This is a genomic window from Rhizobiaceae bacterium (assembly GCA_023953835.1).
GTDB lineage: Bacteria > Pseudomonadota > Alphaproteobacteria > Rhizobiales > Rhizobiaceae > Mesorhizobium_G.
The window spans coordinates 576,019-633,689 of record JAMLJB010000001.1 but is presented as its reverse complement, the minus strand read 5'-3'; the positions used below and the strand labels follow the sequence as shown (position 1 = coordinate 633,689).

General features: G+C 63.9%; 51 protein-coding genes and 1 tRNA gene (2 of these 52 only partly in view). 32 read left to right on the top strand and 20 right to left on the bottom strand.

Features of this window, described 5'->3' with window-relative positions; all coding sequences use genetic code 11:
- The 3 genes in view from zwf to edd are tightly spaced (at most 27 nt apart) and all read left to right on the top strand, a layout consistent with a single transcriptional unit that may run on beyond the window.
- Positions 1–1,188, top strand: partial view of a glucose-6-phosphate dehydrogenase gene (gene zwf / locus M9924_02990; protein MCO5063362.1) — the 3' portion only. The gene continues 282 nt to the left of window position 1, outside the view; the window shows 1,188 of its 1,470 coding nt (coding positions 283–1,470); the start codon falls outside the window, past its left edge; the stop codon is at positions 1,186–1,188.
- Positions 1,188–1,880, top strand: coding sequence for a 6-phosphogluconolactonase (gene pgl / locus M9924_02985; protein ID MCO5063361.1), 693 nt, complete (start codon positions 1,188–1,190; stop codon positions 1,878–1,880). The genes zwf and pgl overlap by 1 nt, the downstream gene beginning before the upstream one ends.
- A gap of 27 nt (positions 1,881–1,907) precedes the next feature.
- Complete coding sequence (gene edd / locus M9924_02980) at positions 1,908–3,728, top strand: phosphogluconate dehydratase (protein ID MCO5063360.1); 1,821 nt, start codon at positions 1,908–1,910, stop codon at positions 3,726–3,728.
- 170 nt (positions 3,729–3,898) lie between these two features.
- On the opposite strand, the gene M9924_02975 is transcribed toward edd, so the two are convergent.
- Positions 3,899–4,867, bottom strand: coding sequence for an IS110 family transposase (locus tag M9924_02975; GenBank protein MCO5063359.1), 969 nt, complete (start codon positions 4,865–4,867; stop codon positions 3,899–3,901).
- 681 nt (positions 4,868–5,548) lie between these two features.
- On the bottom strand, positions 5,549–6,658 hold the full coding sequence (locus tag M9924_02970; GenBank protein MCO5063358.1) for an IS110 family transposase: 1,110 nt from the start codon (positions 6,656–6,658) through the stop codon (positions 5,549–5,551).
- Between the two features lie 188 nt (positions 6,659–6,846).
- Between M9924_02970 and M9924_02965 the strand changes: the two genes are divergently transcribed.
- The 8 genes from M9924_02965 to M9924_02930 all read left to right on the top strand — a co-directional run bounded on the left by M9924_02965 (position 6,847) and on the right by M9924_02930 (position 13,045).
- On the top strand, positions 6,847–6,987 hold the full coding sequence (locus M9924_02965) for a hypothetical protein (protein ID MCO5063357.1): 141 nt from the start codon (positions 6,847–6,849) through the stop codon (positions 6,985–6,987).
- A gap of 185 nt (positions 6,988–7,172) precedes the next feature.
- The gene (locus M9924_02960; protein ID MCO5063356.1) at positions 7,173–8,096 is read left to right on the top strand and encodes a DMT family transporter; all 924 of its coding nucleotides are present in this window, start codon (positions 7,173–7,175) and stop codon (positions 8,094–8,096) included.
- Between the two features lie 51 nt (positions 8,097–8,147).
- Positions 8,148–8,531: a type II toxin-antitoxin system RelE/ParE family toxin gene (locus M9924_02955; GenBank protein ID MCO5063355.1), complete on the top strand. Its 384-nt coding sequence runs from the start codon at positions 8,148–8,150 to the stop codon at positions 8,529–8,531.
- The gene (locus M9924_02950) at positions 8,515–8,832 is read left to right on the top strand and encodes a DNA-binding transcriptional regulator (GenBank protein MCO5063354.1); all 318 of its coding nucleotides are present in this window, start codon (positions 8,515–8,517) and stop codon (positions 8,830–8,832) included. Before M9924_02955 ends, M9924_02950 begins: the two co-directional genes overlap by 17 nt.
- A 147-nt stretch (positions 8,833–8,979) precedes the next feature.
- Positions 8,980–10,071, top strand: a complete 1,092-nt coding sequence (locus M9924_02945; GenBank protein ID MCO5063353.1) for a polyamine ABC transporter substrate-binding protein — start codon at positions 8,980–8,982, stop codon at positions 10,069–10,071.
- A gap of 59 nt (positions 10,072–10,130) precedes the next feature.
- Positions 10,131–11,273 carry an ABC transporter ATP-binding protein gene (locus M9924_02940; protein MCO5063352.1) on the top strand — a complete coding sequence of 381 codons (1,143 nt, stop codon included), beginning with the start codon at positions 10,131–10,133 and terminating at the stop codon, positions 11,271–11,273.
- A 4-nt stretch (positions 11,274–11,277) separates the two neighbouring features.
- The gene (locus M9924_02935) at positions 11,278–12,225 is read left to right on the top strand and encodes an ABC transporter permease subunit (protein ID MCO5063351.1); all 948 of its coding nucleotides are present in this window, start codon (positions 11,278–11,280) and stop codon (positions 12,223–12,225) included.
- A 1-nt stretch (position 12,226) separates the two neighbouring features.
- Positions 12,227–13,045: an ABC transporter permease subunit gene (locus tag M9924_02930; protein ID MCO5063350.1), complete on the top strand. Its 819-nt coding sequence runs from the start codon at positions 12,227–12,229 to the stop codon at positions 13,043–13,045.
- On the opposite strand, the gene M9924_02925 is transcribed toward M9924_02930, so the two are convergent.
- Positions 13,046–14,932: an AsmA family protein gene (locus M9924_02925; GenBank protein ID MCO5063349.1), complete on the bottom strand. Its 1,887-nt coding sequence runs from the start codon at positions 14,930–14,932 to the stop codon at positions 13,046–13,048.
- A gap of 192 nt (positions 14,933–15,124) precedes the next feature.
- Between M9924_02925 and M9924_02920 the strand changes: the two genes are divergently transcribed.
- Positions 15,125–17,083 carry an acetoacetate--CoA ligase gene (locus tag M9924_02920; protein ID MCO5063348.1) on the top strand — a complete coding sequence of 653 codons (1,959 nt, stop codon included), beginning with the start codon at positions 15,125–15,127 and terminating at the stop codon, positions 17,081–17,083.
- Between the two features lie 249 nt (positions 17,084–17,332).
- Here M9924_02920 and M9924_02915 read toward each other — a convergent pair whose 3' ends face one another.
- From M9924_02915 to M9924_02905, 3 genes are all read right to left on the bottom strand, one after another.
- Positions 17,333–18,991 carry an iron ABC transporter permease gene (locus M9924_02915; GenBank protein MCO5063347.1) on the bottom strand — a complete coding sequence of 553 codons (1,659 nt, stop codon included), beginning with the start codon at positions 18,989–18,991 and terminating at the stop codon, positions 17,333–17,335.
- Positions 18,992–19,062: 71 nt separating this feature from the next.
- Positions 19,063–20,103 (bottom strand): Fe(3+) ABC transporter substrate-binding protein, encoded by a 1,041-nt coding sequence (locus M9924_02910; GenBank protein MCO5063346.1) that lies wholly within the window; start codon positions 20,101–20,103, stop codon positions 19,063–19,065.
- A gap of 200 nt (positions 20,104–20,303) precedes the next feature.
- Positions 20,304–23,342 carry a PAS domain S-box protein gene (locus M9924_02905; protein MCO5063345.1) on the bottom strand — a complete coding sequence of 1,013 codons (3,039 nt, stop codon included), beginning with the start codon at positions 23,340–23,342 and terminating at the stop codon, positions 20,304–20,306.
- 234 nt (positions 23,343–23,576) lie between these two features.
- Between M9924_02905 and M9924_02900 the strand changes: the two genes are divergently transcribed.
- Positions 23,577–24,035, top strand: a complete 459-nt coding sequence (locus tag M9924_02900; protein MCO5063344.1) for a phasin — start codon at positions 23,577–23,579, stop codon at positions 24,033–24,035.
- A gap of 198 nt (positions 24,036–24,233) precedes the next feature.
- Positions 24,234–24,310: transfer RNA gene (locus M9924_02895), tRNA-His, on the top strand.
- A 10-nt stretch (positions 24,311–24,320) separates the two neighbouring features.
- On the opposite strand, the gene xseA is transcribed toward M9924_02895, so the two are convergent.
- Together xseA and M9924_02885 are read right to left on the bottom strand one after the other, a co-directional pair.
- Positions 24,321–25,883: an exodeoxyribonuclease VII large subunit gene (gene xseA / locus M9924_02890; GenBank protein MCO5063343.1), complete on the bottom strand. Its 1,563-nt coding sequence runs from the start codon at positions 25,881–25,883 to the stop codon at positions 24,321–24,323.
- Positions 25,884–25,933: 50 nt separating this feature from the next.
- Positions 25,934–26,884 carry a LysR substrate-binding domain-containing protein gene (locus M9924_02885; GenBank protein MCO5063342.1) on the bottom strand — a complete coding sequence of 317 codons (951 nt, stop codon included), beginning with the start codon at positions 26,882–26,884 and terminating at the stop codon, positions 25,934–25,936.
- A gap of 166 nt (positions 26,885–27,050) precedes the next feature.
- Here M9924_02885 and M9924_02880 point away from each other — a divergent pair, with 166 nt between their 5' ends.
- Positions 27,051–27,335 (top strand): DUF1127 domain-containing protein, encoded by a 285-nt coding sequence (locus M9924_02880; GenBank protein ID MCO5063341.1) that lies wholly within the window; start codon positions 27,051–27,053, stop codon positions 27,333–27,335.
- A gap of 104 nt (positions 27,336–27,439) precedes the next feature.
- On the opposite strand, the gene M9924_02875 is transcribed toward M9924_02880, so the two are convergent.
- From M9924_02875 to M9924_02855, 5 genes are all read right to left on the bottom strand, one after another.
- Positions 27,440–28,417 (bottom strand): DUF937 domain-containing protein, encoded by a 978-nt coding sequence (locus M9924_02875; GenBank protein ID MCO5063340.1) that lies wholly within the window; start codon positions 28,415–28,417, stop codon positions 27,440–27,442.
- Positions 28,418–28,643: 226 nt separating this feature from the next.
- On the bottom strand, positions 28,644–29,528 hold the full coding sequence (locus tag M9924_02870; protein MCO5063339.1) for an EamA family transporter: 885 nt from the start codon (positions 29,526–29,528) through the stop codon (positions 28,644–28,646).
- A 25-nt stretch (positions 29,529–29,553) separates the two neighbouring features.
- Positions 29,554–30,927 (bottom strand): glutamate--cysteine ligase, encoded by a 1,374-nt coding sequence (locus tag M9924_02865; GenBank protein ID MCO5063338.1) that lies wholly within the window; start codon positions 30,925–30,927, stop codon positions 29,554–29,556.
- Between the two features lie 92 nt (positions 30,928–31,019).
- Positions 31,020–31,754, bottom strand: coding sequence for a 16S rRNA (uracil(1498)-N(3))-methyltransferase (locus M9924_02860; protein ID MCO5063337.1), 735 nt, complete (start codon positions 31,752–31,754; stop codon positions 31,020–31,022).
- Between the two features lie 73 nt (positions 31,755–31,827).
- Positions 31,828–32,445 (bottom strand): hypothetical protein, encoded by a 618-nt coding sequence (locus M9924_02855; protein MCO5063336.1) that lies wholly within the window; start codon positions 32,443–32,445, stop codon positions 31,828–31,830.
- A 71-nt stretch (positions 32,446–32,516) separates the two neighbouring features.
- On the opposite strand from M9924_02855, the gene M9924_02850 reads away from it, so the two are divergent.
- On the top strand, positions 32,517–33,215 hold the full coding sequence (locus tag M9924_02850) for a type 1 glutamine amidotransferase (GenBank protein MCO5063335.1): 699 nt from the start codon (positions 32,517–32,519) through the stop codon (positions 33,213–33,215).
- 348 nt (positions 33,216–33,563) lie between these two features.
- On the opposite strand, the gene M9924_02845 is transcribed toward M9924_02850, so the two are convergent.
- A complete protein-coding gene (locus M9924_02845; protein MCO5063334.1) occupies positions 33,564–34,334 on the bottom strand; it encodes a serine/threonine protein phosphatase in 771 nt (256 codons plus the stop codon).
- A 76-nt stretch (positions 34,335–34,410) separates the two neighbouring features.
- Here M9924_02845 and M9924_02840 point away from each other — a divergent pair, with 76 nt between their 5' ends.
- The 4 genes from M9924_02840 to glcF all read left to right on the top strand — a co-directional run bounded on the left by M9924_02840 (position 34,411) and on the right by glcF (position 39,807).
- Positions 34,411–35,745, top strand: coding sequence for a DUF3422 family protein (locus M9924_02840; protein MCO5063333.1), 1,335 nt, complete (start codon positions 34,411–34,413; stop codon positions 35,743–35,745).
- A gap of 64 nt (positions 35,746–35,809) precedes the next feature.
- The gene (locus M9924_02835; protein MCO5063332.1) at positions 35,810–37,306 is read left to right on the top strand and encodes an FAD-binding protein; all 1,497 of its coding nucleotides are present in this window, start codon (positions 35,810–35,812) and stop codon (positions 37,304–37,306) included.
- 6 nt (positions 37,307–37,312) lie between these two features.
- Positions 37,313–38,518: an FAD-binding protein gene (locus M9924_02830; protein MCO5063331.1), complete on the top strand. Its 1,206-nt coding sequence runs from the start codon at positions 37,313–37,315 to the stop codon at positions 38,516–38,518.
- A gap of 2 nt (positions 38,519–38,520) precedes the next feature.
- Entirely contained in the window at positions 38,521–39,807 is a 1,287-nt protein-coding gene (gene glcF / locus M9924_02825; GenBank protein ID MCO5063330.1) for a glycolate oxidase subunit GlcF, read from the top strand.
- Positions 39,808–39,894: 87 nt separating this feature from the next.
- Here glcF and M9924_02820 read toward each other — a convergent pair whose 3' ends face one another.
- Positions 39,895–40,683, bottom strand: coding sequence for a L,D-transpeptidase (locus tag M9924_02820; GenBank protein ID MCO5063329.1), 789 nt, complete (start codon positions 40,681–40,683; stop codon positions 39,895–39,897).
- A 201-nt stretch (positions 40,684–40,884) separates the two neighbouring features.
- On the opposite strand from M9924_02820, the gene M9924_02815 reads away from it, so the two are divergent.
- Entirely contained in the window at positions 40,885–41,523 is a 639-nt protein-coding gene (locus M9924_02815) for a DNA-3-methyladenine glycosylase I (GenBank protein ID MCO5063328.1), read from the top strand.
- A 2-nt stretch (positions 41,524–41,525) separates the two neighbouring features.
- On the opposite strand, the gene M9924_02810 is transcribed toward M9924_02815, so the two are convergent.
- The gene (locus M9924_02810; GenBank protein ID MCO5063327.1) at positions 41,526–41,720 is read right to left on the bottom strand and encodes a hypothetical protein; all 195 of its coding nucleotides are present in this window, start codon (positions 41,718–41,720) and stop codon (positions 41,526–41,528) included.
- A gap of 214 nt (positions 41,721–41,934) precedes the next feature.
- Here M9924_02810 and hisS point away from each other — a divergent pair, with 214 nt between their 5' ends.
- The 3 genes from hisS to hisG are packed head-to-tail and all read left to right on the top strand — an operon-like array spanning position 41,935 to position 45,223.
- Positions 41,935–43,416, top strand: a complete 1,482-nt coding sequence (hisS, locus tag M9924_02805; GenBank protein MCO5063326.1) for a histidine--tRNA ligase — start codon at positions 41,935–41,937, stop codon at positions 43,414–43,416.
- Complete coding sequence (locus tag M9924_02800; GenBank protein MCO5063325.1) at positions 43,413–44,528, top strand: ATP phosphoribosyltransferase regulatory subunit; 1,116 nt, start codon at positions 43,413–43,415, stop codon at positions 44,526–44,528. Before hisS ends, M9924_02800 begins: the two co-directional genes overlap by 4 nt.
- Positions 44,525–45,223, top strand: coding sequence for an ATP phosphoribosyltransferase (gene hisG / locus M9924_02795; protein ID MCO5063324.1), 699 nt, complete (start codon positions 44,525–44,527; stop codon positions 45,221–45,223). Before M9924_02800 ends, hisG begins: the two co-directional genes overlap by 4 nt.
- 50 nt (positions 45,224–45,273) lie before the next feature.
- On the opposite strand, the gene M9924_02790 is transcribed toward hisG, so the two are convergent.
- Positions 45,274–45,945, bottom strand: coding sequence for an aquaporin (locus M9924_02790; GenBank protein MCO5063323.1), 672 nt, complete (start codon positions 45,943–45,945; stop codon positions 45,274–45,276).
- Positions 45,946–46,145: 200 nt separating this feature from the next.
- Here M9924_02790 and M9924_02785 point away from each other — a divergent pair, with 200 nt between their 5' ends.
- From M9924_02785 to guaA, 5 genes are all read left to right on the top strand, one after another.
- Positions 46,146–47,435, top strand: a complete 1,290-nt coding sequence (locus tag M9924_02785; protein MCO5063322.1) for an RsmB/NOP family class I SAM-dependent RNA methyltransferase — start codon at positions 46,146–46,148, stop codon at positions 47,433–47,435.
- A gap of 101 nt (positions 47,436–47,536) precedes the next feature.
- Complete coding sequence (ilvD, locus tag M9924_02780) at positions 47,537–49,375, top strand: dihydroxy-acid dehydratase (protein MCO5063321.1); 1,839 nt, start codon at positions 47,537–47,539, stop codon at positions 49,373–49,375.
- 82 nt (positions 49,376–49,457) lie between these two features.
- Entirely contained in the window at positions 49,458–49,913 is a 456-nt protein-coding gene (locus M9924_02775) for a PaaI family thioesterase (protein MCO5063320.1), read from the top strand.
- Positions 49,910–50,557 carry a 5'-methylthioadenosine/S-adenosylhomocysteine nucleosidase gene (locus M9924_02770; GenBank protein MCO5063319.1) on the top strand — a complete coding sequence of 216 codons (648 nt, stop codon included), beginning with the start codon at positions 49,910–49,912 and terminating at the stop codon, positions 50,555–50,557. Before M9924_02775 ends, M9924_02770 begins: the two co-directional genes overlap by 4 nt.
- A 107-nt stretch (positions 50,558–50,664) precedes the next feature.
- A complete protein-coding gene (gene guaA / locus M9924_02765) occupies positions 50,665–52,227 on the top strand; it encodes a glutamine-hydrolyzing GMP synthase (protein MCO5063318.1) in 1,563 nt (520 codons plus the stop codon).
- A 43-nt stretch (positions 52,228–52,270) separates the two neighbouring features.
- On the opposite strand, the gene panC is transcribed toward guaA, so the two are convergent.
- On the bottom strand, positions 52,271–53,131 hold the full coding sequence (gene panC / locus M9924_02760) for a pantoate--beta-alanine ligase (protein ID MCO5063317.1): 861 nt from the start codon (positions 53,129–53,131) through the stop codon (positions 52,271–52,273).
- A complete protein-coding gene (gene panB / locus M9924_02755) occupies positions 53,128–53,973 on the bottom strand; it encodes a 3-methyl-2-oxobutanoate hydroxymethyltransferase (protein ID MCO5063316.1) in 846 nt (281 codons plus the stop codon). The genes panC and panB overlap by 4 nt, the downstream gene beginning before the upstream one ends.
- Positions 53,974–54,257: 284 nt before the next feature.
- On the opposite strand from panB, the gene M9924_02750 reads away from it, so the two are divergent.
- Positions 54,258–55,868: a GMC family oxidoreductase N-terminal domain-containing protein gene (locus M9924_02750; protein MCO5063315.1), complete on the top strand. Its 1,611-nt coding sequence runs from the start codon at positions 54,258–54,260 to the stop codon at positions 55,866–55,868.
- A 9-nt stretch (positions 55,869–55,877) separates the two neighbouring features.
- Here the strand turns inward: M9924_02750 and M9924_02745 are convergent, their stop codons facing one another.
- Positions 55,878–56,210 carry a hypothetical protein gene (locus M9924_02745; protein ID MCO5063314.1) on the bottom strand — a complete coding sequence of 111 codons (333 nt, stop codon included), beginning with the start codon at positions 56,208–56,210 and terminating at the stop codon, positions 55,878–55,880.
- A 224-nt stretch (positions 56,211–56,434) separates the two neighbouring features.
- Between M9924_02745 and M9924_02740 the strand changes: the two genes are divergently transcribed.
- Complete coding sequence (locus M9924_02740) at positions 56,435–57,364, top strand: sugar-binding transcriptional regulator (GenBank protein MCO5063313.1); 930 nt, start codon at positions 56,435–56,437, stop codon at positions 57,362–57,364.
- A gap of 42 nt (positions 57,365–57,406) precedes the next feature.
- On the top strand, positions 57,407–57,671 hold the start of the coding sequence (locus M9924_02735; protein MCO5063312.1) for an extracellular solute-binding protein. Its footprint extends 1,175 nt past the window's final position; 265 of the gene's 1,440 nt are visible here — the first part of the coding sequence; it begins with the start codon at positions 57,407–57,409; its stop codon lies beyond the right edge, outside the window.

Below are 57,671 nucleotides of genomic sequence, written 5' to 3'. Positions count from 1 at the left end.
GCCAAGAGCGGCGAAGGCTTCGATCATCTCAAGGAAGCGATCGGCGACAGCCAGAGCATCCGCGCGTTCTACCTTGCGGTCGCGCCAGCGCTTTTCGGCGAGATTTCGCACAAGCTGAAGCAGCACGGGCTGATTACCGACAACAGCCGCATCGTGGTGGAAAAGCCCATTGGCCGCGACCTGAAATCGGCCCGCGAACTCAACGACCAGATCGGCGCGGATTTCGGCGAGCATCAGGTGTTCCGCATCGACCACTATCTCGGCAAGGAGACGGTGCAGAACCTGATGGCGCTGCGCTTCGCCAACGCGCTCTACGAGCCGTTGTGGAACTCCGCGCACATCGACCATGTGCAGATCACCGTGGCCGAGACGGTCGGGCTTGAGGACCGCGTCACCTATTACGACACGGCGGGCGCGCTGCGCGACATGGTGCAGAACCACATGCTCCAGCTTCTCTGCCTCGTGGCGATGGAGCCGCCCTCCTCGATGGAGGCCAATGCGGTGCGAGACGAGAAGCTCAAGGTGCTGCGCTCGCTCAAGCGCATCAACGGTGCCGAGGCCCCGAAGCAGACGGTGCGCGGCCAGTACAAGGCGGGCGCTTCGGCGGGCGGTCCGGTGAAGGGCTATGTCGAGGAACTCGGCAAGCCCAGCAACACGGAGACCTTTGTCGCCATCAAGGCCGAAATCGCCAACTGGCGATGGGCGGGCGTGCCGTTCTATCTGCGCACCGGCAAGCGACTGGCTACGCGCGTTTCAGAAATATGCATAGAATTCAAGCAGATACCGCATTCTATCTTCGATGAATCGGCAGGTAACGTCTATTCCAACAAGCTCATCATCCGCCTCCAGCCGGACGAAGGCGTGAAGCAGTTCATCATGATGAAGGACCCCGGACCGGGCGGCATGCGCCTGCGCCAGATCCCGCTCGACATGACGTTTGCCCAGAACTTCCAGGGCCGCGCGCCGGATGCATATGAGCGGCTTATCATGGATGTCATTCGCGGTTCGCAGACGCTGTTCATGCGCCGCGACGAGGTGGAGGCGGCCTGGACATGGGCCGATCCGATCCTGAACGCATGGTCGGAAAACCGGCAGGAAGCGCAGGGCTACACCGCCGGCACCTGGGGGCCGTCGGCATCCATCGCGCTGATCGAGCGCGACGGCCGCACCTGGCACGAGAGCGATTGATGGCCGAGCCGGTGCTGCATCAGTTCGCATCGCGGCAGGATCTGGCCCGCGCGCTGGCCGAGGCCGTGAGCGGGCGGCTTGCGGCGGCCATCGAGCGGACATCCTCCGCGCTGCTCGCCGTTTCGGGCGGGTCGACGCCGGGGCCGTTTTTCGATGTGCTGTCGTGCACCGACATCGACTGGCCGAAGGTGACCGTCACGCTGGTCGATGAACGGCTGGTGCCCGATACCTCGCCGCGCTCCAATGCCGGGCTGGTCAGGGCGCGGCTGCTTCAGGACAGGGCAAGCGCTGCGGCCTTCCTGCCGCTCTTCGGCACGGGCGATGTCGCCGCCGATGCCGCTGCCACCGAGGCCCGGCTCCGGGCGCTCGGGCGGCCCATCGACGTTGTCGTGCTCGGCATGGGCAATGACGGCCACACCGCCTCGTTTTTCCCGGATGCCGACGAACTGGACGCGCTCGTCGACCCTGCGGCGCAGCGCCTCGTTGCGGGCGTGCATGCCGCCAGCGCGGGAGAGCCGCGCCTGACTTTGACATTGCCGCCGCTGCTCGATGCCGGCTTCATTGCGCTGCACATCGAGGGCGCGGAAAAGCATGCGACGCTGGAGCGGGTTCTCGCGCCCGGATCGCGCCTGCCGATCCGCCGCGTGATGGATGCCGTCGACCGGCCGGTCGAGGTTTACTGGGCGCCGTAGCAGGCGTCCGCCCGGAAGGACAGGACGATGACCGCCAGGAAAGAGATCGAATCGATCACCCAGCGCATCCGCGAGCGCTCCCGCACGGGCCGCGAAATCTATCTGGAGCGCATCGACGCGGCGGCGGGCCGCGCCGCCAACCGCGCGGTGCTTTCCTGCGGCAACCTTGCGCACGGCTTCGCCGTCTGCTCGCCTTCGGAAAAGGTGGCGCTCGGCGGCGACCGGGTGCCCAATCTCGGCATCATCACTTCCTACAACGACATGCTGTCGGCGCATCAGCCGTTCGAGACCTTTCCCGCGCTCATCAAGGAAGCCGCGCGGGAAGCGGGCGGCATCGCGCAGGTGGCGGGCGGCGTTCCGGCGATGTGCGACGGCGTCACGCAGGGCCAGCCCGGTATGGAGCTTTCGCTGTTCTCACGCGACGTCATCGCCATGGCCACGGCCATCGGCCTGTCGCACAACATGTTCGACGCCGCCGTCTATCTCGGCGTCTGCGACAAGATCGTGCCCGGCCTCGTGATCGGCGCGCTCACCTTCGGCCATCTCCCGGCGGTATTCATCCCCGCCGGTCCCATGACCTCCGGACTGCCGAACGACGAGAAGGCGAAGATCCGGCAGCTTTATGCCGAGGGAAAGGTGGGCCGCGCAGAACTGCTGGAAGCCGAGTCGAAAAGCTATCACGGCCCCGGCACCTGCACCTTCTACGGCACCGCCAACTCCAACCAGATGCTGATGGAGATCATGGGCCTGCACACGCCCGGCGCTTCCTTCGTCAACCCCAACACGCCGCTGCGCGAAGCGCTCACGCGAGAAGCGGCGAGGCGCGCGCTTGCCATCACCCATCTCGGCAACGCCTACACGCCGGTCGGGCGCATGATCGACGAGCGCTCCATCGTCAACGGCGTCGTCGGGCTGCATGCCACCGGAGGCTCCACCAACCACACCCTGCATCTCGTCGCCATGGCGGCCGCGGCGGGCATCCGCCTCACCTGGCAGGACATTTCCGACCTGTCGGAAACGGTCCCGCTTCTGGCGCGCGTCTACCCGAACGGGCTGGCGGACGTGAACCATTTCAACGCGGCGGGCGGCATGGGTTTCCTGATCCGAGAACTGCTCGACGCCGGCTATCTGCATGAGGATGTGCAGACCGTGTGGGGCGAGGGGCTGCGGCCCTACACCGTCGAGGCCCGGCTTGGGGCCGACGGCGGCGTGACCCGCGTTCCCGCGCCCGAACTGAGCGGCGACGACAAGGTGCTCACCACCGCGTATCGCCCCTTCCAGCCGACCGGCGGCCTCAAGGTGCTTGGCGGGAACCTCGGCCACGCCATCATCAAGACCTCCGCCGTCAAGCCCGAGCGCCGCTACATCGAGGCTCCGGCGCTCGTGCTGGACAGCCAGCAGGCGCTGAACGACGCCTTCAAGGCGGGCGAACTCGACCGCGATTTCGTCGCCGTCATCCGCTTTCAGGGACCGAAGGCGAACGGCATGCCGGAACTGCACCGGCTGACGACGGTTCTCGGCATCCTGCAGGATCGCGGCCACCGCGTGGCGCTCGTCACCGACGGGCGCATGTCCGGCGCATCGGGCAAGGTTCCCGCCGCCATCCACGTCACGCCGGAAGCGCTCGACGGCGGACCCATCGGCAAGGTCCGCACGGGGGACGTCGTGCGGCTCGACGCGGAAGGGGGCATGCTGGAAGTGCTGGTCTCGGCTGCTGAGCTGAAGTCGCGCCCCAAGGCGGTGGCGGACCTTTCCGGCAATGATTTCGGCATGGGCCGCGAATTGTTCCTCGGCATGCGCCAGATGGCCGGACGCGCCGATGAAGGCGCAAGCGTGTTTGCTGGTTGAGCGCCGGTCTTGTCCGATGGGTTTGTGCTGCCCCTCATCCCGCTGCCGCGACCTTCTCCCCGTTTTGACGGGGAGAAGGAAGCCGTCATCGACGTTTGCGACTAACGTCCTTCTCCCCGTCCTTCACGGGGAGAAGGTGCCGGCAGGCGGATGAGCATCTGTGTTTCTTGTCAAGGTTTGATTGGTGTCCAGAGACGATCTTGTGTGATGAGGGTGTTTGCGAGTGTGACGAGCTTTCGCATGACTGCGACGAGGATCACTTTCGGCCGTTTACCAGCCCTTTGGAGGCGCTTAGCGAATGCTGCGAGGTCCTGGTTGTGACGGCTCGCCGAGAGAGTTGCCATGTAGGCTGCGTTCCTGACGGGCATCCTGCCGCCTCTGATGGCGCGGCGGCCGGTTCGATCGCCGCTGTCACAGGCGATCGGTGCGACGCCGACGAGCATTGCGGCCTGCCTGGCCGAGCAGGCGCCGAGTTCGGCCAGGCCGGTGAGGAAGACGGCTGCTGTGAGCGGGCCAATGCCTGGGATCGAGCAGAGGATGGCGTGGCGGCGCGCCATGTCGGGCTCAGCCGACACGCGCCGCTGGATTTCGGCGTCGAGCCGTTCGACGTGACGCCGGCAGGCAACACGTCGCCGGCGCAATTCGGCCTTAAGGAAGCGGGTCGCGGCCGCCGCCAGCCGGTTGGACAGCGCGGCACGCTCGGCCATAGCCGCGCCGCGGGCATTGACCAATTCGCGCAACTCCTCCATCGCAACAGGCGCCGGCGGCGTTTCAGCCGGTTCCAGAGCCGCGCCCATCACCGCCAGCAGCTTGGCGTCGATCGCGTCAGTCTTGGCAATCTTGCCTGCCGCCTCGGCGAACAGCCGTGCGCGCAGCGGATTGACCACCGCGACCGCCAGACCCGCCGCATGCAGCGAGCGCTGTGCCGCCCGGTGATACTTGCCGGTCGCTTCCATGACGAGAGGGACGATCGCAAGACCGGACAGGACCCGCTTCAGCCGTCTCAGTCCGGCACGGTCATTGCTCACGCGAAGCGTCAGGCCGGACGGATGCACGTACACGTCCAGCCACTCTTTACACACATCGACACCGGCGTAGACTGGCATCGCGTTCTGTTTGGACATTGCCTTGCCTTGCATGCGGGACTTGCTCCCCATCATCTGTTCAGGACATACGCGAAGGACGAACGGACCAAACTCATCCACGGGCCAAAGGCCCAAGGGGCGCACGGTCCCGCTCATCCGATCCCCGGCGGACGGCCATCCCCCGGGGATCAGACCGAAACCTACCAAGTTGCAGACCAAAACAAACATGCAAGGGGCAACGCGACGTTCGAATGCATGCGTCTCATTGGCTCTTCCATATTAGAGAAATATGAAATAAATCGATCATTGGAATTGGTGAGGAACCAATTCCGGGGGTGTAGCAACCCTTTGACAAGCGGTCTGTGTCGACCGAAAAACGGCACTGCCTCGCGCCATCCGGCCGGGGGAGCCCCCGTGTATGTTCAGAGCTCAGGCTTCTTATGCTGTTTTTCAAGAGCAGGACCAAAATGTTTCGTTTCGCGCGAAGCGCGATCAATATTTATCAGTGTGGCCTTGGGTGGTGGCGCACTCCACGAGCATCGTAGCGACGGTTGATCACCCTCTTATTCGCGGGTCAGGCCAGGCCTGTCGCAGTATCCCGGTTCGTCGCGGAGCTGCCTTTGTCTAAAAACGGGCGTCGGCATGTGCGAAACATCCTGCCCAAAGCCGGATCAAGGGTTCTCCAGACCGTAGTGGGATGCGCCACCGCCGAAAGCCACATTCGACATCACCCGGTCACGCAGACCTTGTGCCGCCGCCTATACGGGCGATCGCCCAGACAAAGCCAACCATCTCGCGGGCAATTGCAGTGATGACGACCGTTGGCTTCTTGCCGCGTGCCAACATCGCTTTGTAGCGCTGGTGAAGGCGCACCTGCGCTTTCCAAGCTATATCGCTGACTTCCCGCGGAAGACGCTTCTGATGCTCCATCATGTTCTTGCTAATCCGTGCAGGCATTCGATAGTTCCATGCGCATTCGACCAGTGTCCGGCGTACGGCTTCATTGCCCGCTTTGGTGATACCGCCTAGTCGCCTGTGTCCGCCGCTCGATGTTTCCGAGGGGACCAGGCCGACATAGGCCATAAGCTGTGTGGGTCGGGTGAAGCGATCAAAGTCGCCCAGTTCGGCCACCAGAACGACGGCGCTGACCACGGAGATGCCGCGCATGGCCTGCAACCGTTCGACCAGTGGTGCCAAAGACCAGCCCGGCAGGGCTTCGTGGATGCGGGCGGTGATCTCGACAATCCGCAATTGTGCTTGCTCCATAGTGCGAAAATAGTCTTCCAGAACCAAACCTTGCGGTTCATGCGCGAACTTCTGATCGCGTATCCAGCGCTTGTGGACTGTCCCCCAGCGCTTCTCCGTCCGGGTGTACACTCTGCCGTGGCGCAGCAGAAAGCCGCCCAGTTGTTGTCGAGCCCGGCGTAGCGAGCAAACAGCATCTTGGCGCGTCCGCACCAGGTCGCGCATCGCCTCGTGTGCCTCATCGGGCACCCATACCGGCGTCAATTCCCCAGTCCGCAACAGGCGGGCAAGCGCCAGCGCATCACGATGGTCGGTCTTGATCCTGTCGCCAGGCCGGCGCGGCGTCATACTGGGGGCAACCACATCGCAACGATGGCCGAGACCCGTCAGCAGCCGGTAGGCTCCAAAGCCACAACACCCTGCTTCATAGGCGAAATGTAGCCGGGAGCCACTGGCGGAAAGCTTCCTCGCAAGCTTGCTGAGCGCATCAGCGCTATGCGCGATCTCACCATATGAGCGCGCTTCCCGCCTATCCTCTTCTGCAATAGCAACGGCAACCGTGTCCTTGTGGACATCGAGGCCAATATAATTCGTCTTCATCTCATCCTCCTGTCATCGGCACATACCGATAATCATCTTCGATCCCAATCAGATCAAAGCAAACAGAAGCATGGGGTCTAAAGACGGGGGCAGCCGTCTTGTCACGGCTTGCTAATCCCCCGGTCACCAGAGGGGCGATGGGGCTTTGGGGCCCCTCGGTGACCATTTGCATGGCACGGGGAGCAGCAATGGACAGCTACGGATTCTGGCAGGACTTTTTCCAGACCTATCGGTCGTCTCCCGACGTGATCAAGGCCTTATGGCTGATTTCGCCGACCGTCTGCGTGCTGGGCGGACTTTGGATCGTGTTCAATCGCCCAAGGACGTGATGCGGCGGGGTTGGCATTACCCCTCATCCGCCTGCCGGCACCTTCTCCCACAGGGGGAGAAGGGGGCTTTCATCTGCGCCAATGAACGATGCGCGCTGGATCAGGCGTGGTCAAAGGTTCTTGAATAGGCGATTTCAACTCCGCCGAAAGCCAACCGCGCGGCCTATCTGCAAAAGCCGAAGCGCATGACCAACGCCGCCGCAACGCCAAGCCTGACGGACAGTTCCTATCGCGGTGCGAAGGAACTGCGAACGGGCATGGTGCTGGTGTTCCTGTCCGCGCTGTTCTGGAGCTTCGGCGGCATGCTCGCGCGTTTCGTGGAAGCGCCGGATAGCTGGACGGTGGTGTTCTGGCGGTCGCTGTGGGCTTCGCTCTGTATTCTCCTGTTCCTGATCGCGCGCGATGGGTGGCGCGGCGCATGGCGTGCCTTCAGGACGATGGGCCTGCCGGGATATGCGGTGTCGCTCTGCTTCGCGGTGGCGTCGACCTGTTTCGTCGTGGCGCTGGCCTATACGACCGTGGCGAACATCCTGCTGATACAGGCAGGCGTGCCGCTTCTGGCCGCGCTGTTCGGATGGGTCTTTTTCCGCGAACGCGTGTCGGCCGCCACATGGATCGCGATCCTTGCCGTGATCGTCGGCGTGGGCGTGATGGTGTCGGAAAACGTCAACGGAAATGTGGCGCCGATCGGGGACGCGCTGGCGCTGCTGATCGCCTGCGTCTTTGCGATCGCAACCGTCATAACGCGCCGCTATGCGCATGTCCGCATGACCCCGGCGACCTGCCTGGGCACTGTGCTTGCGTGCCTTTTCGCTGCGACACAGGCGCAAACGCTGTCAACGAGCGGCGTCGACGCGGTCTATCTGTTCGCGTTCGGAGCGATCAATCTCGGCCTCGGAATGGTGTGCTTCGCGATGGGCGCGCGGCTGATTCCTGCTGCATATGCGGCGCTGATCGGCTGTTTCGAGCCGGTGCTGGGGCCGGTCTGGGTGTGGCTGGTGCATGGCGAGGAACCCTCCGCACGCGCATTGCTGGGAGGCGCAATCGTCGTCGCCGCGCTGTTCGGCCACGTCCTGCTGCAATTGAAGAAGCAAGCGGCGGTGCGTTGACTCATTACACATAGTGCCATACTTTAGGGGTCGTTCATAAAATGACCTATCGTGAAGATTTTCAAGAGCAGCAGTTTCGACAAGTTCGCGCAAAGGGAGAAGATCGGAGACGACCGGCTGTGCGAAGCGGTCGCGCGTGCAGGCAAAGGACTTCTTGACGCCGATCTCGGGGCGAATGTCATCAAGCAGCGCGTTGCGCGCGAGGGGGCGGGAAGGTCCGGGGGATATCGCGTGCTGATCTTTTTCAAGGCGCAGACGCGTGCGGTGTTCGTGTTCGGGTTTGCCAAGAGCGACCTGGGAAATCTCGGCAAGTCCGAGCTTGCCGTGATAAGAAAGGCGGCCAAACTGGTGTTGGCGTTCAGCGAAGCCCAGATGGAGGCCGAGGTGGCGGCGGGTCGAATGAAAGCGGTGGTGTGCGATGACCAAGGCCTATAAGAGCGACGTGATGGCGGCCGTCCATGAAATGATGGAGGGTTTTCGCGAGTCGGGCGCAATCGACAAGCGAACCATGCGCGAGTTCGACGAGGCGTGCCTGACGGCGATCGAGGCGATGGGGCCGGAAGAGATTCGTGCGATTCGCGAGCGGGAGCACATCTCCCAGCCGGTCTTTGCGCGCTACCTCAACGTCAGCAAGGGACTTGTTTCCGATTGGGAGCGCGGCGTCAAAAAGCCCGGAGGGCCGGCGCTGCGACTGCTGACGGTCGTGAAGAACAAGGGGCTGCGGGCAATCAGTTGAGCCGCATCGCCGCATCCGGATTCACCACCGGAAGTAGAATGATTTTCCGGCTTGTCGCCCGCATTGAAGGTTAATAAGCTTCAATGCAATCTGGCCTGCTGCGATGCAGCAAGAAAGCCGGAAAAGGGGTCAACACGGAGATAATGCATGACCATTCAAAAGCTTGGTCTGTCCGCGGCGTTGCTGGCACTCGCGACATTCGGCGCAAACGCGCAGGAAAAAGTCGTCAACGTCTATAACTGGTCAGACTATATCGACACCTCCATCCTTGAGGACTTCACCAAGGAGACGGGGATCAAGGTCGTCTATGACGTATTCGATTCCAACGAGATTCTCGAAACCAAACTGCTGGCCGGCGGCAGCGGCTATGACGTCGTGGTGCCGAGCGGCCACTTCCTCGCCCGCCAGATCCAGGCCGGCGTGTTCCAGAAGCTCGACAAGTCGAAGCTGCCCAATATTTCAAACATGTGGGACGTGGTGAGCGAACGCACCACCGCCTACGATCCGGGCAATGAATACTCGGTCAATTATATGTGGGGAACCACCGGCATCGGCTACAATGTCGAGAAGGTTAAGGCCGCGCTCGGCATCGACAAGGTCGATAGCTGGGATGTGATCTTCGACCCTGAGAAGGCCGCCAAGCTCAAGGATTGCGGCATCTACATCCTGGACCAGTCGCAGGACATCATTCCGGCGGCGCTGCACTATCTCGGTCTCGATCCGAATGCGCGCGACGCAGACAGCTTTGCAAAGGCCGAGGAACTGCTGCTCAAGATCCGGCCCTATGTGCGCAAGTTCCACTCCTCCGAATATATCAACGCGCTTGCCAATGGCGACATCTGCCTCGCCATCGGCTGGTCGGGCGACGTGTTCCAGGCGCGCGACCGGGCTGCGGAGGCCAACCAGGGCGTGACGGTCGACTACGTCATTCCGAAGGAGGGCGCGGAAATGTGGTTCGATCAGATGGCGATCCCGGCGGATGCGCCGCATCTGGACGAAGCGCTCACCTTCATCAACTACATGATGAAGCCGGAAGTGGCGGCCAAGGCCAGCAACTACGTCTACTATGCGAACGGCAACAAGGCGTCGCAGGAGTTCATCGAAAAGGACGTGCTGGACGATCCGGCGATCTACCCGGACGAGGAGACGCTGGCCAAGCTCTATACCGTCTTGCCATACGGGCCAAAAGAACAGCGTCTGGTGACGCGCTTGTGGACCAAGGTCACCACCGGCCAGTAAGCATCGAGATCGAAGGCCCGGCATTGCCGGGCCTTTCAGTTTAAGAGCAAGGTGTCATCATGAAATCACTGGGCAGCATTCGCAGGAGCTTCGCGCCGTGGACCGACGCCTCTGCAAAACCCTATATTGTGTTCGACAGCATCACCAAGCGGTTCGGGGATTTCACCGCCGTCAACAACCTGTCGCTCTCGATCTACGAGCGGGAATTCTTCGCGCTGCTCGGCGCGTCGGGCTGCGGCAAGTCCACCTTGCTGCGCATGCTGGCGGGGTTCGAGGAACCCACCTCCGGGCGCATCCTGCTGGACGGTCAGGATCTGCGCGGCATTCCGCCCTACAAGCGGCCCGTCAACATGATGTTCCAGTCCTACGCGCTGTTTCCGCACATGACGGTGGAGCAGAACATCGCCTTCGGCCTGAAGCAGGACGGCATGCCGAAGGACCAGATCGCCAAGCGCGTGGACGAGATGCTCAAGCTGGTGAAGCTGACCCAGTTCGCCAAGCGCAAGCCGCACCAGCTTTCAGGCGGCCAGCGGCAGCGCGTGGCGCTGGCGCGTTCGGTGGCGAAACGGCCCAAGGTGCTGCTGCTGGACGAGCCGCTCGGCGCGCTCGACAAGAAGCTGCGCGAGGAAACGCAATTCGAGTTGATGGACCTCCAGCAAAGTCTCGGGCTCACCTTCATCGTGGTGACGCACGACCAGGAAGAGGCGATGACGATGGCCGACCGCATCGCCATTCTCGACAAGGGCGAGGTGATGCAGGTGGCGACGCCGGTTGAAGTCTACGAGGCGCCCATTTCGCGCTTCGTGGCCAATTTCGTCGGCAATGTGAACATGTTCGAAGGCAAGGTGACGGCGCGCAACGGCGATGCGGCCACCATCGCCGGCGGCAGCGGCGCGAAGATAAACGTCGTCAACGCAGCCGACGCCACGCCCGGCAACGACGTCGCTTTCGCGATCCGTCCGGAGAAGATCAAGGTGTCGTCGAAGAAGCCCGCCAAGGGCGACGAGAACGCCATGCAGGGCGAAATCTACGACATTGCCTATCTGGGCGACATGACGGTGTTCCATGTGAGGCTGGATGACGGGCAGATCGTCAAGGCGAGCACGATGAACAGCGCGCGCACAGTGGAGGACCCGCTGAGCTGGAACGACCAGGCATGGATCTCCTTCGAGCCGGATGCCGGCGTCGTGCTGACGAGGTGACGCCATGACCGACACCGCCATTTCAGGCAGCGCCGCCGCACCGGCACGCGCCACCGACAACGGCCTGATCGCCGCGATCAGCAGCCGGCTGGTCATCATCGTTCCCTATGCCTGGCTGCTCTTCTTTTTCCTCGTTCCGTTCTTCATCGTTTTCAAGATTTCGCTTTCGACGACCGCGATCTCCATGCCGCCCTACACGCCGGTCATCAACGGGATCGGCGATCTCTTCAGCAAATGGAGGGAGTTCAGCTTCGACAACTATCTGTGGCTGTTGCAGGACCCGCTTTACTACCGCGCCTATCTGCGCAGCGTGGTGATCGCCGGCATCTCCACTTTGCTGACATTGCTCATCGGCTATCCGATCGCCTATGGCATGGCGCGCGCGCCCGCCACGGTGCGCCCGACGCTGCTGATGCTGGTGATCCTGCCGTTCTGGACATCCTTCCTGATCCGCGTCTACGCATGGATAGGCATCCTGAAGCCGGAAGGACTGCTCAACCAGTTCCTGATGTGGCTGCACGTCATCGACCAGCCGCTCATCATCCTCAACACAGACTGGGCCATCTATATCGGCATCGTCTATTCCTACCTGCCGTTCATGGTGCTGCCGCTCTACTCGGCGCTGGAAAAGATGGACTATACGCTGGTCGAGGCGGCGAACGATCTCGGCTGCCCGCCATTGAGCGCGTTCTGGAAGATCACCTTCCCGCTCTCGCTGCCGGGCGTGGTGGCAGGCTGCCTGCTGGTGTTCATTCCCGCCGTCGGCGAGTTCGTCATCCCCGACCTGCTCGGCGGTTCGGAAACGCTGATGATCGGCAAGACGCTCTGGAACGAGTTCAACTCGAACCGCGACTGGCCGGTGTCGTCCGCCGTCGCCGTGGTCCTGCTGCTGCTTCTGGTGGTGCCGATCATGTTCTTCCAGCAGGCGCAGGCCAGGGCGCAGGAGCGGTGACATGAACACGACCTGGTCCCGTTTCAACATCGCTTCCATCGTGCTCGGCTTCGCGTTCCTCTACTTGCCGATCGTGCTGCTGGTGATCTTTTCCTTCAATGAATCGAAGCTCGTCACCGTGTGGGCGGGCTTCTCCACCAAATGGTATGTCTCGCTGATCCATAACCAGGCGATCATCGATGCGGCATGGGTGACGCTGCGCGTCGGCGTTTTGTCGGCCACCTTCGCGACCATACTCGGCACGATGGCCGCGCTTGCGCTGACCCGCTACACGCGCTTTCGCGGGCGCGTGCTGTTTTCGGGCATGGTGTTCGCGCCGCTGGTCATGCCCGAGGTCATCACCGGCCTGTCGCTGCTGCTGCTGTTCGTCGCAATCGGCCTCGACCGGGGATTCTTCACGGTCACGCTGGCGCACATCACCTTCACCATGTGCTTCGTCGCGGTTGTGGTGCAATCGCGGCTGGTGACGTTCGACCGCTCGCTGGAAGAGGCGGCGATGGACCTCGGCGCGACGCCGGTGCGCACTTTCTTCGCGGTCACGCTGCCGGTCATCATGCCCGCCATCGTGTCGGGCTGGATGCTGGCCTTCACGCTGTCGCTGGACGATCTGGTGATCGCGAGCTTCACCTCCGGGCCGGGCGCAACGACGCTGCCGATGAAGATCTACAGCCAGGTGCGGCTCGGCGTGACGCCGGAGATCAACGCGGCGTGTACGATCCTGATCGCCGTGGTCACGATCGGGGTCATCGCAGCGTCGATTGCAAACAAGCGGCGCGAGGTGCAGCGCAGGCTGGACGAGCAGGCCGCCCAACGCGGCTGACTATTGCAGGGTCTGCGGGGGAAGTGCGGCCGAGACGAAGGGCGCATCCCACGAGCCGCCGACGAAGAACGACGCCTCACGCCCGTTGGGGTTGAACAGCGACACTTTCTCCCGCGAGGCGATGGTGCCCGACAGCGCAACGCCGCGTCCCGCATAGGGCAGGATGCCGGACAGGAAAACGATGCGCGGCCCGGAGCGCACCTCGGCCTTCTGGATGCGTCCCACACCCTGAACCACGGTCGCTTCGAGGTCCGCGCGGTCTATGGGCAACGTTCCCTTGGCGATGTCCGACAGGGGGAAGAAGCCGCCGCCCGCCGTCCGCGACACGAGCGCGGCAAGGTCGATGCCCTCAAGCTTCCCCTTGCCGAAATGTGCAGTCAGCGTGCCGTCGGCGCGGGTCAGCATGGTGTCGAGCGACTGGCCCACGCCTGAAAGCGCAAAGGAAACGTCGCCCTTCGCACTCGGCCCGATCTCGGGAAACCCGGCTGCCGCGCTGAAGGCTTCGCCGTCTATGCCGCGCGCGCTCATGCTGATTTCGGTTTTTGGCGTGTCGCCGGAAAGGTCGATGCTGAACGCGCCGCTCAGTTTGCCGCCGAAGCCGTTCGCCTCGCTGATGTCGAACACCGCGCGGCCCTGCTGCGCCGACATCTGCCCATTTACGTCGGTGAGTTCAGAGCCGTCGAGGCTGGCCTTGGCGGCAGCGAGTTTCAGGTTGAAATCCGCAGCGTGGATCAACCCTTCGGACAGGTCGGTCCCGACCCGGTCATATGACATGAGCGGCGTGAATATGGACACGAAGGATTGCAGGTCAAGCTGCTCGAATGCGAGTTGCCCGTCGAGCGCGGGCCTTTGCCCGCGCGTGAGTGTCAGCGCCCCGCGTCCCGCATTGTCGTCCACCGTCAATGTCGCGTCCTGAAGCGCAATTTTGGAGCGGTCTCCGGCAAGATGGCTTTGCACCTTGATCGAACCGATGGCCGAGCCGGTTGAAAGGCCGGCATCGGTCCATGCAATGGCCCGCCTTATCGAGGGCACGGCAAGGCCGAAATCTCCATCGAGCCGCCCCGAACCCGCGCCACGCACCGCCCCTTCATAGGAGGCGGTCAGGGGCTCGGACGCCCATTTTGCATTGATGGTCGTCGCGCCGCCCGCGAACAGGGCAAGCGGCGAGGCGGAGGACAGGTCGACCGCGACATCCTCGCCGCGCCAGGTGCCGCGCAGCGTGGCGCTGCCCCCGGCATTGAGCGCTGGCCAGACGACCTTGCCCGACAGGCGCGTCACCACGTCCTGCTGCTGGCCGTCCACCATGCGCACCACCCGGCCGTTGGAAAACTCCACCGTGCCGAAGGGCGTGGCGGGAAAGCGGGAGAAGTCCGGCTTGTCGGGATTGGCCGAGATCAGGTCGCGGGTGGTTTCCACGGCCTGCGCGATGCGCCCGCTCGACGTCAGGAACTCCGGTCCCGGCTCGCCGAGATTAGGGCCGAGCCGGATGACCGGATTGACGAGCTTGGCCTCGGAGAAGGACACGTTGCCGTTCAGCGCTTCCAGAGCCGACAGGTCGATTTCGACACGCTCGGCCTCGATGACGGCGGGATTGTCCCAATCGCCCCATTGGTAAAGCGTGACGCCTGCAAGAACAGCCTTGAAGGTCGGAAAGACCTCGATCTGCGGCGTGCTGGCAATCGCAACGCGGAATCCGCTCCATGCGCTCAGCTCGATGGCAATGCGGTTGCGCACAAGCTGCGTGGACGCGATCCAGGGCAAGGCGGCGAGCGACAGCGCGCCCAGCGAAAGCAGAGCCGCCAACACGAAGATGCAGCGCCGGATGAGGACCGATGCTGTCAGCCCCGGACGCTTCCAATCATTCGCCGCTATCGGGCGATCAGTCATTCGCAACCATCGCCCGGAACCCCATCGGCGTCATCATGACTTATTTCACGTAAGGAGCGCTGTATGTGCTGGCAAGGGCAAATCGATGGCAAACCGGCCATGCCGCTTTTGAACAAGCGCAGGTCATGCTTTCGCCAGCCTTGCGGCGGCGCGCCGGAATATGCTTGATGCGCCGCAGATGGAGGAGCGAAAATGACAGACGAAAACCCCCTTTGGACGCCCTCTGCCGAGCGGATTTCTGCCGCTCCGCTGACGGATTTCATGCGGGCGGCGGCAAAGCGGGCGAACCGGACATTTGCCGGTTATGACGACCTGCACGCATGGTCCATCGAGGACCGCGAGGCGTTCTGGGACCTGCTGTGGGACTGGACAGGCGTTGTCGGCGAAAAGGGCGGCGTGGTGATCGCCGATGGCGACCGCATGCCCGGCGCGCGCTTCTTTCCCGAGGCGCGGCTGAATTTCGCCGAAAACCTGCTGCGCGGGAAGGGAGATGGCGACGCGCTGGTGTTCCGAGGCGAGGACAAGGTTTCGCGCCGTGTGAGCTGGGACGAATTGCATGCGGACGTCTCGCGGCTCCAGCAGCTTTTCGTCTCACTCGGCGTGAATCCGGGAGATCGCATCGCCGCAATGGTGCCCAATATGCCGGAGGCGGTGGTCGCCATGCTCGCGGCAACTTCCATCGGGGCGGTGTGGTCGTCCTGCTCGCCCGATTTCGGGGAGCAAGGGGTGCTGGACCGCTTCGGCCAGATCGAGCCGGTGCTGCTGATCGTGCCGGACGGCTACTGGTACGCCGGCAAGCGCATCGACGTGGCGGACAAGGTGGCGGCCATCGCGCGGAAACTGCCGACCGTGCGCCATGTGCTGGTGATCGACTATCTCGGCGATGCGGCGAAGCTCGCCGGGCGCATCGACAACGCCATGGTGCTGGGAGAGGCGATGGAGCCGTTCGCGCCGCTGCCGGTGACGTTCGAGCGACTGCCTTTCTCGCACCCGCTCTATATCCTTTATTCCTCGGGAACGACCGGAGTTCCGAAATGCATCGTGCATGGGGCGGGCGGCGCGCTGCTCCAGCATCTGAAGGAACACCGGCTGCATTGCGGCATCGGCGCGGGCGACCGGGTGTTTTACTTCACAACATGCGGCTGGATGATGTGGAACTGGCTGGTCTCCGCGCTCGCCAGCGAAGCGGCGCTGATGCTCTATGACGGCTCGCCCTTCCACCCGGACGGCAATGTGCTGTTCGACTATGCGCAGGCGGAGAGGTTCACGCTGTTCGGCACGTCCGCGAAATTCATCGACACGCTGCGCAAGTCGGGCCTGCGCCCGATGGATACGCACGACCTTTCGTCGATGCGAGCGCTGACCTCGACCGGATCGCCGCTGTCGCCCGAGGGCTTTGCCTTCGTCTATGACGGCATCAAGGCGGACGTGCATCTCGCGTCCATGTCGGGCGGCACCGACATCATGTGCTGCTTCGTGCTCGGCGTTCCGACAAGGCCCGTCTGGACGGGCGAGATACAAGCGGCGGGCCTCGGCATGGCGGTCGATGTCTGGGACGATGACGGCACGCCGATCCGCGAGGAAAAGGGCGAGCTTGTGTGCCACAAGGCGTTTCCGTCGATGCCGCTCGGCTTCTGGAACGACGAGGACGGATCGCGCTATCGCGCGGCCTATTTCGAGCGGTTCGACAATGTCTGGTGCCATGGCGATTTCGCCGAATGGACTGTGCATGGCGGAATGGTCATTCATGGGCGCTCGGACGCCACGCTGAACCCCGGCGGCGTGCGCATCGGCACGGCTGAGATCTACAATCAGGTCGAGCAGATGGAGGAAGTGGCCGAGGCGCTCTGCATCGGGCAGACTTTCGACAATGACGTGCGCGTGGTGCTGTTCGTGCGGCTCGCGGCGGGTGTCGTGCTGGACGACGATCTGCAGAAGCGGATCAGGGCGAGGATAAGGACCGGCGCCAGCCCCCGACACGTGCCGGCAAAGATCGTCGAGGTGTCCGACATCCCCCGCACGAAATCAGGCAAGATCACCGAGCTTGCCGTGCGCGATGTCGTGCACGGACGCCCGGTCAAGAACAAGGAGGCGCTGGCGAACCCCGAGGCGCTGGACCTGTTCAAGGATCGCCCGGAATTGGCGAACTGATGGTTAAGCGACGGTAAATGGGAAATTTACCGCGTTTAGAACTCATGGAACACAACGCTAAAGTGCCACTCTGCGGAGTAAGGTTTTGTTAACCCGAGATGGGGATAGTCCTCGCGAGTTTTGAGGAAAAGTTTCCGCGGCGGACGACTTTCCCGAGCCATTGTGGAACAGCAGCCCAATTCCCCTTCAAGGCGCCAACCGGCGCCTTTTTCTTTGCGCCGGTCAGTCCAAATCAATCCCGAGGCGATGCTACGCGCTGCGGTCGTCAGCGAGCATACGGGAGAGGATGGCGACGGGGATGAGCGCGGTTGCGACGATCGTCAGCGCCGCGAAGGCGCCGTCTTCGGGCACGCCGCGCGATGCCTGCTCATAGACATAGGTCGCCAGCGTGTTGAACCCGAAAGGCCGCAGCAAAATCGTCGCCGACAATTCCTTGATCGTATCGACGAAGACGAGCACGGCGGCGGTGAGGATGGCGGGCGTCAGCAAGGGCAGCAGGATCGCCTGCGCGCTTTGCCCGGCGGTGCGCCCCAGCGTGCGCGCGGCGGCTTCAATGTTTGGCGGCAGCTTGTCATGGCCGCTGCGGATCGCGCCTTCGGCGAGCGCGATGAAGCGGATGGTGCAGGCTATGATGACGGCAGCCGCCGAGCCCGTGAAGACGAGGCCCGTGGAATAGTCAAAGATCGAGCGTGACATCCGGTCGATCATGGCGTCCGTGCTGCCCAGCACGAATAACAGGCCGAGCGCCAGAATGCCGCCCGGCAGCGCGTAGCCCATCGAGGCGATGCGCGCTTCGACCGGAAGCATGCGCGAGCGCGTATAGCGGCTGGCATAGGTGAGCAATCCGGCGATGAGGACGGTGAGGATTGCGGTGATGCCGGCGGTCAGGACGCTGGTTGCGAAGGCGCTTGCCAGTTCGCCGGTAAAGGCAAGATCGAGGCGACGCCAGGCGTAGCCCCCGAAAACATAGAGCGGGACGCCGAAGCCGATCAGCGCTGGCAGGGCAAGCAGCACAGGCGCGGCAATGGCCTTTGCACCATGGAGCCTCTGGCGAGGTGGGCGCGCCTTGAGCTGGGATGCGCGCTGGGCGGCATAGCGCTGCTGGCGTCGCGCCCAGCTTTCCGCAATCAGCAGCGCGGCGACGATAGCAAGCAGGACAAGCGCGATCTGCGCGCCGCCCGCGAGGCTGCCGCGATTGAGCCATGTCGCATAAACGGAAAAGGTCAGCGTGCGCACGCCGAGATATTCCGAAGCGCCGATGTCGTTCAGCGTTTCCATCAGGACGAGGGCGACCCCAGCCACGACGGCAGGCCGGGCAAGCGGCAGCAGAACCTTGAAGAAGGTGCGCGCACGGTTTGCGCCGAGCGTGCGGGCCGCATCGGCGACGCCGCGTCCCTGCATGAGAAAAACGACACGCGCGGTCATATAGACGTAAGGATAGAGCACGCAGGTCATGACCAGCGCCGCGCCGCCTGTCGAGCGGATATCCGGAAACCAGTAATCGCGGATGGACTGGAAGCCGAACAGCGCACGAATGAGGGACTGGACCGGCCCGGTGAAGTGGAAGAACTCGCCAAGCGCATAGGCGGCGAGATAGGGCGGTACCGCCAGCGGCAGGACGATTGCCCAGGCAAGCGTGCGCCGAAAAGGGAATTCGAAGGCGGCGATCAGATAGGCGCTGAACACACCGATCACCGCCGTTGCGGCAGACACCATCGTCAGCAGCCAAAGCGTCGTGGCGGCCGACTGCGGCAACACATTGCGGATGACATGTGGCCAGTCGTCACCTGAACCCGTCAGCGCAATGGCGACGAGGGCAAGCACGGGAAGCGCCACGAGAAATGCTATGATCGCGGATGCGGTTTGCAGCCAGGGATGGCGCGGTATCGCCGCCGGCAGCGGAATCATGGGCCGGGAATGCCGAAGAGCCGGGGCGTGGTCGCGCCCCGGCTCAAGTTGAAGCTGTTGCTGTTGGCCGCTCAGCTGCTCGGACCGTCGTCGAGGCCGACGCGGTCGACCATTTCGGAAGCCTCCTTGCGATGGCTCGCAATGTCCACCAGCGGCAGCGTGTCCGCTTTCAGCTCGCCGAAAGACCGCACGATCTCTGACGGTTCAAGACCGTTCTCCACCGGATATTCGAAGTTCTTCTCGGCATAGACGCGCTGCGCCTCGTCGCTCGACAGGAACTGGATCAGCTTGACCGCATCGTCCTTGTGCGGGGCGTATTTTGCAAGTGCCGCGCCGGAAATGTTGACGTGCGTCAGGCCGTTTTCAAAGGTCGGGAAAATGACGTTGATGGCATTGCCCCATTCCTTTTCCTCGGGTTCCTTCTCGTTGGTGCGCATCAGGCCGACATAATAGGTGTTGCCGATCGCGATGTCGCATTCGCCCGCCGCGATGGACTTGGCCTGCGAACGATCCGCGCCATCCGGCTTGTGCGCCAGGTTCGCCTTGAGGCCCTTCATCCATTCCTCGGTCTTTTCCGGACCCCAATGGGCGATGGCCGCGCCGAACAGGCCGAGATTGTAGTCATGCTGGCCCGAACGCATGCAGATCTTGCCTTTCCATTTCGGATCGGCGAGTTCGGCATAGGTAATCGCCGTGTCCTTGACGCGATCCTTGGAGGCGTAGACGACGCGGGCGCGCTTGGTGAGGCCGAACCAATGGCCTTCCGGGTCGCGGTATTCGGCCGAAATGTTCTTGTTGATCGTCTCGTCATCGAGCGGCTGGGTGATGCCCTTTTCCTTCGCGTTGGTCAGACGTGCGATATCGACCGTCATGATGACGTCGGCAGGCGAATTCTGGCCTTCGGCGAGAATGCGCTCTTCAAGCCCCTTGTCGAGGAAAAGCACCTGGGTCTTGATTCCGGTTTCCTTGGTGAACACGTCCAGCACAGACTGGATGAGGGCTGGCTGGCGATAGGTGTAGATGTTGACCACACCGTCTGCGAGCGCGCTGCCTGAACTGAGTGCTGCCGCGACTGTCGCGAGCACAAATGTCCGTAGCGGATTGATCTTCATCGTCGCTCCCTCTTCTAGCATAAGGCCGCGCGGCGCGCGGATGACGCCCTCATTTATCATTTATGCGCGGCGGTCAACAGAAAGCTCAATAAATTCAATTGTTTAGAATTCTTCTAAAGTGGACAAAAACTTGCATGATTCAAGGGGCTTCACACAGGCTGCAGCCAATGGATCACCAAAATGTGACATGTCTGATCAAGTTATTGGGCCAGAACCCTTGTCGAGGCGAAGGTGATCTCGACCAGCGTGCCTTCGCCGGGGTCGGATTCGATCGAAAACCGCGCGCGATTGGCCTCTGCCATTGCCTTTGTAAGGGGCAGGCCAAGCCCGGTGCCGTCGCCCCGCGCGCGCTGCAACGCATTGATCTGCCTGAAAGGCTTCATGGCCTGCTCGATTTCCGCCTGGCTCATGCCGACGCCCGTGTCGCGGACCCGCATCACCACGTCGCCGCTCTTTTCATAGGTCGTGGACACGACGACCTGGCCGCCCGCCTGCGTGTAGCGCACGGCGTTGGACAGGATGTTGAGCGCGATCTGCTTGACGCTGCGCAGGTCCGCCACGATGTCGGGCAGGCGGGGGTAGAGGCTGGAGCGGATGATGACGCGCTCCCGATTGGCCTGCGGCTGCATGATGGCGACGGCTTCGGAGAGCACGTCGTTGAGCGACACGGCCTCGTAGTTCATCTCCTGCTGGCCGGCCTCGATCTTTGAAATGTCGAGCAAATCGTTCACGAGATCGAGCACATGCGAGCCGGAACGGTTGATGTCGCGCAGGTAGTCGCGATAGCGGTCGTTGGAAATCGTGCCGAAGCGCTCGTCGAGCATCAACTCGGAAAAGCCGATGATGGCGTTGAGCGGCGTGCGTATCTCGTGGCTGACGCGGGCGAGGAATTCGCTCTTCTGTGAGGAGGCGTGCTCGGCCTCGGCTTTTGCCTTGGTCAATTCCTCTTCGGCGCGCTTCCATTGCGTGATGTCGCGCACCACGGCGCAGAAGCCACCGTCGCCCGGCAGGCGGCCGATGGTCATGAACATCGGAATGAGATTGCCCTCGGCCTCGCGCCCGATCACCTCGCGCCCGTCATTGAGCACGCTGGCGACCCCGTTCTGGGCGAGGCTCGCCAGATAATCGGAGACGGCCTGCTGGCTCTCGATGGCGAAGAGCGACACAAGCGGCCTGCCGCGCACATCGCTGCCGTCGAAGCCGAACAAGGCTTCCGCCGGGTGGCTGATCGAGCGGATCGCGCCGTCGCGGTCAATGAGGATGACGCCGTCGGTGGCGGTGTCCACAATGGTCCGCATCTCTTCCAGACGCGTGCGCATTTCCTCCAGCGCCTCGGTGTCGGCGGCGTCCCCGGCCTTGCGCACGACCAGCATGAGCGCGCGCTTGCCCGCCCAGGGCACGAAGCGCATCAGCGCCTCGACCGGAAACTCCATGCCGTCGCTGGCGCGCATCCTGATTTTATGGCCGGTCTCCGATTCCGGCTCGTCATATGGTTCGGGGAAAAGCGCATCCAGCCCGCCCGCCTGAACGAGTTCGGCCAGTTCCTCATAATCGGTCAGGCCGAGAAATTCGGGGTTGGCGTAGTGGAGCACATCGCCGGAGTGAATGAGGATCGGCACCGGCAGCTTGTCGAGGATCGAGGTGTCCGTCCTCGGTGTCTCCACGGGCGGCGTGACGGCGACGGGCGGCTCCGGCGGCGGTGCGGGCAGCTCCGGCGGCGGGGGCAGCAATTCGGGGGCCGGGGGTTCCGGCGTCGCGGGAGGCACGGCCTGCGGCTGCCCCTGCCATTTGCGGCCCACCATGGTTATGTTGCCGATCCGGGCGCTCGCCGTGCGGCCCGCCTGCGGCGCAGGCACGGTCTCAGTGGGCTCCGGGGGCGGAGGCGGTGCGGCGCTGGTCCGCTCCTGCTTCTGGTCGCGCTTCAGCCGCTCGCCGATCTCGCGAAATGCGATGCGTTCCGTAGCACTCAGGCCGCCGCGCTGCGCCGGTCGTTCGGGGATGTCTGGCGTTGCTAGCGCGGGGGTCTCGCCCTGGAACGGATCGTCATCCTCGTCCGCTCCGGCATCGCCGGTCCCTCCATTCGCGGCCGTGAATCCGTCCAGCGAACCGGGGGTAAGCGAAAGCCCGATCTTTTCCGGATCGTCGACCGCCTCATCCAGCCTGAGTATGCCGAAGCCGCGAAATCCCTCGAAATTACGTGAGCGGTCATAGGTTGGCAGCGCGGCGAGGTCGACCGGGGCATGCTGCGCCGTGCCAGTGATGGGCCACATCACCGTGCGGCCCGACCAGGTTTCCCGCCGCTCCATCAGGCCCGCAATCTCGCGGTCCGGGTCCATGCCGAATACCGTCGCGACGGTGGCGAAATGCCTGCCCAGAATGTCGGCTGCGGGTGCGCCGACCGCAGCGACGAACTCGTCGGAAATCGCGTTGAAGCGGCCTTCCGGGTCGGTGCGCCACACAAAACGCACGGATGAAACGGAATCCTGTGCCGGGGAGATGGAGGTCGGATTCTTCGGCGATGCCGTCTCCGCGCGCCCAAAGACTGCGGTCGGCAGCGCGCGCGCCGGTTCCTGTTCCGTCATGTCGTCTTCGAGCACGATCAGCAGGTGCAGGGCCGGATCGTCCGCCAGTCGGGCAAGGGCGCAGGGAAAGCGGCCCGACGGGGTGGCAATGGAGCGCTTGACCAGCCGGTCGGTCTCGGCACGCACCTCACTTATCAAGCCGCCGATCTCGCTGGACGGAATGCGGAGCTTTTCCAGCCCCGGCGTCGATGCGACGATCTCGCCGTTGCCGGAGATGATGGCCGCCGACTGTCCGTCGCGCACAAGACCGTGCAGCGCACGCGTGGCCGTTTCATCCGTGCCGGGCGTGGCATCTGCACCGACGGCAAGCAGGATCGCGCTCTCGCCGTCCGGCAACGTCAGGCCGCTCGCCGACATGGCGACCGCGGCATAGGAGGTGCCGGAGGGGAGGCGCACCACGACGCTGCGGTCCGCGCCAATGTCGGGGAAGCCGCCAAGCGATTCGATCTGTCGCCGCGCGATGGCGCCGATCCCGGATTCCTGGCCGATGGCGTCCTCGACATCGGGATAGCCGAGCAGGTTGGCGCCCGCGCCGTTGGCCCAGACGATCCGGTCGAGCGTGCGTGTCAGGACGACGAGCGAATCGCCGCGCACGAAGCGCTGGCGGATGCCGTCGAGCACCGCGACATCGACGAATGAATACGGTCTGGCTTCCATTCCCCACCAATAGCGGCTGTCCCGGCCGCAGTTCAATTAACGCTTTGTTAATAATAGCTATCCGCCTGGCCGTCCATTGCCGAGGCTTATTTGGAACCACTAAACTTGAGCTGTGGTTAACGTCTTTCCGGCCTGTCTACCGCACCGCAACATTTTTGTTGCATTGCACAAAAAACGAGTCTATATTGGCTGCATAACAACCAAGAGAGGCCCGCATCACGGGCTGGTAAAGGAATGGAAATGGCCAAGACTGCTGAACGCATTGATACCGTTGAATTCCCGACCTTTGACGCCAACAAGGCCACCGAACAGCTCCGCTCTTTCGCTGAAAAGGGTGTGGAGCAGTCCAAGGAAGCCTATGCCAAGCTGAAGACCGGTGCGGATGAAGCGCAGAAGGTTCTCGAAACGACTTTCGACGCCGTCAAGACTGCCGGGTCGGACCTGTCCTACAAGACCATCGCTACGCTGCGCGCCAACACCGACGCGGGCTTCAATCATATTGAAGCGCTGATCGGCGCGAAGTCGCTTTCGGAAGTCGTCGAGCTTCAGACCGCTTTTGTCCGCAAGGGCTTTGAGACGGCTGTCGAGCAGGCGAAGGACTTCCAGGCTGCCGCCCAGAAGGCCGCCGAGGACGTTTCGAAGCCGATCAAGGGCGCTTTCGAGAAGGCTACGAACGACCTCAAGGTTGCGTAAAGCGTAAACCGAAAACCGCCGGGCGTTTCCTCCTCCCTACGCTCGTCGGCACAGGCCGGCCAAAAGCCGGTCAGAAATGGAAAAGGCCCGGATCTCCTCCCCCGGGCCTTTTCTTTTTTGGCGCACCAACATTGAGAAGGAACAGCCTTGCAATGTCGGCCGTTTGTCCGTAAGTGACGCGTCGTCCCGACACGGCATGCAGTTGTAGCTCAGCTGGTTAGAGCGCTGGTTTGTGGCACCAGAGGTCGGTGGTTCGAACCCACCCAACTGTACCATCTCCAAAAATCAGAACAGGCTGCCCTGGCCGCCCGATCCCGACGAAGGCTTTGTCCTGGGCCGCGCGGGCCTGTCCTCGCCGCCGGTCGCAATCGCATCGGCCTTGCCGTCCGCGAACTGGATGGCGAGCCGCTGCCCTGCCGAGACCTCGCGCGCCTGCTTTATGAGGCTGCCGTCGGAATCGAGCACGAGCGCGAAGCCGCGCGCCAGAACGGCCTGATGGGACAGGCTGGACAGCAGTCGCTCGCATTGGGAAAGCTGCCTGTGCAGGCGCTCGAACCGCGCCAGAAACGCCTGGTCGCGTCGGCGCACGAGCAGCGACAGGCGCTCGCGCGAGGCCGTCGTTCTTCGCCCGACCGGCTCGACCGAGACGCGGCGGGCAATCTGGTCGAGATGCGCGCGGTGCGTGCGCAGCAAGCCGCGCAATGCCGCCTCGATCCGGCCCTCGCTCGCGGCGAGGTTGCGCTTTGCTTCGCCGAAACGCCTGACCAAGGTGGCGGGTGTGAGCCGCACCGCCGCATAGCGTGACCGTTTGGCCTGCGCGCTGACATCGAGCGCGCGGCCCAGCCTGCCGCCGACTTCGTCGAGGCTCCGGCGAGGACCCGCGAACAACTGGTCCGCCGATGGCAGCACGCGCGCCGCCGCGCGCAGTTCGGCGCGCTTGCGCTCGACATGGCGCGACAGGCCGCCGCCAAGCCGCGCCGCGAAGTTTGCAAGCGTGGCTTCCAGTTCCGCCTTGACCGGCACCGCGATTTCGGCCGCGCCGGTGGGTGTCGGTGCGCGCACATCCGCCACATAGTCGATCAGCGTCCAGTCCGTCTCATGCCCCACCGCCGATATGACCGGAATGGCCGATTGTGCGACGGCGCGGGCGAGGATCTCGTCGTTGAAGCCCCATAGGTCTTCGAGACTGCCGCCGCCGCGCGCCACGATCAGCAGGTCGGGGCGGCGGATCGCGCCGTCCTGTCCAAGCGCATTGAAGCCCTGCACCGCAGCACTGACTTCAGCACCTGTCGTCTCGCCCTGCACACGCACCGGCCACACGATCACATGCAGCGGAAAACGGTCCTTGATGCGGTGAAGAATGTCGCGGATCACCGCACCCGTGGGCGATGTGATGACGCCGATGACGCCCGGCATATAGGGCAGGGGCCGCTTGCGCGCCGCGTCGAACAGGCCCTCGGCCTGAAGCCTGCGCTTGCGCTCTTCGAGCAGCGCCATCAGCGCGCCCGCGCCTGCCGGTTCCAGATTGTCTATCACGATCTGGTATTTCGACGAGCCCGGATAGGTGGTCAGCTTGCCCGACGCGATGACTTCCATGCCCTCCTCGGGCCGGAAGCGCAGGCGGCTCATTGTGCCGCGCCAGATCACCGCTTCGATGCGCGCGCGGTCGTCCTTGAGTGCGAAATAGGCGTGGCCGGACGAATGCGGGCCGCGATAGCCGGAGATTTCGCCGCGAACCCGCACATTGCCGAACGCATCTTCCACGGTGCGCTTCAGCGCGCCGGAAATCTCCGACACGGTGTATTCGGTCGCGTTGGTCGCAGAATCGGTTTCGAACGGCTCGCTCATGCCCGGATTGGGGCGGTTTGCGGCGGAAAGGTCAAGGGGCCGCGCGAACCCTACCAGGCGGCGGTGAGCGGCTTGCTGCGCTTGGCGCGGGCGGTGGCGTAGGCGGCGAAATCGATTGCGCCGGCTTCATCCGGCAACGGCACGGAGATGTTGTCGAGGCTTTCCGTGATGTGCTGGGCCAATGCCTCCACCAGCCGGGGATGCTCGCTCTTGCCGCGCAGGATACCGATCCGGCATTCGGGTAGCGCGCCGAAGCCGTCGGCCTCCGTCAACACGCGCATTCCGGGCCGCAGCGCGCATTCGGCCAGCACCGACACCGCCAGCCCGGACAGCACGGCGGCGGCGATCACCGTGGCGGAAAAGCTGGTGAACAGCACCCGGTAGTCGCGCCCCATCTGCTCCAGCACGTCGGTGCCCGCGCGCCGCCAGATGCAGTTCGGGCGACCGAAGGCAACAGGCAGCGGCGTCTCCTCATGCACAGTGTGGTTGGCCGAGGTGACCCATAGCAACGGCTCGGTGCGCACGATTTCCGACGGCCCCTTTTCCTCATTGTGGGTGACGATGGCGATGTCGAGATTGCCGTTGCGGATATGGTCGCGCAGGCCGGGCGTCGGCTCGCAGATGACCGACATTTCCACGCGCGGATTGGACCGCGAGAACCGCGCCATGATCTCGGGCAGGAAACGGTCGGCGTAGTCGTCCGGCGTGCCGATGCGGATATGACCCTCAAGGCTCGAATCGTCGAAGGCCGCAAGGATTTCCCGGTTCAGCCGGATGATGCGCCGGGCATAGTTGAGCAGCTTTTCGCCATCCTCGGTCAGGCGGTTGGTGCGCCCGTCCTTCTCGAACAGCGGCTTTCCGATGCGTTCCTCAAGCCGCCGCATCTGCATGGAGACAGCCGATTGGGTGCGGTGCACTTCCGACGCGGTGCGCGTGAAACTTCCGGTGTCGGCAATGGTTACGAAAGTGTGCAACTGGTCCAGGTCGAGCGGCGCTTGCATTGGAACAATCCATCATTGAAGTTGATGGCACACATTAAAAACATTCGTTGGATAAATCAATCGGGCTGTGAGAGAAGAGCGACGTTCAACACAGGTTCACGCGGTTTCGCAACCTGTGCGCGCAGGCTGCGCGCATGGCCGATATGCGCGTGGAAGGAGACATGCCATGACGACGATCGACCTCGAGGCCCCCGCATTTGCCGCCACCGCGCGCGAAGGCGCAGCGCGCCGCGTGGCCAAACGGATCGCCGCCGGCTATCGCGCATGGCAAAACCGGCGCGCCTTCTATCGCCTGAGCGACATGTCGGACATCGAATTGCACGACATCGGCCTTACGCGGGGCGACCTGTCGGTGGCCGTTTCGCTCGGAAACGACCCGACCGCAAACCTGCGCGCCATCACGAATTCCCGGCGCGAAAACGTGGAACCTTTCTCCGCGACGCGCATTTAAGGATCGCAGGCTTCGAAGCTGTCCCCCGCTCGAAATCGCCGGTCCCCTCCCGGTCCAGCCTGCAATAATGCCCGGCCTCCCCAGCGAGGCCGGGCAATTTTGTTTCAGCGATAGCGATCCAGCCCGCGCCGGTACTGCTCGAAAATATTGTCGATGCCCTTCTGGTAGTCGTCGCCCATCTGCCGCCCGGGCTCGACCATCTTGCCGAAAATGTCCTCCAGCGGATTCTTGGCAGGCGGCGAACGACGCTGCGGCGCGGGCGAACGGTCCTGCCCCGGCTGTCCGCCGCGCAGGATCTGGTCCAGAATGTCGCCGAATGGATTGTCGCCGGGCGACTGCGGTGCGCCGCGCGGTGAAGGCTGGCCGCGCTGTTCCTGCCCGCTCTGCGCCTGCCCGCCACGCAGGATCTGGCCGAGGATTTCCCCAAGCGGATTGTTACCGAGAGGATTGTCGCCTTGCGGAGCGCGATCGCCGGGCGCCTGCCGCTGCCCACCGCCGAGAATGTCTTCCAGCATCTTTCCGAAGGGATTGTCCGCGCCCTGCGGCTGCCGTGGCTGTTGCGGGGTCGGGGCGGGCGCCTGCTGCGCGCCGCCCTGGCGCATCATCTGGTCGATGAGTTCGCCGAGCGGATTGTTCGAACCGCCGAAGCCGCCGGCAGCCATGCGGCTGTTGGTCTGCTGGGCCAGCCCGCCCATCAGCATGGCGGCGAGCGCGGGCAGCATCTGCTTGATGACCTGCTGGCCGATTCCGGTCGCCTGCGACGCCTGTTCGGCAACGGCGCGGGAGACGTCCTTCGAGCCGAACAGATGGCCGAGAATGCCGTTGCCCTCGGCCATGCCCTGCGGGGTGAAGGCGGCGCTGCCGTCCTCGACATATTGGGCGTGCTGGCCGGTCGCGAGCGCCGAAAGGAACGTGCCGAAGCCGTAGGGATCGGCGGCGTTCTGCTTTAACCCCTGGCTGAAAGCGGGGAGCAGGGCTTCCACCGCGTCCTGGGTCTGCTGCGGCGACAGGTTGAACTGCCGCGCCAGCGCCTCGATGCCGTTGCCGTTCTGTGAACTGGCCAGAATGTCGAACAGGTTCATGTCATTTCGCTCCACACCACCGTGGCGCGCACTCTAGAGCGTTTCACAGTTAGTTTGAAGCATTCTGCCGGGCCGGTTTGCGCCAAATCCTTCGGTCTTTGTCTTGTCCGGGCCACCAGCCCGACCTGCGACAAACCCCTTGGCCTTGCCGCAAACCGTCGCCGGCAGAATGCTTCAAACTAACTGCGAAACGCTCTAGCGAATAAACGCGAAGATTGCAGAGGGTTTATCGCCTGAGTATGTGGGCGAGCCGTCCGCCGAACAGGTTCACGACAAGCCCCGCGATCACGAGGGCCGCTGCGGCGAATTTCCATGGTTCCATTGGCTCGCCCAGAAGCACGGCGGAGCCGAGGAAACCGAACACGGGCACCAGAAGGGTGAAGGGCGCGACCGTCGCGACGGGGTAGATGCCGAGCAGCCGGGACCAGGCCGCAAAGCCGAACAGCGTCGAAATATAGACGATATAGGCAACCGAACCCAACGAGACCCAGTCGAGATGGGTGAAGCTGCGGACGAACGCGTCCGGTTCGAGCAGCAGGGCGACCAGCAGCAGGGGTGGCACGGCAAGCAGGCTGCCCCAGCAGACAAGGCCCAGCATATCCTCCGAGCCATAGCGGTTCGAGATGATGCGCGAGACGATGTTGCCCGCGCCCCATGCCGCTGCCGCCGCGACAAGCAGCATCAGGCCCCGGAAGGTGATGTCGCCGCCCACATGCGCGGCGACGACGCCGATGCCGCCAAAGGCGATCAATGCGCCGAGCGCCTGCCAGACATTGGGCCGCTCGCCGAGCACCGCGACGGAAAGCCCGATCGTGAAGAATACCTGCAATTGCAGGAGCAGCGAGGACAGACCGGCGCTCATGCCAACCTGCATCGCCGTGAACAGCAGGCCGAATTGCAGGGCGAAGATGAACAGGCTGTAGAGCGCGATCAGACTGAGCGGGGCTTTCGGCCTGCGAACGAAGAATATCCACGGCAGCGCCGCCAGCGTGAAGCGCGCGACACCGAGCGCCAGCGGCGAGACTTGCCGCAGGCCGAGCTTGATGATCGCGAAATTGACGCCCCAGAAGAAAACGATGGTCAGCGCGAGAAGCAGGTGACGAGGTTGCATCGGTGCTCGTTAGCACCAGCACCCGCTAGTACGCATATTCCATGAACACAGGTTCGATGGAGCCACCCCAGCGCGTGTGATAGGCGTTCAGCATCTCCTCCGCGCTCGTGCTGCCGCGGGCGACGACCTCGTCCAGCGTCGAAAGGAAATGCGTCTCGTCGAAACCGTCGCGATTGGTGCGGTTGCGCCGTTTCAGGCCGGCCCGCGCCATGGCGAGCGTTTCGCCTGCCACCTCGCGCAGGGTCCGGTTCCGGAACACGGCGGAAATGCCCTCGACGGGAACGGCATTGCGCATGGCGTTCACCTCCTCGTAGGTCCAGTCGCGGGTCATCGCTTCCGCATCGTCCAGCGCCTCGTCGTCATAGAGCAAGCCGACCCAGAAGGCCGGCAGCGCACAGATGCGCCGCCACGGCCCGCCGTCCGCGCCGCGCATTTCGAGAAATCGCTTGAGCCGCACATCCGGGAAGAGCGTGGAAAGATGGTTCGCCCAGTCGCCCATCGTGGCGAGGCCGTCCGGGATTTCGTTGCGCGCCGCCCCCGCCATGAACTGGCGGAACGTCATGTGGGTCATGTCGTGATAGACGCCGTCGCGAATGACGAAATACATCGGCACGTCGAGCGCCCATTCGACATAGTCGGCGAATCCGAACTCAGGCGAGAAGCAGAATGGCAGCAGGCCGGAGCGCTGGTTGTCCGTGTCGCGCCAGATGTCGCCGCGCCAGCTTTGCAGGCCGTTCGGCACGCCATCCGTGAACGGCGAATTTGCGAACAGGGCGGTCGCCAGCGGTTGCAGCTTGAGCGAGACCTGCATCTTGCGGCGCATGTCGGCCTCGGACGAGAAGTCGAGATTCACCTGTATGGTGCAGGTGCGGTACATCATGTCGAGGCCCTTGGAGCCGACCTTCGGCATATAGCGCGTCATGATCTCATAGCGCGATTTCGGCATGCGCGGCGTTTCGGCCAGCGTCCATTTCGGGCTGCCGCCGAGGCCAAGGAAGCGGATTCCGAGCGGCTCGGCGATTTCGCGCACCTGCGCCAGATGCGCGTTGCCTTCGCGGCAGGTCTGGTGGATCGTTTCGAGGGGCGCGCCGGACAGTTCGAACTGGCCTCCGGGTTCCAGCGATATGGCGCCCTGGCCGGTGGGTTCGACAAGGCCGATGATGCGCCCGCAATCGAGAATCGGGTCCCAGCCCAGCGTGCGCTGCATGCCTTCCAGCAGCGCCCGGATGCCACGGTCTCCGCCATAGGGAACCGGCGCATTGCCGTCCACGTAGAAGGGAAATTTCTCGTGTTCGGTGCCGATGCGCCATTTCTCGCGCGGTTTGGAGCCGGCTGCGAGATAGCCGACGAGTTCGTCGAATGTTTCGATCGGCTGGAAGTCGGTGGTGTCGCGCGCCATGTCGTTTTCCGTGTCAGGAGCGGAGTGATGGAGAAACAGATGCCGCCGATCAAGCGAAAAATCCTGATCCAGCCTGCATTGGATTTGAACGTCTACCAGTCGCCCCTTGTCGCCTGAATGACGGCAAGTGCTGCAACCGCAGCCGTATCCGCCCGCAGGATGCGGGGCCCAAGGGGAATGGCGGTCACGAAGGGCAGGGCGCGCAGCATGTTTCGCTCGGCGTCGGAGAAGCCGCCTTCCGGGCCGACCAGCAGCGCAAGGGCGTTTTCCCGGATCGCCTGCAGGGCCGGCAGCGGGTTGTTCGTCGCCGAATCCTCGTCGCAATAGACCAGACGGCGGTTCGCGGGCCAGTTTTCGAGCAGGTGGTCGAGCTTGACAGGTTCGGCGACCTCCGGGATCGCAAGGATGCCGCATTGCTCCGCCGCCTCGACGGCGTTGGCCCGCATGCGTTCGGTCGATGCCTTGGCGGCCTGCGTGTGCTGCGTGACGACCGGCTGGAGCACGCCCGCGCCCATTTCCACTGCTTTCTGGATCAGGTAGTCGAGCCGCCCGGTCTTGAGCGGCGCGAAGCAATAGACGAGATCTGGCCGCGCGGGTTGCGGGCGCGTCTGCTCGATGGCAGCCAGCCGCAGCGAGCGCTTTGCCTTTGCCGATATGCGCGCCAGCCATTCCCCGTCGCGCCCGTTGAACACCAGCAGTTCCGCGCCTTCGCCCATGCGCAGCACGGAGGTGAGATAGTGCGCCTGCTCGGGGGAAGCCTCGAACTCGACGCCGGAGGCGAGGTCGTGCGGCACGAACAGCCGCTGCATCTTATAGTTTGCACGCATAGGCGAGACATGCGCGAGGCGGACCCGCAGGTCAAGCGGTTGCCGGGGGCAGCGCAAACGCGGACGGCAGCCTTCACGCGCTCGGGTGCCAGACCGGCCGATACCCCGCGCGCAGCGCCGTCACGGTCGCTGGCGGCGTGATGAGGTGCGTGGCTCCAGTAGGTAACGCCCCACCACGATAGCCTTCGAACGTCCATTCGCGAAATCCATCGTCCTTCCGGGCAAGGACGCGACCGTCGCAGGTAATGACCGCGCAGTCCGGCAGCGCGAGGATTTCAACCTCTGACAACCGGACGGCGTTCGCCCCAGCGGCCAGCCGCTGGCGATGCAGGATCGCATCCATCTCCGGGGCTTTGGCCGCAGGAGATGAAAACGCCTCGGCAAAGGCGATCGCCTCCGCGCGACGGCACTCGAAGCAGGGGCGGTGCCCGGCCGCAAGTGCGGTGACCTCGTCGAGAAAAAAGAGGTTGGTCCAGCCTGCGCCGCCGGTCCGTCCATTGCGCCCGAACACCTCGCGGCGGCGGTCCTTGTAGTCGCATCGACAGATGATCCACGCGCGGGTCGTCCAGCGCCGCCCGGTCAGGCTGCGCGTCGCGGGGTCATGGATGACGCCGCGATTGCCGGTAAAGAGCCCGCGCGCTGCGACGGCATGGAGCAGGCCGGCTGGATCGACACGGTTTTGGAGTGGCATAATTCTTCGCGCTTCCGTCTGAATTGGCGCTCATGGTAACGCTCGCGGAGCAAAGTGGAAGGGAAGCGCGGATGCGGGTGCTGGCGGTCGAGAATTTTGGCGGGACGGGACTTGGTCAGCTTGGCGACGCGCTGGCGCAGGTGCGCGCGGAGGTCGACTATATCAGGCCGCACACCGCCGAAGCCCTGCCCGCAACGGCGCGCGAGCACGATGCGCTGATCGTACTGGGTGGGGGGCAGAATGCGCTCGACGATGCCGGATCTCCGCACTTCCCGCATCTGCTCGACCTGATCCGGGATTTCGAAAGCGCGGACAAATCGGTGCTGGGCATCTGCCTTGGCAGCCAGTTGATCGCGCGCGCATTCGGCGGCGAGAACAGGATCGGCGGCCACACCGAATTTGGCTGGCACGACATCAGCGTGACCGACGCGGCGTCAGCCGACCCGGTTTTCAATGCGCTGCCGCGCGCCTTTCCCTCCTTCCAGTGGCATGACGACAATTTCACGCTTCCGCCGCAGGCCGTTCTGCTGGCGAAGGGGACGACCGTCGCCAACCAGGCTTACCGGGTGGGCCGCGCCGTCTATGCCACCCAGTTTCACTTCGAGGCCGACCGCAGGCTCATCTCGGAATGGAACGGCACGTTCAGGACCCTGATGGAAACGCTCGATCCCGACTGGCTGCCGCGCTATCAGGCCGAAGCTCCGGTAAGGGGTGCCGCTGCGGATGCGGCAGGCGCGTCGCTTGCGCGCGCCTGGATTGCGTCGATCTGAACGCATATCACCTTAGTTGTAATTTTAACACTGCACAGGATTCTCGGCCCGCAGGGCCTCGGACCTCTGGATTTTACCGCCAAGGCGTTCTAGTGCGGCGTCCGGCAACGGGCGGGGAACGTTTTTGCCGGAAACGCATTGGTAAGAAGGTGCGTGATAATGCACCCGCGGCAACAAATCGGGGACGAAATCTTGAAAGCGGCGCTTCTTTGTTTTGCGATGCTTGCGGCAATCGCAATTAGCGGAATCGGCATCTATGGCGCCGATGCATCCAACAACCACGCCGTGGTCGATGGCTACGGGGTTATCGCCCGCTAGGGCCTGCCCCGGCTTCTTCTCTGCCACCCGTCAATCGCGATTTGCTACCGTGAGGAAGCGCTTCGCCGCACCTTCGGCAACGAAGGCGGTTAGAACGCCAGACTCAAAGGCGCGCGTGTCGATGTTGACCCGATTGTCGTGAATGTCGGGGCGTTCGACTGGCGTATGGCCATGCACGATCACCTTGGGATGCAGGTTCGGATAAAGCAGGAAGTCGTTGCGGATCCAGATGAGGTCGTCCTTGTTCTGGTCTTCGAGCGGGATACCCGGACGGATGCCGGCATGGCAGAAGAAATAGTCTCCCGCAAAGCAACCGCGCGGCAATGTCCGCAGGAAGCTGACATGCTCCGCGGGGACGGCTTTTTGCAGGAGCGCGCTGCTTTCGACGAAGCGCTTGTCGCTTTGGCCGATCCCAAGCCCGCCGGGACGCTTGAGCTTGACTCCATAGGATCGCGCCGTCTGCACGCCGCCGAAATCTATGAAAAGCCCGCTCGGGTCCGGCGAATCGAGGAAGCCCAGGAAGCCGGCATCATGGTTTCCGGCAAGGGTGATGAAACGCTCGTCATCCTGCCTGCGGCGTATGAGTTCGTCCAGCACGCCGCGCGAGTCCGGTCCGCGATCGACATAGTCGCCGAGCATGATGATGCGCCAGTCGGCGGGACGGTCCCTTTCGATTTCGGCATCGATCCGGCCCAGCATGGATTGCAGAAGGTCGAGCCTGCCATGCACGTCGCCGACGGCATAGAGTCGCACTCCCGCCGGTGCCGCCGCCTCACTGTAACTTACGCCCTTGACTGACAATGCAAAGCTCCTTCTTGCTTTGCAGACATAGTGATCTGGACGCGGATTGGCCAGAATTGCTTTGGCGCGAATGCAAATGAGTGGAACAGGCGGTCTGGACGGTCGAGCCGTGGAATCGGGCAAGGAAACAGCCGGTCAGGTGACGGGCAGCGTGCTGGGTTTCCCGGCGCATGGCGAGCGTGCAATCGCGTTGGGCGAGGTGCATGCGCGACCCTATCCGTTGATCGAAACGCCGCGCGTGCTGATCCAGCTTGCGTTCATGACCGAGGGTCGAACAGATGTGGATTTCGCCGTGCTCGGCGGCCTGTCGCGGCGTCTGGGCATTGCGGCTCCCGATGCCGAGGCGCGCCACCATGCGATGAAATGGGGCAAGGGCAGCGTCCGCTGGGAGCGACACACGGAGTTTTCCACCTATCTCTGGGAAGGCCCGTTGCCGGCAAATGGGAAGGTGTCCGCCGACACGCCCTTCGGCAATGGCTTCACGCCGCCCGGCCCGGTCATCTCCGGCACGCGGCTCGAAATCCGCAAATGGACCCCGGCCAGCGAAAAGCTCGTCCAGACCTTCGACCCGACGAGCCTCTGCTATTCGCTGATCGAAAACGGCAATGCGGCGATCATCTCCGATTTCAGGCAGGACGGCGACGGGCTCACGCGCATATTGATGCTGGAAAAAGGCATGTCGGCCATCCGCAACGGCGCGGTGTCCCAGCGCCTGATCGACATCGAGACCTATCGAACTCTAGCGATGCTCGGCCTGCCGCTGGCGCAGACGCTTTCGGCCAGGGCGCGGCGCATCGAGGACAGCCTCGCCGAAACCACGCAGGAGATGACCAGCGCGCGGCGCGACGAGCAGAAGCTTCTTACCAAGCTGACCGGCCTTGCGGCGGAGCTTGAGGCGGATGCGGCGGCCAGCCTCTACAGGCTGGGCGCCAGCCGCGCCTATGACGGGATCGTGCATGAAAGGCTCGACGCGCTGAACGAGCGCCCCGTGCCCGGCTACAACACGTGGCGCGGCTTCATCCAGCGCCGTATGGCGCCTGCGATGCGCACCTGCCGTTCGGTGGAGGAACGCCAGGCGAACCTGTCACGCAAGCTGACACGGGCCGCGACGCTGCTGCGCACATGGATCGATGTGGAGGTCGAAAAGCAGAACCGCGACCTGCTGGCCTCGATGAACAACCGCGCGCGGCTGCAACTGAGGTTGCAGCAGACCGTGGAAGGACTGTCCGTCGCGGCGGTGTCCTACTATGTCGTGGGATTGGTCGGTTATCTCGCAAAGGGGACCAATCTATTCGGCGTGCATCTGCAACCGGAATATGTGACAGCGATCGCCGTGCCGGTCGCGATCCTTGCGGTGTGGTGGGCGGTGCGGCGCATCCGCAACTCCCATTCTGAAACGCACGTGAAATAACGTCGCCGGAAGCATTTGCGCGGGCCGCGCACACACCGCTATAAGCAGGTGAGGAGGAACGCCGATGGCTGGTCTGGTCATGCCCAAGGCCGACGAGGCTACGCTCGCCCGTCGCGCGGAAATCGTGGCGGCGATGCGCGCCATCGTGCCCGGCGAAGGCGTGGTCGAGACGGTCAACGAAATGCGCGCCTTCGAGACCGATGCGCTGACCGCCTATCGGCAGTTGCCGCTGGTGGTGGTGCTGCCGGAAACGGTCGACCAGGTGGCGCGCGTGCTGCGCTTCTGCAACGAAAACAGCGTGCGTGTGGTGCCGCGCGGTTCGGGCACCTCGCTGTCCGGCGGCGCACTGCCGCTGGCCGACGCCGTGCTTCTCGTCATGAGCCGCTTCAACCGGATCTTGGAAATCGACTACCCCAACCGCGCAGTCGTCGCGCAGCCGGGCGTCACCAATCTAGGCATCACCAATGCAGTCGAGCAGGAGGGGTTCTACTACGCCCCCGATCCGTCCTCGCAGATTGCGTGCTCGATCGGCGGCAATGTCGCGGAAAATTCCGGTGGCGTGCACTGCCTGAAATACGGGCTGACGGCCAACAATGTGCTCGGCCTCGAAATGGTGCTGGTCAATGGCGACGTGGTGCGGCTGGGCGGCAAGCATCTCGACGCCGAGGGCTACGACCTGCTCGGTCTGATGACCGGTTCGGAGGGGCTGCTGGGCGTGGTGACCGAGGTCACCGTGCGCATCCTGAAAAAGCCGGAGACGGCGCGGGCCGTGCTGATCGGCTTTCCGACGAGCGAGCAGGGCGGGCAGTGCGTCGCCGACATCATCGGCGCGGGCATCATTCCGGGCGGCATGGAAATGATGGACCGTCCCGCCATCCATGCGGCGGAAGATTTCGTGCATGCCGGCTATCCGCGCGACGTCGAGGCGCTGCTGATCGTCGAACTCGACGGGCCGCCCGCCGAGGTGGACCACCTGATCGCGGAGGTGGAGCGCATCGCGCGCGACAACGGCTCGACCACCTGCCGGGTCTCCGAATCCGATGCGGAGCGGATGACCTTCTGGGCCGGCCGCAAGGCGGCCTTCCCTGCGGTCGGGCGCATTTCGCCGGACTATCTGTGCATGGACGGCACGATCCCGCGCAAGGAATTGCCGCGCGTGCTGGCCGGCATGCGGGAGCTTTCGGGAAAGCACGGGCTGCGCGTGGCGAATGTGTTCCATGCGGGTGACGGGAACCTGCATCCGCTGATCCTCTATGACGCCAACAATCCCGGCGAACTGGCGGCGGCGGAAGCCTTCGGCGCGGATATATTGCGGCTGTGCGTGAAGGTCGGCGGCGTGCTGACCGGCGAGCACGGCGTCGGGGTCGAAAAGCGCGATCTCATGCCGGAGATGTTTTCAGAGGCCGATCTCGACCAGCAGATGCGCATCAAATGCGCCTTCGACCCGAACCAATTGCTCAATCCCGGCAAGGTGTTCCCGCAATTGCGACGGTGTGCTGAACTCGGGCGCATGCATGTGCACCAGGGCAAGCTGCCTTTCCCGGACATCCCAAGGTTCTGACGCCGCATGACCGACTTCGCGCCGACAACTCCCGAAGAGGTGCTGTCCGTAGTCCAGTGGGCGGCGGCGGAAAAAGCGCCGCTCGAACTGGTGGGGCAGGGGTCCAAGCGCGGCATCGGGCGGCCCGCGCAGGCCGAACATACGCTGGGCCTGTCGAAGCTGACCGGCGTGACACTCTACGAGCCCGCCGAACTCGTGCTGACGGCGCGGGCGGGCACGCCGATGGCGGAAATCGAAAGACTGCTCGGCGACTTCAACCAGCAACTGGATTTCGAGCCGATGGACTACGGCCCTTTGCATGGGCAGGAGGCCGGAAAGGGCACCATAGGCGGCGTGCTGGCGGCAAACCTGTCGGGGCCGCGCAGGCTCAAGGCGGGCGCCGCGCGCGATCACATTCTGGGCGTCAGCGCCGTGTCGGGGCGGGGCGAGGCGTTCAAGGCGGGCGGGCGCGTGGTGAAGAACGTCACCGGCTACGACGTGTCGAAGGCGATGGCGGGCTCGTGGGGCACGCTGGCCGTTTGCACGGACGTGACCTTCAAGGTGCTGCCGAGAGCCGAGACGGAAACGACGCTTGCCATTCGCGGCCTGCTGGACGATCAGGCGACGGCGGTCATGGCGCTTGCGATGGGGTCAAGCGCCGAAGTGTCGAGCGCGGCGCATCTGCCGGAGGGCGTGGCGATTTCGGTGGCGGGCGGCGCGCTGGGGTCCGACGCCGCGACGCTTCTTCGGTTGGAAGGGTTTCCGCCGTCCATCGCCTACCGGCTCAACCTCCTGCAGGACATGCTGAAAAGCGCAGGCGAATTGCAGGTTCTGACGGGTGAAAAATCGAAGGCGGTGTGGCGCGATATTCGAGACTGCGCTCCCTTCTGCGACGGCACTCACAAGCCGGTCTGGCGCGTGTCGATGCAGCCGTCCGAGGCGCACAGCATGACGCTGGAATTGCGCCGCGATTGCCCCGCAAGCGTATTTTACGACTGGCAGGGCGGTCTGGTCTGGTTGCGCATGGAGCATGGCGAGCCGGAGGCCGAGCGCTTGCGCGCGCTGGTGCGCAAGCACGGTGGTGGCCACGCGACCCTGGTGCGGGCGAACGCTGCTGTGCGCGCCGCCGTGCCGGTGTTCGAGCCGCAGCCGCCGGCCTTGCGGGCGCTGGGCGAGCGGCTCAAGGCGTCCTTCGATCCGCACGATATTCTCAATCCGGGACGCATGGGCTGACGATGCAGACCAGCTTTACTACCGACCAGCTAGCCGATCCGCATGTCGCGGAATCCGAGAAAATCCTGCGCAAATGCGTGCATTGCGGCTTCTGCACCGCGACCTGCCCGACCTATGTGACGCTCGGCAACGAACTCGACAGCCCGCGCGGGCGTATCTACCTCATCAAGGATATGCTGGAGAACGGCAGGCCCGCCGATGACGAGATCGTGCGCCACATCGACCGCTGCCTGTCCTGCCTTGCCTGCATGACCACCTGCCCGTCGGGCGTGAACTATATGCACCTTGTAGATCATGCCCGCGCGCATATCGAAAAGACCTACCGTCGCGCTCCGGTCGACCGGCTGATCCGCTCCGTGCTGGCGTTCGTACTGCCCCATCCGGCGCGCTTTCGCGCGGCGCTGAAGCTGGCGGGGCTCGGCAGGCCGTTCGCCGGGCTGTTCCGGGCGAACAAATCGCTGAAGCCGCTGGCCGCCATGCTGGAGCTTGCGCCGCGTTCCCTGCCAAAGGCGAAGCCTGTCGCGATTGAGTTGAAAGGCAAGCCGCGGGGCCGCGTTGCGATCCTGAAAGGCTGTGCGCAGCCTGTGCTCAATCCCGGCATCAACGAGGCGGCGGCTTCGCTGCTGGCGCGACTCGGGATCGAGATCGCGGAGGCCCCCGGCGAAGGCTGCTGCGGCGCGCTGGTGCACCATATGGGACGCGAGGAGGAATCGCTCGTTCAGGCGCGGCGCAACGTCGATGCCTGGACCCGGCTGATCGATGATGGCGGGCTGGATGCGATCGTTATCACGGCGTCCGGCTGCGGCACCACGATCAAGGATTACGGCCATATGCTGCGGCTCGACCCGGCCTATGCGCACAAGGCTGCGCGGGTGTCGGCGCTTGCGAAGGACATCACCGAATATCTGGTGTCGCTCGACCTGCCGGAGCCGACCGTCCGGCCGGGTCTGGCGGTCGCTTATCATTCCGCCTGCTCCATGCAACACGGCCAGAAGCTGACGCGTCAGCCGAAGGAATTGCTGGCGCGAGCCGGTTTTGTGGTCAGGGAGCCGCGCGAGGGGCATTTGTGCTGCGGCTCGGCGGGCACCTACAACATCATGCAGCCGGAGATTTCCGCGAAGCTGCGCGAGCGCAAGGTGAACAACATCCGGGCGACCGGCGCGGATGTTGTCGCCACCGGCAATATCGGCTGCATGACGCAGATTGGCGAGCGCGCCGGAATGCCCATCGTCCACACCGTCGCGCTGCTCGACTGGGCCTATGGCGGCGAGCGTCCCAAGGGGATTTGAGTCGCGCACGAAAAAGGGCGGCGCGTCTCTCCTCGCGCCGCCCCTTTCCGACGGTTGCCACCTGAAACGGCGGCCCGTCCCCCATTCCTACATCACGACGACCTTCGCACCGACCTTGACCATCTCGTACAATTCGATCACATCCTGGTTGCGCATGCGAATGCAGCCGGACGATGCGCTGGTGCCGATCGTCCAGGGCGCGTTGGTGCCGTGGATGCGATAGAGCGTGCTGCCGAGATAAAGCGCTCGCGCGCCGAGCGGATTGGCCTCGCCGCCCGCCATGTAAGACGGCAGGATGCGGCCCTTCTTGCGCTCGCGCGCGATCATCTGTGCCGGCGGACGCCATTCCGGCCATACGGCCTTGCGCGTGACGTGCTCGACGCCCTTCCAGCCCATGCCTTCCTTGCCGACGCCGACGCCGTAGCGGCGGGCGGTGCCGTTCTCCATGACGAGATAGAGATATTTGCTGGCCGAATCGATCACGATGGTCCCCGGCTTGTGGCCGGTCTCGTAGTCGACCTCGCGCGGCAGGAACTTCGGGTCCATCTGTTGCTGGACCTGCTTCTTCGGCGGGCGGGCGACCGACGAGGTGACGACGGTGCGGTCGGTCCCTTGTGGCTGGACGAGCACCACGCCGGGAACGGTTTCACGGCGCACGGCGATGCGCTGCTGCGAATTGCGGACCTCGACAGGCTGCGCGGTCTTGCGCTGCACGACCTTGCCGGGCTTCTTGCCCAACTGGAGCACCCACGGCGCGGCGAGGTCCGGGCTGACCACGACCGGCGGCGCGGCGCGGTAGCGGTCCTGCGCGGAAACGGGTGAAGTTTGAAGGGTGAGCAGGCTCGCGGCGGCGAGCAGACAGGCGGACAATCTCATAAAGATACTCTCGACGTAGCAATATCGGGGCCACCCCCCACCGGTGCGGCCCTCGTCCTGCATTTTCCCCACCGCTTCCAACCGAAAGGTGAATCAGGACCGCTAAAATTCGTCCGATCGCGGAAACCTTTTGGTATGGTTACCGCGCCGTTCCCAAACACGGTGAAGCGGAGGTAAATTTCGCCGAACGGGAGATTCGCGATGCAGGGACTGGTGACTGGCGGGGACGGAAGGGTGCGCTGCTCATGGGGCGGGAGCACGCCCGACTACATCCCCTACCATGACCGCGAATGGGGCCGCCCGGTGGACAACGACATCCGCCTGTTCGAGAAAATCTGCCTGGAAGGCTTTCAGTCGGGCCTTTCCTGGCTCACCATACTGCGCAAGCGCGAGAATTTTCGCGCAGCCTTCGCGGGCTTCGACTTCAACAAGGTGGCGGAGTTCACCGACAAGGACATCGAGCGGCTGCTGGCCGATACGGGCATCGTGCGCCATCGCGGCAAGATCGTCTCGACCATCAACAATGCCCGCCGCGCACAGGAGATGGTGAAGGAAGCAGGCTCGCTCGCGGCCTGGTTCTGGTCGTTCGAGCCGGGCACAGGGGAGCGCCCGGAAGTCGTGAATATCGAAACGCTGCGCGCAAATCCGACCACGCCCGTCTCAACGCGCATCTCGAAGGAACTCAAGAAGCGCGGATGGAGCTTTGTCGGGCCGACCACGGTCTATGCGTTCATGCAGGCGATGGGACTGGTCAACGACCACATCGAGGGCTGCACCTGCCGTGCGGAAGTCGAGGCCGACCGCGCCCGGTTCAGGCGACCGCAATTGAAGGGGCGATGAGGTCAGGCGGCGCCGGTAAAGGCGAGCGTCAGCAGCACGACGCCGACCGTCGCGAGAACGGGATAGAGCGCAAGCAGGCTGGTAAGCACCGCGCGGCCAAGTTCGCCGCGCGCGCCTCGCGGCTCGACGGTCGGATGGAAGGGACCGGCCTGCAACGTCGCATCGCCGTTGGCGGTCTTGGTGGTCAGCGTGGTCATGCTCTTGCCTGAAGGTTTCAGGTCGCCGAGTGGCAACCGTGGATGATGTTTTCCTAGGCAGGGATTGTCGCGGATTTTTGAACGAATTGCGGAAAACTGGTGGCAGGAGGTTAACACAATCCTTTGTGCCGCGCTTTCGTGCGGCCCGTGCGCCTTGCCGCCCCTGTCATGATCGGCTAGATGCGGCACCGCAACAATGATGGAACTGAACCCGATGGCCGAGAAACCGCAAAAGACACTGGCGCGCCTGCCGCGCGGCTTTGTCGATCGCTCGGCGGAAGACATTCGCGCCGCGGGTCGCATGATGGCGACGATCCGCGAAGTCTATGAGTTGTACGGGTTCGAACCGGTCGAGCAGCCGCTGATTGAATACACGGATGCGCTCGGCAAGTTCCTGCCGGATCAGGACCGGCCGAACGAGGGCGTCTTTTCCTTTCAGGACGACGACGAGCAATGGCTGTCGCTGCGCTACGACCTGACAGCGCCGACCGCCCGATACGTCGCGGAAAATTTCGAGCGGCTGCCGAAGCCGTTCCGCAGCTATCGCGCGGGCTGGGTGTTCCGCAACGAGAAGCCGGGTCCGGGCCGCTTCCGCCAGTTCATGCAGTTCGACGCGGACACGATCGGCGCGCCGGGCGTGGCGGCAGATGCCGAAATGGCGATGATGATGGCCGATGTGATGGAAGCGCTCGGCATCGCGCGCAGCGACTACGTTATCCGCGTCAACAACCGCAAGGTGCTGGACGGCGTGCTGGAAGCGATCGGGCTTGGCGGCGACGAAAATGCCGGTCGCAGGCTGACGGTGCTGCGCGCCATCGACAAGCTGGACAAGTTCGGCCCGCAGGGCGTGCGTCTGCTGTTGGGCGCAGGACGATGGGATGGCGGCAAGGAAGGCGAGGGCGATTTCACGAAGGGCGCGGGCCTCTCGGACGCGGCCGTCGCGACGGTGCTGGGCTATATCGACGGCAGCGCGACGGACATTGATAGCGCAAAATTCCACGAAGGCATGAACGAGTTGCGCGACATCGAGGCGCTGTGCCGCGCCGCGCAATACGGGTCGGAGCGCATCAGGATCGACCCGTCGGTGGTGCGCGGCCTCGAATATTATACGGGGCCGGTGCTGGAGGCGGAGTTGCTGGCGGAAATCCCGAACGAGGAGGGGCAGGTGGTCCGCTTCGGCTCGGTCGGCGGCGGCGGGCGCTATGACGGTCTGGTCTCGCGCTTTCGCGGCGAGCCGGTTCCCGCGACCGGCTTTTCCATCGGCGTGTCGCGCCTGATGACCGCGCTCAAGAACCTCGGCAAGCTCGATACAAATGACGTGCTCGCGCCTGTCGTGGTGCTGGTGATGGATCGCGATGTCGACAGCCTCGGGCGCTACCAGCGCATGGTCGCGCAGTTGCGGCAGGACGGCATCCGTGCCGAGCTTTACCTCGGCGGCGCGGGAATGAAGGCGCAGATGAAATATGCCGACCGGCGCGGCGCGCCCTGCGTGATCATCCAGGGCGGCGACGAGCGGGCGGCGGGCACGGTGCAGATCAAGGACCTCGTCGTCGGCGCACAGCTTGCGCAGGTCATTACGGATCATGGCGCGTACAAGGAGCTGCGCCCCGGCCAGATCACGGTTCCGGAGGCCGAGATGGTCGAGGCGGTGCGCCGCATTCTCGAAGCGCAGGCGGAAGAACGCGGCGCAGCATGACAAGGCTGCCTGCCATCGCCGCCGACATCAGGGCGCTGTTTGCCGCGCGCGGAGCGGAACCGGCGGACGTGTCCATCGTGCAGCCTGCCGATCCCTTCCTCGACATTGCGGGCGAGGATCTGCGGCGGCGCATCTTCCTGACCGAAAGCGAGACCGGCGAGCAATTGTGCCTGCGTCCGGAATTCACCATTCCGGTCTGCATGGACCACATCGCCAGCAAGGCGGACACGCCGCGCCGCTATTCCTATCTGGGCGAGGTGTTCCGCCAGCGCCGCGACGGCAGGCCGGAATTTTTCCAGGCCGGTATCGAGGACCTCGGCGACGTCAACGCCGCCGCAGCCGATGCACGTTCCGTGGCCGATGCATTCGCGTTGCTGGACAAGGTGCTGCCGAATACGAAGCTTTCCATCGTGCTGGGTGACCAGGCGCTGTTCGAGGCCGTGCTCGGCGCGCTCGGCCTGCCGCGTGGCTGGCGCATGCGACTGGCGCGGGCATTCGGCTCGGCGAGCATGCTGGAAGCCGCGCTGACCGACCTTGCGAGCCAGTCGCGCAATGCGGCGCTGGCGGGTCCTGCCGCGCTTCTGGTGGCGGGCGGAGATATGGACGCGCTTGTCCGTCACGTTGCCGAAGGCATGGGCGCGGCAGGCATTCCGGCGACGGCGGGGCGTACGCCAGAAGAAATCGCCCAGCGGCTGGTGGAGAAAGCGGAACTGGCAAGTGTGCGGCTGTCGCCGCAAGCCTTCGATGCGTTGCGCCGTTTTTTGCAGATCCATGTTCCCGTCGAGCAGGCCGCCCCGACGCTTGCCGCTTTCGCGAAGGAGTCCGGCCTTTCGCTGGGCGCAGCGCTGGACGGCTTTTCCGCCCGGCTGGAAGCGTTGCGCAAGGAGACGGTACTGCTGGAGGCGGTGACCTATGACGCCGCCTTCGGTCGCCCGCTGGACTATTACACCGGGCTGGTGTTCGAGATTTCCGTGCCGGGCGCGGAACGTCCGCTGGCGGGCGGCGGGCGCTATGACCGGCTGCTGACCATGCTTGGCGCGCGCCATCCGATCCCCGGCGTCGGCTTCTCGGTCTGGCTCGACCGCATCGACGCGTTGCGGGGTGAGTCATGAGCGTCACGCTGGCAATTCCCTCCAAGGGTAGGCTGCGCGAGCAGTCGCTTGAAATATTCGAGCGCGCGGGGCTGAAGATCGCGCTGCCGGGCGACGACCGGAAATACAAGGCGCGCATCGACGGTCACGACGATGTGGAGGTGTCCTTCCTCTCGGCCTCCGAAATCGCGGGCGAACTCGGGCGCGGGGCCGTCGATCTCGGCATCACGGGTGAGGACCTGTTGCGCGAGAACGTGGCGGGCTGGGAGACGCGCACCCAGATTGCCGCGCGGCTTGGCTTCGGCTTCGCCGATGTGGTGGTCGCGGTGCCGGACATCTGGCTGGACGTGGACACGATGGGTGACCTCGACGATGTGGCGGCGGACTTCCGCCAGCGGCATGGCAGGCGGCTGCGCATCGCCACGAAATACTGGCGGCTGACGCAGCAGTTCTTCTCGCAGAAGCACGGGATACAGGTTTACAGGATCGTCGAAAGCCTTGGCGCCACCGAAGGCGCGCCTGCGGCGGGTTCAGCCGATGTGATCGTCGACATCACCACGACTGGCTCGACGTTGCGCGCCAACCATCTGAAGATATTGGGCGACGGCGTGATCCTGCGTTCGCAGGCATGTCTGGTCGAATCGAAGCGCACGCGCAGCGCGGAGGACCAGCAGAAGCTGGAATCCGTGGTTTCGGCTGTGCGCGCAGCTGTTTGAAGAATCAGGAACGGGGCCGAAGCCCCGTTCTCATTGATCGCGATAAGCGATCATTCCTTTTCAAAGACCCGCATCTTTGCGACGACGCCTGCAAGCGCGCCGCCGATCAGCGGCGCAACGATGTAGAGCCAGAGCTGCCCCATTGCGCCTTCGGTGAAAAGAGCCGGTCCGATCGAACGGGCGGGATTGAGCGAGTTGCCCGAAACCGGAATGAAAGCGAAGTGCAGGCCGGCCAGCGTCAGGCCGATCACCAGCCCGGCAAAGCCGGTCATATGCTTCGTGGCCGTGACGCCAAGAATGACGGTGACGAAGACGAATGTTGCGATCAGTTCGACGAGGAAAACCGAAGCGACGCTCCATTTCGCCGGATCCCAGCCGCTTGCCGCGAAATTCGTCACCGGCGTCGCCGCGCCGGAGCAGATGATCACCAGCACAAGGGTCGCGATGATCGCGCCGATGATCTGGGCGACGATGTAGCCTGCCACCTCGCCGGCGGGCATGCGGCCCGCAAGGAACACTCCGGCGGTCACCGCCGGATTGAGATGCGCGCCGGAGATCGGCCCGATCGCATAGGCCGCCGCGATGAGGCCGATGCCGAAGGCAAGGCCGATGAAGCCCTGCGCAAGTGGGAGTGCGGTTCCAAGACCGCCGAGCACGACCGATGCCGTGCCGATAAAGACAAGCAAAAAGGTGCCGAGAACCTCGGCGAGGTACTTCTTCATTGAAATATTCCCCCAAAAGAGCGCCCGCCCGCGGGCGCGAATTGTGGTGTGACTGCGGCGACAGAATAAGCAAAATCCTGCCGGATGCGACCACAATTGTGGCCGTTGTGCACAGGCCGCCGCGCGGTGCCGCCCTTGCCTCAAAGAAATGTGCGTATTAGCTACGGCGCAAACGGGTCAACCGGGATCGGACAACCGAAATGAGATTGGGCGGCAGGCTGGCGGCAGCCATCGAGGTCTTGCAGGATATGGAGCGGCGCCGACGCCCGGTTGCCGAAGCGCTCAAGGATTGGGGGCTGTCGCACCGTTTCGCGGGTTCGGGCGACCGTGGCGCAATCGGCAACATCGTTTATGACGCGCTGCGCCGCCGCCGCTCCGCCGCGTGGCTGACCGGCGATGACACCCCGCGCGGACAGGCTTTCGGCGCGCTGTTGCTGGAATGGGGTCTTGCGCCTGACACCATCAATGCGGAACTGGAAGGCGACCGCTTTGCGCCGCCGCCTCTCGAAAGCGATGTGCTGGAAGGCACAAGCGGCAGGCTCGACGCAACGATGCCCGACATGGCGAGGGCCGACTGCCCCGACTGGGTCGTGCCCCTTTTTCAGGATGCGTTCGGCGATGCATGGGCGGACGAGGCAGCCGGGCTTGCCATGCGCCCGCCGCTCGACCTGCGCGTAAACACGCTCTTGTCCGACAGGGAGACGGTGCTGCGCGAGCTTGCCGAAAGCGGCGCGGAACCAATGCGCATGGCCGCGCAAGGGGTGCGCATCGCGCCCATTTCGCGCGGCGGGCGACACCCCAACGTGCAGGCTGAACCGGCCTTCCAGAAGGGCTGGTTCGAGGTGCAGGACGAGGGATCGCAGATCGCCGCTGAACTGGCGGGGGCGAGGCCCGGCATGCAGGTCATGGACTATTGCGCGGGCGGCGGCGGCAAGACGCTGGCGCTTGCCGCACTGATGGGGAATGAAGGCCGCATCGTCGCCCATGATTCCGAGAAGCAGAGGCTCGCTCCGATCTTCGACAGGCTGCGGCGCGCCGAAGCGCGCAATGTCGAGGTCGTCGCGCGGACATCCGAACTGGAGCCGCTTCAAGGGCAGATGGACATCGTGCTTATCGACGCGCCGTGCACGGGTTCCGGCACATGGCGGCGCAGGCCGGACGCCAAATGGCGGCTCAGCCAGAAACAGCTGGATCAGCGCTGCCACGAGCAGGCGGCAATTCTCGATGAGGCGAGCCGCTTCGTGAAACCCGGCGGCAGGCTGGTCTATATCACCTGCTCCGTGTTCGATGCGGAAAACAGGGGTCAGCTTGCGGGCTTTGCCGGTCGCGACCCGACGTTCGCAATCGTCGATCACGAGGCGCTGTGGGGCGAGCGCTTCCCACACGCGGCGGGCTCCGCACGCGTTGAGGCGCGAGGCGGAATCCGCCTCAGCCCGACCATGAGCGGCACAGACGGATTTTACTTCGCCGCCTTACGAAAGGCCGAATGAACCGGTAAGGCGCGCGTTGCTGCCTGTTGGCCCGTTTTTCCGTGACCTTTCCGCTATTTTTCTGTAGGTAGCTCCGCTCAAGCACCGAATTGGACACGAACATGCCCGCATATCGCTCACGTACCACGACCCACGGACGCAATATGGCCGGCGCGCGCGGACTCTGGCGCGCCACCGGAATGAAGGATGGGGACTTCGGCAAGCCGATTATTGCCGTCGTCAATTCCTTCACGCAGTTCGTGCCCGGCCATGTGCACCTGAAGGACCTAGGCCAGCTCGTGGCGCGCGAGATCGAGAATGCCGGGGGCGTGGCGAAGGAGTTCAACACCATCGCCGTCGATGATGGCATCGCCATGGGCCATGACGGCATGCTCTATTCGCTGCCCTCGCGCGAGCTGATCGCCGACAGCGTGGAATATATGGTCAATGCGCATTGCGCCGACGCGATGGTCTGCATTTCCAATTGCGACAAGATCACGCCGGGCATGCTGATGGCCTCGTTGCGCCTCAACATTCCGACGGTCTTCGTCTCGGGCGGCCCGATGGAAGCGGGCAAGGTCGTGCTGGCCGGCAAGACGCATGCGCTCGACCTGATCGACGCCATGGTGGCGGCTGCCGACGACAAGGTCTCGGATGCCGATGTGAAGGTCATCGAGCGCTCGGCGTGCCCGACCTGCGGCTCCTGCTCCGGCATGTTCACCGCCAATTCGATGAACTGCCTGACCGAGGCATTGGGCTTGTCGCTGCCCGGTAACGGATCGACGCTGGCCACGCATGGCGACCGCCGCCGCCTGTTCGTGGAGGCCGGACACCTGATCGTCGACCTCGCGCAGCGCTGGTACGAGCAGGACGACGCCACCGCGCTGCCGCGCAACATCGCCAACAAGGCAGCGTTCGAAAACGCCATGTCGCTCGACATCGCGATGGGCGGCTCGACCAACACGGTGCTGCATATCCTTGCCGCGGCGCAGGAGGGCGAAATCGATTTCACGATGGACGACATCGACCGCCTGTCGCGCAAGGTGCCTTGCCTTTCGAAGGTTGCGCCTGCCAAGAGCGACGTGCACATGGAAGATGTGCATCGCGCGGGCGGCATCATGCGCATTCTCGGCGAGCTTGAACGCGGCGGGCTGATCAACCGCGATTGCGCGACCGTGCACGCCACGACGATCGGCGATGCCATCGACCGCTGGGACATCACGCGAACCAATTCGGAATCCGTACGCAAGTTTTTCCGCGCCGCGCCGGGTGGTGTTCCGACGCAGGTGGCGTTCAGCCAGGAAGCGCGCTGGGACGATCTCGACACGGACGGCGAAAAGGGCGTGATCCGCTCCATCGAGCATCCGTTCTCAAAGGATGGCGGACTTGCCGTGCTCAAGGGCAACATCGCTCTCGACGGCTGCGTCGTGAAAACCGCTGGTGTCGACGAAAGCATCCTGAAATTCACCGGCGCGGCGCGGGTCTATGAAAGCCAGGACGCCGCCGTGAAGGGGATCCTGAGCAATGAGGTCAATGCCGGCGAGGTGGTGGTCATCCGTTATGAGGGGCCGCGCGGCGGCCCCGGCATGCAGGAAATGCTCTACCCGACCAGCTACCTGAAATCGAAGGGGCTGGGCAAGGCGTGCGCGCTGCTGACCGACGGCCGGTTTTCGGGCGGTACTTCGGGCCTGTCCATCGGTCACGTTTCGCCGGAGGCGGCGGAAGGCGGAGCCATCGGACTGGTGCGTACGGGCGACATCATCGAGATCGATATTCCGGGAAGAACCATTAATCTGGTCCTCGGTGAGGCGGAACTGGCCGAACGCCGCAAGGAGCAGGACGCCAAGGGCTGGAAGCCTGTGGAAAAGCGCAAGCGCAATGTGACCAAGGCATTAAAGGCCTATGCGGCCTTCGCCACCAGCGCCGACAAGGGCGCAGTGCGCAAGCTACCCGACGAATAGGTAGTTGTTGCACCGCACAAAAATGCACTAGACTGCCACGATTATGAGCAGCGGCCCGGCATATGCGGGCCGGAGAGACCTGATGGCAGCCAAGATTGTACCAGCGGCAGATTTCGAGGACCGGGTGCGGGCATCTTTTGCCAAGCAGAACGTGATGCGAGCGATCGGGGCGGAATTGACCTATGTTACACCGGGCACGATTGAAATCGAAATGCCGTTTTCCGCGGATCTGACCCAGCAGCACGGCTTCCTGCACGCGGGCATCATTTCAACCGCGCTGGATTCGGCATGCGGCTATGCGGCCTTCTCGCTGATGCCGCCAAGTGCGGGCGTGCTGACAATCGAGTTCAAGGTGAACCTGCTTGCACCGGGCAAGGGCGAGCGTTTCCTGTTTCGCGGTTCTGTTACCAAGCCCGGCCGTACCATCATTGTGGCAGATGGTGAGGCCTACGCAATGAATGATGGCGAGGCAAAGCTGATCGCTACGATGACCGGCACATTGATGACCATCACCGGCCGGGAAGGCATAGAGGGGTGAGCGCGCCGGTCCAGATCGGCGGGCGACGCGTCCTGTTCGTCATGGCCGCCGAGCCGGAATATGGTCCGCACCTGCGCAGCCTGTTCGAACCGCTGATGACCGGCGTCGGCCCGGTTGAGGCGGGCGTCGTCGCGGGCGCGGCGCTGGCGAGGCTTGAGGCCGGCAAGGGGCTTCCCGACCTTGTGGTGTCGCTGGGGTCGGCTGGAAGCCGGTCGCTGGAGCAGACCGAAATCTACCAGGCCGTGTCGGTGTCCTATCGCGATATGGACGCCTCCGCGCTCGGCTTTCCGAAGGGCAAGACGCCGTTCCTCGACCTGCCGGAAATAGTGGACCTGCCGCTGCGCGTTCCGGGCATCAAATGCGCCTCGCTGTCGACCGGCGCCAACATCGTTTCGGGATTGGCCTATGACGCCATACTCGCCGACATGGTCGATATGGAAACCTTTGCCGTGCTGCGGGCCTGCCAGCGCTTCGATCTGCCGTTGATCGCGCTGCGCGGCATTTCCGACGGGGTGGAGGAACTGCGGCATGTCGACAACTGGACGGAATATCTGCATGTGATCGACGAAAAGCTCGCCGCCGCCGTGGGCGACCTTGAAAAGGCGCTGGCTTCCGGCAAACTGGCACTTGCACGCGGCGGTTGAATCAACGCATCAGGAAATTGAATCAACTTGTGAGCTTGCGGACTCACAATCCGCACAAACGCCGCCAACCCATTGCGCCGACTCATTTCTTTCTTTAGACGCCCGTCATGACGAACACAGCTCACCCAGACGCTATCCTCATCATCGATTTCGGCAGCCAAGTCACCCAGCTCATTGCGCGACGGGTCCGGGAAGCGGGGGTCTATTCTGAAATCGTGCCGTTCCAGTCGGCGGCGGAAGCCTTCGCGCGGTTGCAGCCGAAGGGCGTGATCCTTTCGGGCGGCCCGGCCTCGACGCACGAAGCCGGCAGCCCGCGCGCGCCGCAGGAAATCTTCGAGGCAGGCGTGCCGATACTGGGCATCTGCTACGGGCAGATGGCGATGTGCGTCCAGATGGGCGGGGTCGCGGAAGGTTCGGACCATCGCGAGTTCGGGCGCGCTTTCGTGGAAATCCAGCAGGATTGCCCGCTGTTCGACGGCATATGGACGGCTGGCCAGCGCCATCAGGTGTGGATGAGCCATGGAGACCGCGTGATTTCGCTCCCGGAAGGGTTCGAGATATTTGGTCGCTCCGAAGGCGCGCCATTCGCCATCTTCGGCAATGTCGAGCGCAGGATGTATGGCGTGATGTTCCATCCCGAGGTGGTGCACACGCCCGACGGCGCCAAGCTTTTGCGCAATTTCGTGCGCAAGGTGGTCGGGCTGGAAGGCGACTGGACGATGGCCGCCTATCGCGAGCAGGCGGTCGAAACGATCCGCAGGCAGGTCGGCAAGGGCAAGGTGATCTGCGCGCTTTCGGGCGGGGTGGATTCCTCCGTCGCGGCGCTGCTCATCCATGAAGCGGTGGGCGAACAACTGACCTGCATCCTCGTGGACCACGGGCTGATGCGCAAGAACGAGGCGGCTGAAGTGGTCGCCATGTTCCGTGAGCATTACAACCTGCCATTGATCCTGGTGGATGCATCGGACCGTTTCATCGGCGCGCTTGAAGGCGAGAGCGATCCCGAAAAGAAGCGCAAGACCATCGGGCGGCTGTTCATCGACGTGTTCGAGGAGGAGGCGCGGAAGCTGGGCGGCGCGGATTTTCTTGCGCAGGGAACGCTCTATCCCGATGTCATCGAAAGCGTCTCGTTTACGGGCGGGCCTTCGGTAACGATCAAGTCGCACCACAATGTCGGCGGCCTGCCGGATCGCATGAACATGAAGCTGGTGGAGCCGCTGCGCGAATTGTTCAAGGACGAGGTGCGCGAGCTGGGCAAGGAACTTGGACTGCCGGACTCGTTCATCGGGCGGCATCCGTTCCCCGGTCCGGGGCTTGCGATACGCTGCCCCGGCGGCGTGACGCGCGAAAAGCTCGAAATCCTGCGGGAAGCCGATGCGATCTATCTGGACGAAATCCGAAAGGCGGGCCTTTACGACGCCATCTGGCAGGCTTTCGCGGTGCTCCTGCCTGTCCAGACCGTGGGCGTCATGGGCGACGGGCGGACATATGAATATGTCTGCGCGCTACGCGCGGTCACCTCGGTGGACGGCATGACGGCAGATTTCTTCCACTACGACATGAATTTCCTCGGCAACGCCGCGACGCGCATCATCAACGAGGTTCGCGGCATCAACCGCGTCGTCTATGACGTGACCAGCAAACCGCCCGGCACCATCGAGTGGGAATGATTTTGGCCTGAATGGATCGGCGCGAAGCTGCGGTAACGGCGCATCAGCCGCCGGCCATCGGGCGCACTTCGACATTGTCGATCAGCCGCGTTTGGCCAAGCCATGCCGCAGCCAGAAGCCGGGCAGGGCGGGCAGCAGCCGCAAGCGGCGACAGGTCCTCCGCCGAGCGCAGTTCGAGATATTCGACGCGGTCGAAACCGGCAGCAGCGATTCGGCTTTTCGCGAGCTTGAGCGTCTCTCCAGCCGCAGCGCCCGCCTGAAGTGCAAGCGCCGATTCAAACAGGATTTCCGCAAGCCGCGGCGCAACAAGGCGCTCTGCAGGCGACAGCCTCGCATTTCTCGACGATAGCGCCAGCCCGTCGGGTTCGCGCACCGTCGGACATGCGACGACCTCGATCGGAATGTCGAGGTCGCGCGCCATGCGCTTCACGACATGCAGTTGCTGGAAGTCCTTTTCGCCGAACAACGCGATATCTGCTCCTGTTTGCAGGAACAGCTTGGCGACGACCGTCGCCACGCCGTCGAAATGGCCCGGACGACCCGCGCCGCACAGGCCCTCGCTCACGCCGCTGACCGAGACGGTGGTGGCGAAGCCATCCGGGTAGATTTCGGAAGCATCGGGCGCATAGAGCATGTGCGCGCCAAGCGGCCGGAGCTTTTCGGCATCCTGCTCTTCCGTACGGGGGTAGGCTGCGAGGTCGGCAGGACTGTTGAACTGTCTCGGATTGACGAACAGGGTCACGATAACCCGCTCCGCCCGGTCGAGCGCGGCGCGCACGAGGCTCAGATGGCCTTCGTGAAGCGCGCCCATCGTCGGCACGACCGCCACCCGCGCGCGCTCTCGACGCCAGTCGGCGACGCATTGGCGCAGATGCGCCACGGTTCGGACGATTGGAAGGCTCACGGGTTCTCGCTCGTGGCGCTGCCGCCGGTTGCGTCGGAATAGGTGTGCTCGCTCGCCGGAAAGCGCCTATCACGCACATCGGCGGCATAGTTCGCGACGGCCTCTGCGGCGGTCTGCCCCAATTCGGCATAGCGGCGGACGAATTTGGGGCGGAAGTCGGTGAAAAAACCGAGCATGTCGTCAACCACGAGGATCTGGCCATCGCAGCCGGGCGAGGCCCCGATGCCGATCGTCGGAATCGCGATCTGCCTTGTGATGTCGCGGGCAAGGGGCTCGGTTATCTTCTCCAACACCACGGCGAACGCGCCTGCGTCCGCGACGGCCGTGGCGTCGTTCCGTATTCTGTCGGCGTCTGCGGCGCGGCCCTGCACCCTGTAGCCGCCGAACGCATTCACCGCCTGTGGCGTCAGGCCGATATGCGCCATGACCGGAATGCCGCGAGCGGTCAGGAAGCGGATCGTCGGAGCCATGCTCGCGCCCCCTTCGAGCTTGACCGCGGCGCAGCCTGTCTCGGCCATCACGCGCGCAGCGCTGCGGAAAGCCTGCGCCTCGCTTTCCTCATAGGAGCCAAACGGCATGTCGACCACCATCAGCGCATTTTCCAGCCCGCGCCGGACCGCCTTGCCGTGCATCACCATCATGTCGAGCGAAACGTCGAGTGTCGATGCAAGCCCGTGCAGGACCATGCCGACGCTGTCGCCGACGAGGACCACGTCGCAATGCGGGTCGAGCAGCCTTGCAACCGGCGTCGTGTAGGCGGTCAGGCACACGAGCGGCGTGCCTCCCTTGCGCGCCCTTATGTCAGGCGGCGTCAGCGAATTTTTGTGTATGGAAACGCTCATGACGCACCTCCCTTCCCCCGCGTCAACTTCCCGGCACGGCGTTTCGCACACAATTGTGCGAATGCGAAGGACAAAGTTGCGGCGCACGCGCCATCGCGTTCCTGACCTGCGCCGAAATCGATGTTTTTGCGCTTTGCGGCGCATTGGTGCTTTCATTTTTTGACGGATGCAGCCAGATCAGTATCAAGGGATTGCAGGCCGGTCCCTGTCCTGGGAGGAGAATTGATGACGACTTCATCGAATGCCGGAGTGTCGCTTCGCGTGGCGCGGGGGTCAGTGGAATAGTGTCCGGCAGGCATGACCTTGGCCGTTTCGACTTCATTGTCGTCGGAGCGGGTTCCGCCGGATGCGTCCTTGCCAACCGCCTTTCCGCCGATGGCCGCAACCGGGTGCTGCTTCTGGAAGCCGGCGGCTCCGACCGCTACCACTGGATCTATATTCCGGTCGGCTATCTCTATTGCATGGGCAATCCGCGCACGGACTGGGGTTATTCCACCGCCGAGGAGAACGGGCTGAACGGTCGTTCGCTGGCTTATCCGCGCGGCAGGGTGCTGGGCGGCTGCTCGTCCATCAACGGCATGATCTACATGCGCGGGCAGGCCGGCGACTACGACCACTGGCGCCAGCTCGGCAATGTCGGCTGGGGATGGGACGACGTTCTGCCGCTCTTCCTCAAATCGGAAGACCACCAGTCGCGCAACGGCCCGTGGCACGGGCAGGGCGGCGAACTGCGCGTCGAGAAACAGCGCCTGTCATGGCCGATTCTCGACGCGGTGCGCGAGGCGGCTGAAGAAATAGGTGTTCCGAAAACAGACGATTTCAATACCGGCGACAATCTGGGCTCGGGTTATTTCGAGGTGAACCAGAAAAGCGGCATCCGCTTCAACGCGGTGCGCGCCTTTCTTCGCTCGGCCATGAAGCGGCCAAACCTTCGCGTCGTCACGCATGCCATGGTCGAGCGGCTGCGGCTGGAGGGCGGCGCGGTCACGGCGGTCGAATTCACGGTCAACGGCCAGCCGTCGATCGCGCATGTGGACGGCGAGCTTGTGCTGAGCGCGGGGGCGATCGGCACGCCGCAAATCCTCCAGCTTTCCGGCATTGGGCCGGGCGCCCTCCTTTCCTCGCAGGGAATCGAGGTGCGCCGCGACCTGCCGGGCGTCGGTGAGAACCTTCAGGACCATCTGCAAATCCGCACGCTGTTCGGCATCACGGGCGCGGACACCCTGAACGAGCGGCAGGCCAGCCTCTCGGGCAAGATGGGCATCGCGCTGGAATATCTGTTGAAGCGCAGCGGGCCCATGTCGATGGCGCCGAGCCAGCTTGGCATTTTCATGAAATCGGCGGCGCGCTACGAGACCCCCAATATCGAGTTCCACGTCCAGCCGCTGTCGCTGGACCGCTTCGGCGAACCGCTGCACAGTTTCCCGGCGATCACCGTGTCCGTCTGCAACCTGCGCCCGGAATCGCGCGGATCGGTGCGGATCGTGTCACCCGATCCGGGCATCCATCCGCGCATCGCGCCGAACTATCTTTCGACGCCCGCCGACAGGCAGGTCGCGGCGGATTCGATCCTCGCCGCACGGCGGTTGATGGGAACGCGGCGCATGGCGGCGTTTTCCCCACGCGAACTGAAACCGGGCAGCGACGTGGAAAGCGCGGAGGATCTGGCTCGCGCGGCGGGCGATATCGCCACCACCATTTTCCATCCGGTCGGCACGGCCCGCATGGGCGCGGACAAGATGGCAGTGGTCGACGACAAATTGCGCGTGCATGGTGTCGGTCGGCTGCGCGTTGCGGACGCGTCGATCATGCCTACGATCGTATCGGGCAACACCCACGCGCCGGTTGTAATGATCGCGGAAAAAGCCGCCATGATGATCGCCGGGAAGGAATAGACCGGAAGGTTACTCGCCTTCTGACGGCGCGCAATCATCACCTTCGCAGATTTTCGCGGATGGAAGGCAATCCTGTCCCTGGCATTCGATGACCGGGTTTTGCTCGCGCGGCAGGCAATCGCGCCCCTGGCACTCCACGACCGGATTTTGCTCAGGAGGCAGGCAATCGAATCCCTGGCAATGGACAGGCGGGCGCTCCAGCGTCGCGCAGTCGTCACCCGTGCATTCCCGGTCGGGGTTCACATAGACCGGCGCCACGGTCTGCGTGTCCGCGCGTGAGATCGTCGGCAGGCAGGCACCCGCGGCGGAAAGGCAGACAAGCAGAATGTGAAGCGAGCGCATCCGGACCACCATCTGGACAGTTGCTGCCGGGAGTGTGCGCTGCCGGAGTTAACGGGGCGTTCATGTCGGAGATCAACTGCGATGCATCGAAATTTCCCCGCAAAACGAAACTGTGTCTTGACTCCTGCGCCGGTCTATGAAGAATTTTGCACACGATGATAAAAATATCATCCAAGGGAGGACACGTGATCGTCAACGGCGCGCTGCGCGATGAGGACGCGAGCATGGCCGCAAGAGCCGCGTGGATGCACTACGCGGGCGGCATGACTCAATCCGAGGTGGCGAAACGGCTTGGCCTTACGGGGCTCAAGGCCCATCGGCTTATCACCCGCGCCAACCAGGAAGGGTTGGTGAAGGTATTTGTCGATGGCGATGTCGCCGAATGCGTCGAGCTGGAAAACCGCGTCAGCGAAAGCTACGGCCTCAAATATTGCGAGGTGGTCCCTGATTTCGATTCCGACGAATTGCCGCTGAAGGCGCTGGGCATTGCCGGCGCGCGCTTCCTCATGCGTGAAATGCTTGCCGACAATGTCGAACTGATTGGCGTCGGACACGGTCGCACGCTTGCGGCGTGCGTGCAGTACCTGCCGCGCGCGGCGGTCACCGGCGTGCGGTTTGTCTCGCTGCTGGGCGGCCTCACGCGCAAATTCTCGGCCAATCCGCATGACGTGATCCACCGGCTCGCCGAGCGGACTTCGGCGGAAGCCTTCGTCATGCCGGTGCCCATGTTCGCGAACAATGCGGACGACCGGGACGTGCTGCTCGGCCAGCGCGGGATAGGCGAGGTGCTGGGCCTTGCGCGGTCGGCGGACCTGCTGCTGGCGGGGATAGGCACCGCACTTCCCGAGGCCTCGCTGGTCGCGACCGGCATGATCTCCGGGTCGGAGATGGAGGAATTGAAGAATGGCGGCGGCGTCGGCGAATTGCTCGGCCACTTCTTCGATGCGGAAGGGAAGCCGTTCGAGACGAGCCTTTCGAACCGCATTTTGGCGCTTGATCGCCAGGATTTGCAGGGCCGCCGCATCGTCGCGGTGGCAGGCGGACGGATCAAGGTTTCCGCCATTCGTTCCATTTTGAAAAGCGGAAGCTTGACGGGTCTCATCACGGATGAGCGCACGGCAAGATCGCTCGTGGAGGAGATGCCGGTCGGGTAGCCGGCGCGAAGTCTTTCGAACCTACCCGGGAGGAGCTTTGGTATGTATGAAAGAGAAAAAGACCTGATTGATGCGTTTGTACGCAGGCAACTCGATCGTCGCGAACTTTTGAAACAGCTCGGCATGATGGGCGTCGCAGCCGGCCTCGGCGGCACGCTGCTCGGCATGACGCAAAGCCGCGCGCTCGCCGCCGATTTCGACTGGCAGGCCCACAAGGGCAAATCGTTGAAGCTCTTGCTCAACAAGCATCCCTATGCCGATGCCATGATCGCCAATCTTCAGGCGTTCAAGGATTTGACCGGCATCG

Coding starts and splice junctions, on each gene's coding strand:
- pgl (MCO5063361.1), top strand. CDS start 1,188: ATGGCCGAGCCGGTGCTGCATCAGTTCGCATCGCGGCAGGATCTGGCC.
- edd (MCO5063360.1), top strand. CDS start 1,908: ATGACCGCCAGGAAAGAGATCGAATCGATCACCCAGCGCATCCGCGAG.
- M9924_02975 (MCO5063359.1), bottom strand. CDS start 4,867: ATGCAAGGCAAGGCAATGTCCAAACAGAACGCGATGCCAGTCTACGCC.
- M9924_02970 (MCO5063358.1), bottom strand. CDS start 6,658: ATGAAGACGAATTATATTGGCCTCGATGTCCACAAGGACACGGTTGCC.
- M9924_02965 (MCO5063357.1), top strand. CDS start 6,847: ATGGACAGCTACGGATTCTGGCAGGACTTTTTCCAGACCTATCGGTCG.
- M9924_02960 (MCO5063356.1), top strand. CDS start 7,173: ATGACCAACGCCGCCGCAACGCCAAGCCTGACGGACAGTTCCTATCGC.
- M9924_02950 (MCO5063354.1), top strand. CDS start 8,515: ATGACCAAGGCCTATAAGAGCGACGTGATGGCGGCCGTCCATGAAATG.
- M9924_02945 (MCO5063353.1), top strand. CDS start 8,980: ATGACCATTCAAAAGCTTGGTCTGTCCGCGGCGTTGCTGGCACTCGCG.
- M9924_02940 (MCO5063352.1), top strand. CDS start 10,131: ATGAAATCACTGGGCAGCATTCGCAGGAGCTTCGCGCCGTGGACCGAC.
- M9924_02935 (MCO5063351.1), top strand. CDS start 11,278: ATGACCGACACCGCCATTTCAGGCAGCGCCGCCGCACCGGCACGCGCC.
- M9924_02930 (MCO5063350.1), top strand. CDS start 12,227: ATGAACACGACCTGGTCCCGTTTCAACATCGCTTCCATCGTGCTCGGC.
- M9924_02925 (MCO5063349.1), bottom strand. CDS start 14,932: ATGACTGATCGCCCGATAGCGGCGAATGATTGGAAGCGTCCGGGGCTG.
- M9924_02920 (MCO5063348.1), top strand. CDS start 15,125: ATGACAGACGAAAACCCCCTTTGGACGCCCTCTGCCGAGCGGATTTCT.
- M9924_02915 (MCO5063347.1), bottom strand. CDS start 18,991: ATGATTCCGCTGCCGGCGGCGATACCGCGCCATCCCTGGCTGCAAACC.
- M9924_02910 (MCO5063346.1), bottom strand. CDS start 20,103: ATGAAGATCAATCCGCTACGGACATTTGTGCTCGCGACAGTCGCGGCA.
- M9924_02905 (MCO5063345.1), bottom strand. CDS start 23,342: ATGGAAGCCAGACCGTATTCATTCGTCGATGTCGCGGTGCTCGACGGC.
- M9924_02900 (MCO5063344.1), top strand. CDS start 23,577: ATGGAAATGGCCAAGACTGCTGAACGCATTGATACCGTTGAATTCCCG.
- xseA (MCO5063343.1), bottom strand. CDS start 25,883: ATGAGCGAGCCGTTCGAAACCGATTCTGCGACCAACGCGACCGAATAC.
- M9924_02885 (MCO5063342.1), bottom strand. CDS start 26,884: ATGCAAGCGCCGCTCGACCTGGACCAGTTGCACACTTTCGTAACCATT.
- M9924_02880 (MCO5063341.1), top strand. CDS start 27,051: ATGACGACGATCGACCTCGAGGCCCCCGCATTTGCCGCCACCGCGCGC.
- M9924_02875 (MCO5063340.1), bottom strand. CDS start 28,417: ATGAACCTGTTCGACATTCTGGCCAGTTCACAGAACGGCAACGGCATC.
- M9924_02870 (MCO5063339.1), bottom strand. CDS start 29,528: ATGCAACCTCGTCACCTGCTTCTCGCGCTGACCATCGTTTTCTTCTGG.
- M9924_02865 (MCO5063338.1), bottom strand. CDS start 30,927: ATGGCGCGCGACACCACCGACTTCCAGCCGATCGAAACATTCGACGAA.
- M9924_02860 (MCO5063337.1), bottom strand. CDS start 31,754: ATGCGTGCAAACTATAAGATGCAGCGGCTGTTCGTGCCGCACGACCTC.
- M9924_02855 (MCO5063336.1), bottom strand. CDS start 32,445: ATGCCACTCCAAAACCGTGTCGATCCAGCCGGCCTGCTCCATGCCGTC.
- M9924_02850 (MCO5063335.1), top strand. CDS start 32,517: ATGCGGGTGCTGGCGGTCGAGAATTTTGGCGGGACGGGACTTGGTCAG.
- M9924_02840 (MCO5063333.1), top strand. CDS start 34,411: ATGAGTGGAACAGGCGGTCTGGACGGTCGAGCCGTGGAATCGGGCAAG.
- M9924_02835 (MCO5063332.1), top strand. CDS start 35,810: ATGGCTGGTCTGGTCATGCCCAAGGCCGACGAGGCTACGCTCGCCCGT.
- M9924_02830 (MCO5063331.1), top strand. CDS start 37,313: ATGACCGACTTCGCGCCGACAACTCCCGAAGAGGTGCTGTCCGTAGTC.
- glcF (MCO5063330.1), top strand. CDS start 38,521: ATGCAGACCAGCTTTACTACCGACCAGCTAGCCGATCCGCATGTCGCG.
- M9924_02820 (MCO5063329.1), bottom strand. CDS start 40,683: ATGAGATTGTCCGCCTGTCTGCTCGCCGCCGCGAGCCTGCTCACCCTT.
- M9924_02815 (MCO5063328.1), top strand. CDS start 40,885: ATGCAGGGACTGGTGACTGGCGGGGACGGAAGGGTGCGCTGCTCATGG.
- M9924_02810 (MCO5063327.1), bottom strand. CDS start 41,720: ATGACCACGCTGACCACCAAGACCGCCAACGGCGATGCGACGTTGCAG.
- hisS (MCO5063326.1), top strand. CDS start 41,935: ATGGCCGAGAAACCGCAAAAGACACTGGCGCGCCTGCCGCGCGGCTTT.
- M9924_02800 (MCO5063325.1), top strand. CDS start 43,413: ATGACAAGGCTGCCTGCCATCGCCGCCGACATCAGGGCGCTGTTTGCC.
- hisG (MCO5063324.1), top strand. CDS start 44,525: ATGAGCGTCACGCTGGCAATTCCCTCCAAGGGTAGGCTGCGCGAGCAG.
- M9924_02790 (MCO5063323.1), bottom strand. CDS start 45,945: ATGAAGAAGTACCTCGCCGAGGTTCTCGGCACCTTTTTGCTTGTCTTT.
- M9924_02785 (MCO5063322.1), top strand. CDS start 46,146: ATGAGATTGGGCGGCAGGCTGGCGGCAGCCATCGAGGTCTTGCAGGAT.
- ilvD (MCO5063321.1), top strand. CDS start 47,537: ATGCCCGCATATCGCTCACGTACCACGACCCACGGACGCAATATGGCC.
- M9924_02775 (MCO5063320.1), top strand. CDS start 49,458: ATGGCAGCCAAGATTGTACCAGCGGCAGATTTCGAGGACCGGGTGCGG.
- guaA (MCO5063318.1), top strand. CDS start 50,665: ATGACGAACACAGCTCACCCAGACGCTATCCTCATCATCGATTTCGGC.
- panB (MCO5063316.1), bottom strand. CDS start 53,973: ATGAGCGTTTCCATACACAAAAATTCGCTGACGCCGCCTGACATAAGG.
- M9924_02745 (MCO5063314.1), bottom strand. CDS start 56,210: ATGCGCTCGCTTCACATTCTGCTTGTCTGCCTTTCCGCCGCGGGTGCC.
- M9924_02740 (MCO5063313.1), top strand. CDS start 56,435: ATGGCCGCAAGAGCCGCGTGGATGCACTACGCGGGCGGCATGACTCAA.